General features: G+C 72.0%; 53 protein-coding genes (2 of these 53 only partly in view). 28 read left to right on the forward strand and 25 right to left on the reverse strand.

The window, feature by feature from the left end:
• Positions 1–2,092: the 3' portion of a methionine synthase gene (gene metH / locus Q7A36_RS04620; RefSeq protein WP_305102488.1), read on the forward strand. Its footprint begins 1,415 nt before the window's first position; the window shows 2,092 of its 3,507 coding nt (coding positions 1,416–3,507); its start codon lies off the left edge, out of view; it ends in the stop codon at positions 2,090–2,092.
• Between the two features lie 164 nt (positions 2,093–2,256).
• Positions 2,257–2,925 (forward strand): hypothetical protein, encoded by a 669-nt coding sequence (locus Q7A36_RS04625; RefSeq protein WP_305102489.1) that lies wholly within the window; start codon positions 2,257–2,259, stop codon positions 2,923–2,925.
• 118 nt (positions 2,926–3,043) lie between these two features.
• On the opposite strand, the gene Q7A36_RS04630 is transcribed toward Q7A36_RS04625, so the two are convergent.
• From Q7A36_RS04630 to Q7A36_RS04640, 3 genes are all read right to left on the reverse strand, one after another.
• Positions 3,044–3,247, reverse strand: coding sequence for a hypothetical protein (locus Q7A36_RS04630; protein ID WP_305102490.1), 204 nt, complete (start codon positions 3,245–3,247; stop codon positions 3,044–3,046).
• A gap of 119 nt (positions 3,248–3,366) precedes the next feature.
• The gene (locus tag Q7A36_RS04635) at positions 3,367–4,503 is read right to left on the reverse strand and encodes a 2-methylaconitate cis-trans isomerase PrpF family protein (RefSeq protein WP_305102491.1); all 1,137 of its coding nucleotides are present in this window, start codon (positions 4,501–4,503) and stop codon (positions 3,367–3,369) included.
• 22 nt (positions 4,504–4,525) lie between these two features.
• Positions 4,526–6,847: a xanthine dehydrogenase family protein molybdopterin-binding subunit gene (locus tag Q7A36_RS04640; RefSeq protein ID WP_305102492.1), complete on the reverse strand. Its 2,322-nt coding sequence runs from the start codon at positions 6,845–6,847 to the stop codon at positions 4,526–4,528.
• 118 nt (positions 6,848–6,965) lie between these two features.
• Between Q7A36_RS04640 and Q7A36_RS04645 the strand changes: the two genes are divergently transcribed.
• The 4 genes from Q7A36_RS04645 to Q7A36_RS04660 all read left to right on the forward strand — a co-directional run bounded on the left by Q7A36_RS04645 (position 6,966) and on the right by Q7A36_RS04660 (position 11,250).
• A complete protein-coding gene (locus tag Q7A36_RS04645) occupies positions 6,966–8,105 on the forward strand; it encodes an acyl-CoA dehydrogenase family protein (RefSeq protein WP_305102493.1) in 1,140 nt (379 codons plus the stop codon).
• Positions 8,105–9,094, forward strand: a complete 990-nt coding sequence (locus Q7A36_RS04650; protein WP_305102494.1) for an acyl-CoA dehydrogenase — start codon at positions 8,105–8,107, stop codon at positions 9,092–9,094. The genes Q7A36_RS04645 and Q7A36_RS04650 overlap by 1 nt, the downstream gene beginning before the upstream one ends.
• A gap of 88 nt (positions 9,095–9,182) precedes the next feature.
• The gene (locus tag Q7A36_RS04655; protein ID WP_305102495.1) at positions 9,183–9,983 is read left to right on the forward strand and encodes a crotonase/enoyl-CoA hydratase family protein; all 801 of its coding nucleotides are present in this window, start codon (positions 9,183–9,185) and stop codon (positions 9,981–9,983) included.
• A 109-nt stretch (positions 9,984–10,092) separates the two neighbouring features.
• Complete coding sequence (locus Q7A36_RS04660) at positions 10,093–11,250, forward strand: pyridoxal phosphate-dependent aminotransferase (protein ID WP_305102496.1); 1,158 nt, start codon at positions 10,093–10,095, stop codon at positions 11,248–11,250.
• Positions 11,251–11,259: 9 nt separating this feature from the next.
• Here Q7A36_RS04660 and Q7A36_RS04665 read toward each other — a convergent pair whose 3' ends face one another.
• Positions 11,260–11,658, reverse strand: a complete 399-nt coding sequence (locus Q7A36_RS04665) for a phasin family protein (RefSeq protein WP_305102497.1) — start codon at positions 11,656–11,658, stop codon at positions 11,260–11,262.
• 143 nt (positions 11,659–11,801) lie between these two features.
• On the opposite strand from Q7A36_RS04665, the gene Q7A36_RS04670 reads away from it, so the two are divergent.
• Positions 11,802–12,206, forward strand: coding sequence for a four-helix bundle copper-binding protein (locus Q7A36_RS04670; RefSeq protein WP_305102498.1), 405 nt, complete (start codon positions 11,802–11,804; stop codon positions 12,204–12,206).
• An 11-nt stretch (positions 12,207–12,217) separates the two neighbouring features.
• On the forward strand, positions 12,218–12,535 hold the full coding sequence (locus Q7A36_RS04675; RefSeq protein WP_305102499.1) for a DUF6496 domain-containing protein: 318 nt from the start codon (positions 12,218–12,220) through the stop codon (positions 12,533–12,535).
• Positions 12,536–12,650: 115 nt separating this feature from the next.
• Here the strand turns inward: Q7A36_RS04675 and Q7A36_RS04680 are convergent, their stop codons facing one another.
• The 3 genes from Q7A36_RS04680 to Q7A36_RS04690 form a co-directional block, all read right to left on the reverse strand.
• Complete coding sequence (locus Q7A36_RS04680; RefSeq protein WP_305102500.1) at positions 12,651–13,403, reverse strand: SDR family oxidoreductase; 753 nt, start codon at positions 13,401–13,403, stop codon at positions 12,651–12,653.
• Positions 13,404–13,532: 129 nt separating this feature from the next.
• Positions 13,533–14,576: a C-terminal binding protein gene (locus Q7A36_RS04685; RefSeq protein ID WP_305102501.1), complete on the reverse strand. Its 1,044-nt coding sequence runs from the start codon at positions 14,574–14,576 to the stop codon at positions 13,533–13,535.
• Between the two features lie 172 nt (positions 14,577–14,748).
• Positions 14,749–15,921 (reverse strand): mandelate racemase/muconate lactonizing enzyme family protein, encoded by a 1,173-nt coding sequence (locus Q7A36_RS04690; protein WP_305102502.1) that lies wholly within the window; start codon positions 15,919–15,921, stop codon positions 14,749–14,751.
• 163 nt (positions 15,922–16,084) lie between these two features.
• Here Q7A36_RS04690 and Q7A36_RS04695 point away from each other — a divergent pair, with 163 nt between their 5' ends.
• On the forward strand, positions 16,085–16,846 hold the full coding sequence (locus tag Q7A36_RS04695) for an SDR family oxidoreductase (protein WP_305102503.1): 762 nt from the start codon (positions 16,085–16,087) through the stop codon (positions 16,844–16,846).
• Between the two features lie 63 nt (positions 16,847–16,909).
• Here the strand turns inward: Q7A36_RS04695 and Q7A36_RS04700 are convergent, their stop codons facing one another.
• The 5 genes from Q7A36_RS04700 to Q7A36_RS04720 form a co-directional block, all read right to left on the reverse strand.
• Positions 16,910–17,821, reverse strand: a complete 912-nt coding sequence (locus Q7A36_RS04700) for a carbohydrate ABC transporter permease (RefSeq protein WP_305102504.1) — start codon at positions 17,819–17,821, stop codon at positions 16,910–16,912.
• On the reverse strand, positions 17,814–18,770 hold the full coding sequence (locus tag Q7A36_RS04705; protein WP_305102505.1) for a carbohydrate ABC transporter permease: 957 nt from the start codon (positions 18,768–18,770) through the stop codon (positions 17,814–17,816). Before Q7A36_RS04705 ends, Q7A36_RS04700 begins: the two co-directional genes overlap by 8 nt.
• A gap of 54 nt (positions 18,771–18,824) precedes the next feature.
• Complete coding sequence (locus Q7A36_RS04710; protein ID WP_305102506.1) at positions 18,825–20,147, reverse strand: ABC transporter substrate-binding protein; 1,323 nt, start codon at positions 20,145–20,147, stop codon at positions 18,825–18,827.
• A gap of 30 nt (positions 20,148–20,177) precedes the next feature.
• The gene (locus Q7A36_RS04715) at positions 20,178–21,227 is read right to left on the reverse strand and encodes an ABC transporter ATP-binding protein (protein ID WP_305102507.1); all 1,050 of its coding nucleotides are present in this window, start codon (positions 21,225–21,227) and stop codon (positions 20,178–20,180) included.
• A 68-nt stretch (positions 21,228–21,295) separates the two neighbouring features.
• Positions 21,296–22,921, reverse strand: a complete 1,626-nt coding sequence (locus tag Q7A36_RS04720) for a thiamine pyrophosphate-requiring protein (RefSeq protein ID WP_305102508.1) — start codon at positions 22,919–22,921, stop codon at positions 21,296–21,298.
• Between the two features lie 323 nt (positions 22,922–23,244).
• Here Q7A36_RS04720 and Q7A36_RS04725 point away from each other — a divergent pair, with 323 nt between their 5' ends.
• The 5 genes from Q7A36_RS04725 (at position 23,245) to Q7A36_RS04745 (ending at position 27,105) form a co-directional block, all read left to right on the forward strand.
• Positions 23,245–23,436, forward strand: coding sequence for a hypothetical protein (locus tag Q7A36_RS04725; RefSeq protein ID WP_305102509.1), 192 nt, complete (start codon positions 23,245–23,247; stop codon positions 23,434–23,436).
• Entirely contained in the window at positions 23,433–24,818 is a 1,386-nt protein-coding gene (locus Q7A36_RS04730) for an amidase (RefSeq protein ID WP_305102510.1), read from the forward strand. The genes Q7A36_RS04725 and Q7A36_RS04730 overlap by 4 nt, the downstream gene beginning before the upstream one ends.
• Before the next feature lie 117 nt (positions 24,819–24,935).
• Positions 24,936–25,493: a sigma-70 family RNA polymerase sigma factor gene (locus tag Q7A36_RS04735; protein ID WP_305102511.1), complete on the forward strand. Its 558-nt coding sequence runs from the start codon at positions 24,936–24,938 to the stop codon at positions 25,491–25,493.
• Positions 25,494–26,144 carry an NrsF family protein gene (locus Q7A36_RS04740; protein WP_305102512.1) on the forward strand — a complete coding sequence of 217 codons (651 nt, stop codon included), beginning with the start codon at positions 25,494–25,496 and terminating at the stop codon, positions 26,142–26,144.
• 499 nt (positions 26,145–26,643) lie between these two features.
• On the forward strand, positions 26,644–27,105 hold the full coding sequence (locus Q7A36_RS04745) for a hypothetical protein (RefSeq protein ID WP_305102513.1): 462 nt from the start codon (positions 26,644–26,646) through the stop codon (positions 27,103–27,105).
• A gap of 398 nt (positions 27,106–27,503) precedes the next feature.
• Here the strand turns inward: Q7A36_RS04745 and Q7A36_RS04750 are convergent, their stop codons facing one another.
• The 8 genes from Q7A36_RS04750 to Q7A36_RS04785 all read right to left on the reverse strand — a co-directional run bounded on the left by Q7A36_RS04750 (position 27,504) and on the right by Q7A36_RS04785 (position 36,809).
• Positions 27,504–29,267, reverse strand: coding sequence for a glycosyltransferase family 39 protein (locus Q7A36_RS04750; RefSeq protein WP_305102514.1), 1,764 nt, complete (start codon positions 29,265–29,267; stop codon positions 27,504–27,506).
• Positions 29,268–29,475: 208 nt separating this feature from the next.
• Complete coding sequence (locus Q7A36_RS04755) at positions 29,476–31,758, reverse strand: DUF3141 domain-containing protein (protein WP_305102515.1); 2,283 nt, start codon at positions 31,756–31,758, stop codon at positions 29,476–29,478.
• 22 nt (positions 31,759–31,780) lie between these two features.
• Positions 31,781–32,995, reverse strand: a complete 1,215-nt coding sequence (locus Q7A36_RS04760; protein ID WP_305102516.1) for an acetate/propionate family kinase — start codon at positions 32,993–32,995, stop codon at positions 31,781–31,783.
• A complete protein-coding gene (locus tag Q7A36_RS04765) occupies positions 32,992–34,404 on the reverse strand; it encodes a bifunctional enoyl-CoA hydratase/phosphate acetyltransferase (RefSeq protein ID WP_305102517.1) in 1,413 nt (470 codons plus the stop codon). Before Q7A36_RS04765 ends, Q7A36_RS04760 begins: the two co-directional genes overlap by 4 nt.
• A 16-nt stretch (positions 34,405–34,420) precedes the next feature.
• On the reverse strand, positions 34,421–34,555 hold the full coding sequence (locus Q7A36_RS04770; RefSeq protein ID WP_305102518.1) for a hypothetical protein: 135 nt from the start codon (positions 34,553–34,555) through the stop codon (positions 34,421–34,423).
• Positions 34,556–34,636: 81 nt separating this feature from the next.
• The gene (fabI, locus tag Q7A36_RS04775) at positions 34,637–35,458 is read right to left on the reverse strand and encodes an enoyl-ACP reductase FabI (RefSeq protein ID WP_456306775.1); all 822 of its coding nucleotides are present in this window, start codon (positions 35,456–35,458) and stop codon (positions 34,637–34,639) included.
• A 337-nt stretch (positions 35,459–35,795) separates the two neighbouring features.
• Positions 35,796–36,245 carry a nitrilase-related carbon-nitrogen hydrolase gene (locus Q7A36_RS04780; protein WP_305102519.1) on the reverse strand — a complete coding sequence of 150 codons (450 nt, stop codon included), beginning with the start codon at positions 36,243–36,245 and terminating at the stop codon, positions 35,796–35,798.
• A 102-nt stretch (positions 36,246–36,347) separates the two neighbouring features.
• Positions 36,348–36,809 carry a nitroreductase family deazaflavin-dependent oxidoreductase gene (locus Q7A36_RS04785; RefSeq protein ID WP_305102520.1) on the reverse strand — a complete coding sequence of 154 codons (462 nt, stop codon included), beginning with the start codon at positions 36,807–36,809 and terminating at the stop codon, positions 36,348–36,350.
• A gap of 510 nt (positions 36,810–37,319) precedes the next feature.
• On the opposite strand from Q7A36_RS04785, the gene Q7A36_RS04790 reads away from it, so the two are divergent.
• The 7 genes from Q7A36_RS04790 (at position 37,320) to Q7A36_RS04820 (ending at position 45,415) form a co-directional block, all read left to right on the forward strand.
• Positions 37,320–38,051 (forward strand): response regulator transcription factor, encoded by a 732-nt coding sequence (locus Q7A36_RS04790; protein ID WP_305102521.1) that lies wholly within the window; start codon positions 37,320–37,322, stop codon positions 38,049–38,051.
• 334 nt (positions 38,052–38,385) lie between these two features.
• On the forward strand, positions 38,386–39,015 hold the full coding sequence (locus Q7A36_RS04795) for a QcrA and Rieske domain-containing protein (protein ID WP_305102522.1): 630 nt from the start codon (positions 38,386–38,388) through the stop codon (positions 39,013–39,015).
• Positions 39,016–39,087: 72 nt separating this feature from the next.
• Positions 39,088–40,905: a methanol/ethanol family PQQ-dependent dehydrogenase gene (locus tag Q7A36_RS04800; protein WP_305102523.1), complete on the forward strand. Its 1,818-nt coding sequence runs from the start codon at positions 39,088–39,090 to the stop codon at positions 40,903–40,905.
• 21 nt (positions 40,906–40,926) lie between these two features.
• Positions 40,927–41,382 carry a (2Fe-2S)-binding protein gene (locus Q7A36_RS04805; RefSeq protein ID WP_305102524.1) on the forward strand — a complete coding sequence of 152 codons (456 nt, stop codon included), beginning with the start codon at positions 40,927–40,929 and terminating at the stop codon, positions 41,380–41,382.
• 3 nt (positions 41,383–41,385) lie between these two features.
• Positions 41,386–43,668: a xanthine dehydrogenase family protein molybdopterin-binding subunit gene (locus Q7A36_RS04810; RefSeq protein ID WP_305102525.1), complete on the forward strand. Its 2,283-nt coding sequence runs from the start codon at positions 41,386–41,388 to the stop codon at positions 43,666–43,668.
• Positions 43,665–44,222, forward strand: a complete 558-nt coding sequence (locus tag Q7A36_RS04815) for a hypothetical protein (RefSeq protein WP_305102526.1) — start codon at positions 43,665–43,667, stop codon at positions 44,220–44,222. The genes Q7A36_RS04810 and Q7A36_RS04815 overlap by 4 nt, the downstream gene beginning before the upstream one ends.
• A 164-nt stretch (positions 44,223–44,386) precedes the next feature.
• Entirely contained in the window at positions 44,387–45,415 is a 1,029-nt protein-coding gene (locus tag Q7A36_RS04820) for a tripartite tricarboxylate transporter substrate binding protein (protein WP_305102527.1), read from the forward strand.
• A gap of 93 nt (positions 45,416–45,508) precedes the next feature.
• Here the strand turns inward: Q7A36_RS04820 and Q7A36_RS04825 are convergent, their stop codons facing one another.
• The gene (locus Q7A36_RS04825) at positions 45,509–46,687 is read right to left on the reverse strand and encodes a cobalamin-independent methionine synthase II family protein (RefSeq protein ID WP_305102528.1); all 1,179 of its coding nucleotides are present in this window, start codon (positions 46,685–46,687) and stop codon (positions 45,509–45,511) included.
• A gap of 163 nt (positions 46,688–46,850) precedes the next feature.
• Between Q7A36_RS04825 and Q7A36_RS04830 the strand changes: the two genes are divergently transcribed.
• Positions 46,851–47,087, forward strand: coding sequence for an AbrB/MazE/SpoVT family DNA-binding domain-containing protein (locus Q7A36_RS04830; protein ID WP_305102529.1), 237 nt, complete (start codon positions 46,851–46,853; stop codon positions 47,085–47,087).
• Positions 47,084–47,491 carry a PIN domain-containing protein gene (locus tag Q7A36_RS04835; protein WP_305102530.1) on the forward strand — a complete coding sequence of 136 codons (408 nt, stop codon included), beginning with the start codon at positions 47,084–47,086 and terminating at the stop codon, positions 47,489–47,491. The genes Q7A36_RS04830 and Q7A36_RS04835 overlap by 4 nt, the downstream gene beginning before the upstream one ends.
• A gap of 45 nt (positions 47,492–47,536) precedes the next feature.
• Here the strand turns inward: Q7A36_RS04835 and Q7A36_RS04840 are convergent, their stop codons facing one another.
• The 3 genes from Q7A36_RS04840 to Q7A36_RS04850 all read right to left on the reverse strand — a co-directional run bounded on the left by Q7A36_RS04840 (position 47,537) and on the right by Q7A36_RS04850 (position 49,500).
• Positions 47,537–47,917 carry a hypothetical protein gene (locus Q7A36_RS04840; RefSeq protein ID WP_305102531.1) on the reverse strand — a complete coding sequence of 127 codons (381 nt, stop codon included), beginning with the start codon at positions 47,915–47,917 and terminating at the stop codon, positions 47,537–47,539.
• Between the two features lie 160 nt (positions 47,918–48,077).
• Positions 48,078–48,908, reverse strand: a complete 831-nt coding sequence (locus Q7A36_RS04845; protein ID WP_305102532.1) for a segregation and condensation protein A — start codon at positions 48,906–48,908, stop codon at positions 48,078–48,080.
• Positions 48,895–49,500 carry a hypothetical protein gene (locus Q7A36_RS04850; protein ID WP_305102533.1) on the reverse strand — a complete coding sequence of 202 codons (606 nt, stop codon included), beginning with the start codon at positions 49,498–49,500 and terminating at the stop codon, positions 48,895–48,897. The genes Q7A36_RS04845 and Q7A36_RS04850 overlap by 14 nt, the downstream gene beginning before the upstream one ends.
• Before the next feature lie 402 nt (positions 49,501–49,902).
• Between Q7A36_RS04850 and Q7A36_RS04855 the strand changes: the two genes are divergently transcribed.
• Positions 49,903–50,607 (forward strand): 2OG-Fe(II) oxygenase, encoded by a 705-nt coding sequence (locus tag Q7A36_RS04855; RefSeq protein ID WP_305102534.1) that lies wholly within the window; start codon positions 49,903–49,905, stop codon positions 50,605–50,607.
• A gap of 136 nt (positions 50,608–50,743) precedes the next feature.
• A complete protein-coding gene (locus tag Q7A36_RS04860; protein WP_305102535.1) occupies positions 50,744–51,502 on the forward strand; it encodes an MORN repeat-containing protein in 759 nt (252 codons plus the stop codon).
• Here the strand turns inward: Q7A36_RS04860 and Q7A36_RS04865 are convergent.
• Positions 51,489–51,656: a hypothetical protein gene (locus Q7A36_RS04865; protein ID WP_305102536.1), complete on the reverse strand. Its 168-nt coding sequence runs from the start codon at positions 51,654–51,656 to the stop codon at positions 51,489–51,491. The genes Q7A36_RS04860 and Q7A36_RS04865 overlap by 14 nt on opposite strands.
• 114 nt (positions 51,657–51,770) lie before the next feature.
• Between Q7A36_RS04865 and Q7A36_RS04870 the strand changes: the two genes are divergently transcribed.
• The 3 genes in view from Q7A36_RS04870 to Q7A36_RS04880 are tightly spaced (each overlapping or abutting the next) and all read left to right on the forward strand, a layout consistent with a single transcriptional unit that may run on beyond the window.
• Entirely contained in the window at positions 51,771–53,519 is a 1,749-nt protein-coding gene (locus tag Q7A36_RS04870) for an acetolactate synthase catalytic subunit (protein WP_305102537.1), read from the forward strand.
• Positions 53,519–54,550, forward strand: a complete 1,032-nt coding sequence (locus Q7A36_RS04875; protein ID WP_305102538.1) for a zinc-dependent alcohol dehydrogenase — start codon at positions 53,519–53,521, stop codon at positions 54,548–54,550. The genes Q7A36_RS04870 and Q7A36_RS04875 overlap by 1 nt, the downstream gene beginning before the upstream one ends.
• Positions 54,547–55,196, forward strand: the 5' portion of a protein-coding gene (locus Q7A36_RS04880) for an SDR family oxidoreductase (protein ID WP_305102539.1). 112 nt of this gene lie beyond the right edge of the window; 650 of the gene's 762 nt are visible here — the first part of the coding sequence; the start codon lies at positions 54,547–54,549; the stop codon falls past the right edge of the window. The genes Q7A36_RS04875 and Q7A36_RS04880 overlap by 4 nt, the downstream gene beginning before the upstream one ends.

Below are 55,196 nucleotides of genomic sequence, written 5' to 3' on the forward strand. Positions count from 1 at the left end.
GGCGAAGACCGCCGAGGACAAGCTGCGGATCGCCCGCCGCCTGGTGGACTTCGCCTGCAACAAGCACGGCCTGCCGCAGAGCGACCTGCTGATCGACCCGCTGACCTTCACCATCGCCACGGGCAACGAGGACGACCGCAAGCTCGGCCAATGGACGCTGGAGGGGATCCGGATGATCCGGGAGGAATTCCCGGACATCCAGATCATTCTCGGCCTGTCCAACATCAGCTTCGGCCTGAACCCCGCAGCGCGGCACGTGCTGAACAGCGTCTTCCTCGACCATGCCGTGAAGGCCGGCATGACGGGGGCGATCGTGCATGTCTCCAAGATCAAGCCGCTGCACCAGATCCCGGCCGAGGAGGTGCAGGTCGCCGAGGACCTGATCTTCGACCGCAGGCGGGAGGGCTACGACCCGCTTCAGCGCATGCTGGAGCTGTTTGCCGGCCGCAAGGCCGCCGACACGGCCGCCAAGAAGAAGGCGGAGACGGTCGAGGGGCGGCTGAAGGACCGGATCGTCGACGGCGACCGCAAGGGGCTGGACGCGGAGCTGCAGGACGCGCTCGACAAGGGGATCGCGCCGCTCTCCATCATCAACGACATCCTGCTCGACGGGATGAAGGTGGTGGGCGAGCTCTTCGGCGCGGGCAAGATGCAGCTTCCCTTCGTGCTGCAGAGCGCGGAGACGATGAAGGCCGCCGTCGCCTATCTCGAGCCCTTCATGGAGAAGCTGGAGGGGCAGGAGAAGGGCACCATTGTGCTGGCGACCGTCAAGGGCGACGTGCACGACATCGGCAAGAACCTGGTCGACATCATCCTCACCAACAACGGCTACCGGGTGGTCAACCTCGGCATCAAGGTGCCGCTGGCCGACATGGTCGCCGCCGCGCGCGAGCACAAGGCGCATGCCATCGGCATGTCCGGCCTGCTGGTGAAGTCCACCGTCGTCATGCGCGAGAACCTCGAGGAGATGTCGCGCATCGGCCTCGACGTGCCCGTCCTCCTCGGCGGCGCCGCGCTGACGCGGAACTACGTGGAGGACGACTGCGTCCGCGCCTATGCCCATGGGGAGACCACGGGCCGCGTCGCCTATGCGCGGGATGCCTTCGACGGCCTGCACCTGATGGACAAGGTGACGGGCAACGGCTTCGACGACTACCTCGCCGCCATCCAGCAGAAGCGCAAGGGCAAGTCGCGGAACGAGAGCCGCACCCTGGGCCAGGCCGATCCGCGCGGCTTTGCCCCGGTGGACGTGAACTACGCCCAAGGACGCCGGCGGCGGATGACGGAGGGCGAGCCGATCCCCGACCCGCCCTTCTGGGGTGCCCGGGTGATCGAGGCGGCGCCCAAGGCCGTGGTGCCCTTCATCAACGAGCGCAGCCTCTATCAATTCCAGTGGGGCTTCCGGAAGCAGGGCCGCAGCCTGGAGGACTTCCTCGGCTGGGCGAAGCAGGAACTGCGCCCGGTGCTGAAGCGCATGCTGGCGCTGGCGGAGGCGCAGGACATCCTCCGGCCGCAGGCGATCTACGGCTATTGGAAATGCGCGGGGCAGGGCAACGACCTGGTCCTCTTCGAGGAGGACGGGGTGACGGAGGCCTGCCGCTTCACCCTGCCGCGCCAGCCGAAGCAGGATGGCGAGTGCATCGCCGACTTCGTCCGCGACATCGAGGACGGGCCGGCGAACCGCGACGTCATCGGCCTGCAGGTCGTCACCGTCGGCCAGAAGGCCAGCGACATGGCGCGCGACTGGTTCGAGGACAACCGCTACCAGGACTACCTCTACCTGCACGGCCTGTCGGTCGAGATGGCGGAGGCGATGGCGGAATACGTCCACAAGCGCATCCGCGCGGAATGGGGCTTCGCCCAGCACGACGACCGCGACATGGAGAAGATGCTGAGCCAGGGCTATCGCGGCGGCCGCTACAGCTTCGGCTACCCGGCCTGCCCGCGACTCGAGGACCAGGAGCCGCTGCTGCGGCTGCTGCAGGCCGAGAGGATCGGCGTCTCCATCAGCGATGAGTGGCAGTTGCATCCGGAGCAATCGACCAGCGCGATCGTGCTGCACCACCCCAGGGCGAAATATTTCTCCGTCTGATCGTCCTTGCCGTCCGGGGATGGCCGGGGCCGCCGGCCCTGCGGGGTCTGACGAATCCTTCAGGTCCCGCAAAGGCTTTCGGCAAGGCCGCAGCGTCTGTCATGCTCCTGCCGGATTTGGCAGGGTGAGTGGCCGCGCTCCGGGCGCCGGCAGGAGGCAGGATCATGGCAAGTCGCACCCGCCGGCGCGGGGCGTGGCGCAAGACACTGACGTCCCTCTCCCGCCGCAAGGATCGGGCGGCGGAGATCGGGCCGGGCGTGCAGGTCGGGATGCTGACCGTCGAGCATGAGGGCGACCCCTATGAATGGCGCGGCCGCTTCTCCCGCCGCCGCTGGGTCTGCACCTGCGAGTGCGGCGGGACGACGGAGGTGCGCGAGGACCGGCTGAAGAACGGCAGCACCCGGAGCTGCGGCTGCGTCCGCGTATCGGTGGCGCGGGACCGGCTGACGCGCCATGGCGGGCGCTCCAACGGCCATGCCACGCCGGAATACTGGGCCTGGCAGTCGCTGCTGCACCGCATGGACGACGTGAAGGTCTGCCGCCGCTGGCGCGCGGGCGGCGGCAAGGGCTTCGCCGCCTTCCTCGAGGATGTCGGCCGGCGGCCCACGCCGGACCATAGGCTGACCCGGCCCGATCCGCGCCGCGCCTTCGGCCCCGGCAATGCCGTCTGGGCGACCGAGGTGCAGCGCCGCGGCGTGCCCCGCCGGCTGATCCCCTGGCGCGGCCGGGAGATCACGCTGCACGAGGCCGCCGAGCGCACCGGCGTCCCCTATGCGCGGCTCTGCAAGCGGTTGGAGCGCGGCTGGCCGGTCGAGGAGGCGCTGCGGAACTGAGGGCGGGCGATCGCCCGATCGTACTCTCGTGGCCTGGCCGACATGCGATGAGGGCCAGGCCGGTCGGGCGGAGGCGTGCCCGGTGTCACGGCCGGAGCGCGAAGCCCGAACGGTCTGCTCAGCTTCCCTTGTTGGCGCGCGCGGCGGTGCTGCCGCGGGGGAAGTCGGGATCCGCGCCGGTGTAGTAGGGCGCGTTCAAGCCCCGCTCCGAGGTGAGCTCGGCGGCCGCCGGGTCCGTTACGGAGGATGCCGGCTGGGCAGCGCAGCCTGCCAGGCCGATCAGGGCCGGCGCGAGGCAGAGGCGGAGCACGCGTTCGAGCATCGATGGGTCTCCCATGGCGCTGGCGCCGCTGGTGAGGTCCCGGCGCCTCGTCAGCGCTCCTGCCCGGGCTTGGTTCGCACTACGCTTTCCCCATCATTCGTCCACGCGGCCGCAGACCGTCAGCCGGGCAGCGCGACCTGCCCCTGCATGAGCCGCCGCGCGGTGCGGAAGACCACCGCGCTGTCGGCGTGCCAGCCCGCATTGTCCTGTCGCACCTCCGCGCCGACGGTCAGGGTGCCGGAGGGATGCGCGACGCGGATCTCCTCCGGCCGCTCCCCCTGCCTCGCCAGGGCCTGCGGGATGCTGCCCTCGATGCGGCAGGCGACGGCGAGGCCCATGGCGCCGGTCATCGGCACGGCGCGGTGCGGCCGCTCCATCGACAGCATGCGGATGGTGACGTCATGGCCGGCCGGGTCCAGCGCCGCGCCGTCCAGGGTGCGGGCGGCGGTCGGGCCGGCGACCAGCGCGACGCGCGGATTGGCCAGGCTCACGGCCTCCTCCGTCGCGGCGAGGCCCATGGCGACGCCGGCGATGCGGCGGATGCGGTCGAGCAGCGCCATCAGGTCGGCGCGCGCCTCGATGGCATCGGGCGGTTCCGCGCCGGTCAGGCCGAGGTCGCGCGCATCGACGAAGACCGCGGGGTTGGCGGCATCCACCAGGCTCGCGCGCAGCGGTCCGAAGCCGGGGATGTCGAGGGTGTCCACCGGATTGCCGGTGGGCAGCAGCGCCGCGCATTGGGAGCCACCGGGTGAGAGGAAGTCCAGCCGGATGCGCGCGCCCGTGCCGGCGACGCCGGCGATGGCGAAATCGCCCCGCACCTCGGCGCGGCCGCCGCGCACCGGGAAGCGGGCATGGATGAGCTTCTTCGTGTTCACCTGGTGGATGCGCACCAGTGCCTCGCCATCCGCGACCCGCACCAGCCCTTCGTCCACCGCGAAGGGGCCGACGGCGGCGGAGAGGTTGCCGCAATTGCCCTTCCAGTCCACGACAGGCCGGTCCACCGAGACCTGGGCGAAGGTATAGTCCACATCCGCCTCGGGGTGGCTCGGCGGGCCGATCAGCACCGCCTTGGAGAGGGAGGAGATGCCGCCCCCCATGCCGTCGAGTTGCCGCCCATAGGGGTCCGGGCTGCCGAGCACGCCGAGCAGGATCGGGTCGATGGCGGCGCGGTCGGCCGGCAGGTCCTTCTGGTGGAAGAACACGCCCTTGGAGGAGCCGCCGCGCATGAAGACGGCGGGAATGAAGACCTGTGTCATTGCGCGCCTCCGGCACGACGGCTCATGCCGCCTTCTTCCCCTGTGTGGCCAGCACGCGCCAGACCTTCTCCGGCGTCACCGGCATGTCGATATGCCCGATCCCGAGCGCGTCGCAGATGGCCGAGACGATGGCCGGCGGCGCGCCGCAGGCCCCGCCCTCGCCGGCCCCCTTCACGCCGAGGTCGTTGTTGGGGCAGGGGACGACGTGGAAGCCGAGGTCGAAGGCGGGCGCATCGGCGGCGCGCGGCATGCAGTAGTCCTGGAAGGTGGCGGTCAGGAACTGGCCGCTCTCGGGGTCGTAGACCGCGTGTTCCAGCAGCGCCTGGCCGATGCCGGCCATGATGCCGCCATGGCTCTGGCCATGCACCAGCATGGGATTGATGACGTTGCCGACATCGTCCACGGCGCTGTAGCGGGCGATCTCGATCCGCCCCGTCTCCGGGTCGATCTCCACCTCCGCCACGTGGCAGCCATTGGGGAAGTTGCACTCGGTGCTGCGGGTATAGAGGAGCTGCTCGTCGAGCCCGGGCGCCTCGCCCTCGGGCGGCGCCTTGGCCAGCTCGATCACCTGCTGCCAGGTGGCCGTCAGGTCGGTGCCGGCGATGCGGAAGTGGCCGGAGTCGAACTCCACGTCCTCGACCGCGGCTTCCAGCAGGTGCGCCGCCAGGCGGCGGCCCTTGGCGATGACCAACTCCGAGGCGCGGGCGACGGCGACGCCGCCCATCTGGGAGGAGCGCGAGCCGCCGGTGCCGTTGCCCTTCTCGACCACCGCGGTGTCGCCCTGGATCAGCCGCACCGCGTCGAAGGGCACGCCGAGCTTGTGGTGCAGGATCTGTGCATAGGCGGTCTCGTGCCCCTGGCCATGGCTGAAGGTGCCGACGGTGACGGCGACGCCGCCGTCCTCCTCGAACCGCACCCGGGCCCATTCGCTGGGCTGGCCGCCCGAGGCCTCGATGAAATAGCCGAGGCCGATGCCGCGCAGCCTGCCGCGCCGCGCCGCCTCCCGCTGGCGCGCCGGGAAGCCGGCCCAGTCCGCCAGCGCCAACGCTTTGTCCTGCGTCTCGGCAAAGAGGCCGCTGTCGATCGCATTGCCGACCACGTTGATATAGGGGATCTGCGCCGGCCTGATGTAGTTGCGGCGCCTGATCTCGTCGCGGCCGATGCCGAAGGCAGCGGCGCCGAGATCGTAGAGGCGCTCGAGCACATAGGCCTGCTCCGGCCGCCCGGCCCCGCGATAGGCATCGGTCGGCGTGGTATTGGTGAAGACGCAGCGCACCTGCGCGTTCAGCGCCTGGATGTCGTAGACCGTGCCCATGATGCGGGCGCCGGCGACGGTCGGCACGCGGGGCCCGAAATCCTGCAGGTAGGCGCCCATGGCGGCCGAGGTGCGGATCTTCACGCCCAAGGTCTTGCCTTGCTCGTCGAAGGCCATCTCCGCCCGGGTCACGTGGTCGCGGCCATGCGGGTCGCAGACGAAGGTCTCGCTCCGCCCGCTGGTCCACTTCACCGGCCGGCCGAGGCGCTTCGCGGCCCAGAGCACCATGCCGGACTCCGGAAAGATCTTGCCGCGCAGGCCGAAGCCGCCGCCGACATCCGGCGAGATGACCCGGAGCCTCTCCTTCGGCACCTTCAGGATCAGCCGCGCCAGGCCGTCCTGCACGCGGATCACGCCCTGGGTCGGGGAGTGCAGCGTGTAGCTGTCCGTCGCCGCGTCGTACTCGCCGATCGCGACGCGCGGCTCCATCGGGTTGCCGACCACGCGGTTGTTGACCAGTTCGAGGCTGACGGTCCTCGCGGCGCGGGCGAAGGCGGCCTCCGTCTCCGCCTCCCGCCCGCTGTCCCAGAGGACGCAGAGATTGCTCCCCGCCTCCTCCCAGATCACCGGCGCCCCGGGGTCGAGGGCGGCGCCGGTATCCGTCACGCTCGGCAGGATCTCGTAACCGACCTCGATCAACTCGGCCGCGTCCTGCGCCTGCGCGCGCGTCTCCGCCACCACCAGCGCCACCGGGTCGCCGACGAAGCGCACGCGCTCCGTCTGCAGGATCTGGCGCGGGGTGGAGAACAGCCTGGTGCCGCCCTTGCCCGGCACCTCGACCATGACCGGGAAATGCCCGATCCCGTCGGCGGTCGCGTCATGGCCCGTCAGCACCGCCAGCACGCCGGGCGCCGCCCGCGCCGCGCCGGTGTCGAAGGAGACGATCCGCGCATGGGCGTGCGGCGAGCGGAGGACGAAGGCATGCGCCTGTCCCTGCCGGTCGATGTCGTCGGTATAGGTGCCGCGCCCTGTCAGCAGCCGGACATCCTCCTTCCGCCGCACCGGCTGGCCGATCCCGAACTTGTCCATGCATCCGTCCCCTCGCATCCCCGGCAGGAAACCCATCCCCACCGGCCCTGTCGAGGGGGGTGGCGCAACCGGCCGGAATGCGCGAAGTCATGCGCAAACGGGCAGGAGGGAACGGGCCATGACGGGCTTGCGCTTCGACTTGCGGGACATCCCGCCGGAGGCGGAACGCCTGCGCGCCGAACTCCGCGCCTTCCTGGCCGAGGCCGGCCGCGACTGGTCCCCCATGGTCCGTGGCTATTCCTGGATGGGGTTCGACCGGGAATTCTCCCGCGAGGTCGGCAAGCGCGGCTGGATCGGCATGACCTGGCCGAAGGCCTATGGCGGCGGGGAGCGCACCGCGCTCGAGCGCTACGTGGTGCTGGAGGAGATGCTGGCCGTCGGCGCCCCGGTCGGCGCCCACTGGATCGGCGACCGCCAATCCGGCCCCCTGATCCTGCGGCTGGGGACGGAGGAGCAGCGGCGCGAATTCCTCCCCCGCATCGTCTCCGGCGAGCTTGCCTTCGCCATCGGCCTCTCGGAGCCCGACAGCGGCTCCGACCTCGCCAGCCTGCGGACCCGGGCGGAGAAGGTGCCGGGCGGCTGGCGGATCAATGGCCGCAAGGTCTGGACCACCAACGCGCATCGCTGCGACTTCATGATCGCCCTGCTGCGTACCGCCCCGGCGCCGGACCCCAAGGCGAAGCATCAGGGCCTCAGCCAGTTCCTGGTGGATTGCCGCGCCTCCGGCATCACCATCCGCCCCATCCTCGACCTGGTCGGGGAGGAAGGCTTCAACGAGATCACCTTCGACAACGTCTTCGTCCCGGACAGCCTGCTGGTCGGGAAGGAAGGCAATGGCTGGGAACAGGCGACGGCCGAACTGGCCTTCGAGCGCGCGGGGCCGGAGCGCTACCTGTCGTCGCTGCCGCTCCTGACCGCCGCGCTGGACGACCTGCGCGCCGAGCCCGCGGCGCCGGAAGCCGTGGGGCGGCTGCTCGCCCGCGCCGGCACCCTGCGGCAGATGTCCCTGGCCGTCGCCGGCATGCTGCAGGACGGCAAGACGCCCGCGCGCGAGGCCGCGCTCGTGAAGGATGCCGGCAACGACTACGAGCAGGCCCTGCCCGAGACCCTGCGCGACCTGTTCGACCCCGCCCGCACGCCGCCCGAGGTGCAGGAGATGCAGCGCATCATGACCATGGTCGCCCGCAGCTACAGCCTGCGCGGCGGCACCCGTGAGATCCTGCGCGGCATCATCGCCCGCCAATTGGGGCTGCGCTGATGTCGGACGATCTTCGCGGCATCCTGCTGGAGCAGGTGGAGCGCCTGCTCTCCGACCGGGCCGGCCCCGACCTGCTGCGCGCGAACGAGCGGGGCGAATGGCCGGAAGCCCTCTGGGCCGAGGCCGAGGCGCTCGGCCTGCCCACCGCCATGGCGCCTGAGGATAAGGGCGGCGCCGGCCTCGGCTGGGACGACGCCGCGGCGCTGTGGCATGTGCTGGGCCGCCACGCTTCCCCGCTGCCGCTCGGCGAGAGCATGGTCGCATCAGCGCTGCTCGCCGCCGGCGGCATCGCGCCGCGGCCCGGGCTGCTGGGGCTTGCCGTCGGCAAGGAGCCCGTCGCCTGGGGCCGCCGCGCTGCCGCGGTGGTCATGGTCTCGGGTGGCACCGTGCTGCTGCAGCCCGGCCCCGCCACGACACAGGGCCGCGCGCCCTATAGCCGGGAGCCCGCCGACCGCGCCGCCCCCGGCGTGCCCGCCCAGGAAGGCCGGTTGCCCGAGGGCTTCGGCCCCGATGCCGCCCTGCTGGCCGGCGCGCTGCTGAACGCCGCCCGCATCGCCGGCGCGCTGGAGGCGGTGCTCGACATGACGGTCGAGTATGCGAACACCCGCAAGCAGTTCGGCCGGCCCATCGGCGGCTTCCAGGCGGTGCAGCAACTCCTCGCCCGCTGCGCCGGGGAGGTCGCGGCCGCTGCCGTCGCCGTCGCCCATGCCGGCCGCGCCGCCGATCGCCACGGCCTGGCCGGCGCGGAGTTCGAGATCGCCTCGGCCAAGGTCGTGGCGGGAGAGGCCGCCGGCACCGCCGCCGCGATCGTCCACCAGGTCCATGCCGCCATCGGCTTCACCGACGAGCACCCGCTGCACCTCTTCACCCGCCGCATGTGGGAGTGGCGGGACGCGCACGGCGCCGAACGGCACTGGGCGAGGCGCATCGGCGCGAAGGCCCTGGAACGCGGGGGCGGGAACCTCTGGGCTGACCTGACCAGCCGTTGAGGGGGCGCCGCCCCCTCAAGCTCCCCCGCCGGGGGGTCAAGCGACCCCCCGGACCCCGGCCTGAGTCTGCATAACGGGACCATCCGACATGTCCGGCTACGTCACCTACGAAGAATCCGACCACGTCGTCACGCTCACGCTGAACGCGCCGGAGAAGCGCAACGCCATCTCCACCTTCGAGGATTGCGACGCCGTCGTGGACGCCGTCCGCCGCGTCAACCGCGACCGCAGCGTCCGCGCGGTGATCCTGACCGGCGCCGGCACCGCCTTCTGCGCCGGCGGCGACCTCAAGGCCATGCGCGACCGCCGCGGCATCATCGAGGGCAGCCACGCCGACCTGCGGGAGAACTACCGCCGCGGCGTCCAGGCCATGGCCAATGCCCTCTATGACTGCGACGCGCCGACCATCGCCGCGGTGAACGGACCCGCCATCGGCCTCGGCCTCGACGTCGCCTGCATGTGCGACATCCGCATCGCCTCGGAGAACGCCCGCTTCGCCGAGAGCTTCATCAAGGTCGGCATCGTCCCCGGCGACGGCGGCGCCTGGCTGCTGCCCCGCGTGGTCGGCATGTCCATGGCCTGCGAGATGAGCTTCACCGGCGACCAGATCGACGCCCAGACCGCGAAGGAGATCCGCTTGGTCTCCCGCGTCGTCGCGCCCGACGACCTCATGCCGGCCGCCCGCGCCCTGGCGGCGCGCATCGCGGCCAACCCGCCCGAGATGGTGCGCATGACCAAGCGCCTGCTGCGGGAGGGCCAGCACACCCGCCTCTCGACCCTGCTCGAGATGTCCGCCGCCTTCCAGGCCCTGGCCCATAGCACGGAGGACCACAAGGAAGCGGTCAGCGCCATGCTGGAAAAGCGGACGCCAAGCTTTACAGGGCGGTAGGGCCTGATAGGGAACTGGCGACGCCAAGGCTTGGCGAGGGGCCATGATTGTCGCCAACGCGGCACGCGCCCGCCGAGCCAACCCGTTACCCCTTCCCCAGCAGGACCGCATGCACTCCACCCTGCCGCGCGGCGCCGTCGCCGCCCTCGAAGCCTCGAAGATCCGCGAAGTCTACAACGACGGCGCGGGCATTCCCGACCTCATCCCCCTCTGGGTGGGGGAGGGCGACATCGCCACGCCCGACTTCATCAAGCGCGCGGCGGAGGACTCGCTGGCGGCGGGGGAGACCTTCTACTCCTCCAACCTCGGCATCCCCGAACTGCGCGACGCCATCGCCCGCTACCAGCAGCGCAACGGCCGCGAGGTCACGGCCGACCGGGTCTGTGCCACCAGCGCCGGCGTCAATGCCATCATGCTGGCCTGTCAGGCGGTGCTGGACCCGGGCGACAAGGTGGTCACCCTGGCGCCGCACTGGCCGAATATCGGCGCCATCCCGCTGATCCTCTCCGCCCCGGTCGAGACGGTGCCGCTGCACCTCGCCCAGGGCACCTGGCGGGTGGACCTGGACCGGTTGCTGGCCGCCATCACGCCGGAGACGAAGCTCGTCCTGCTGAATTCGCCCGGCAACCCCACCGGCTTTGCCTTCACGCGGGCGGAGCAGCAGGCGGTGCTCGACCACTGCCGCCGCACCGGCACCTGGATCCTGGCCGATGAGGTTTACGAGCGCCTCTACTACGAAGGTCCGGCCGCGCCCTCCTTCCTCGACATCGCAACGCCGGAGGACCGGGTGATCGGCCTCAACAGCTTCTCGAAGTCCTGGGCCATGACGGGCTGGCGGCTCGGCTGGCTGGTGCTGCCGCCGGCGCTGGTGGACGGCGTCGCCAAGCTGGTCGAGTACAACACCTCCTGCGCCCCGGTCTTCGTGCAGCGCGCCGGCGTCGCGGCGCTGGACCAGGGCGACGAGTTCACCGCCGGCATCGCCGCGCAGTTCAGGCGTCTGCGCGACAAGACCGCGGCGGCGCTGAACGCGGTGCCGGGCATCACCGCGCCGGTCGCCGCCGGCGGCATGTACAGCTTCTTCCGGGTGGAGGGCCTGACCGACAGCCTGGCCGAGGCCAAGCGCATGAGCCGCGGCGCCAAGGTCGGGTTGGCCCCCGGTAGCGCCTTCGGCCCGGGCGGGGAGGGGCATTTCCGCCTCTGCTTCGCGCAGCAGGAGGCGACGCTGGACCGGGCGCTGGACCGGCTGACGGAGTGGCTGCGGCGCTGAGCGCGCCGCCTATCCCTCGTCCTTCCCGCCGCGCAGCACCTGGTCCACAAGCTGGACCGTGTCGCCCTGCATGCGCTGCATCAGCTCGGCGATCTCGCGCGCCGTCTGCAGCCCGAGCGCCTGGGCGCGGTCCACCATGTCCAGCACCGCGGCCGCCGTCTCCGGCGGCGCGCTGGCGCCGGCCAGGCGGCGGGCATTCTCCGTCATCTCGTCGAGCGTCCGGCGGGTGACCTGCGCATGCTGCTGCGCCGCGGCCTGCAGCCAGGTGACCGCCAGGCGATGGGCGGCCGTGATCATCTCGATCCCCCGCCGCTGCAGGGCCAGCAGATCCTCCGGCCCCTCGCCGCGCGGCGGCGGCACCAGCGGCAGCGGCCGGAAGCCGGAGCCGGGCGGTTGCTCGCCATCCATTGCCACACCTCTCACGCCAGCGGGCCCCAGTCTGCGCCGGGGATGTTGCCAGAATGGCAATGCTTTCGGGCGGGCGCCAGTGCCACGGGGAAGCCGGAGCCATCCCCGCGCGTTGGCAGGGCACCCCGACCGGACGACCTGCCATGACCCAACACCTCCAGGCGATGCTGGACAGCCAGCCCCACCACCCCTCGGCACTGGACGTGATCCGGCGCTGCATCGCCGCCTGCCTCGACTGCTCGGCCACCTGCACGAGTTGCGCCGATGCCTGCCTGTCCGAGACGAACGTCGCGAACATGGTCCCCTGCATCCGGCTGGACCTCGACTGCGCCGATATCTGTGGCGCGACGGGCCGTGTCGTCGGGCGGCTGACCAAGCCGAACAAGGCGAGCATGGCCGGGATCCTGCAGGCCTGCATCGCCGCCTGCGAGGCCTGTGCGGAGGAGTGCCAGCGCCATGCCGGCATGCACGCGCATTGCCGGATCTGCGCCGAGGCCTGCCGCGGCTGCGCGAAGGCCTGCCAGGACCTGCTGGACGTGATGCCGTAACGGAGGGTGCGATGGCGAAGGAGAGCAAGGCGCAGCGCGAGACGGTCGAGCGCGTGATGCGCGAATGGAAGGAAGGCGACCTCGAGACCAGCCGCGGCGCGCCGGTGAGGAGCCAACGGCAGGCGGTGGCGATCGCGCTGCATGAGGCCGGCGCCTCGCGCGACGAGACGCCGGAGAAGAACCGCGCCAATCTCCGCCGCAGCAAGGCGCGGGAGCGGAAGGCGGAGGAGACCCGCGCCTCGCTCTATGCCGAGGCGACGCGGCGCGGGATCCAGGGCCGCTCGCGCATGACCAAGGAGGAGCTGGTCCGGGCGCTGCGGCCGCACTGACACCGGCCTGCAGACGTCCCGGCATCTGCAGGCCGGTGTCGCGCGCAGGGTTGCCGGGCTCCCATCGCAGCTTGGCTGCGATGGGAGCCCGGTGTGGCGGCCGCGGCGCGCGGCTTCAGCCGCGGGCGATCCAGGGCATCTTCGATGCGGTGATGGTGACGAACTGGATGTTCGCATCCAGCGGCAGGTTCGCCATCATCAGGATGGTGCTGCCGACATGCTTCGCGTCGAAGGTCGGCTCCACCTTCATCTCGCCGGTGGCCTGCTTCACGCCGCGGGTCATGCGCGCGGTCATCGGTGTCGCCGCATTGCCGATGTCGATCTGGCCGGAGACGATGTCGAAGGGCCGCCCATCCAGCGCCAGGGTCTTGGTCAGGCCGGTGACGGCATGCTTGGTCGAGGTATAGGCGATGCTGTCCGGCCGCGGCACATGCGCGCTGATGCTGCCGTTGTTGACGATGCGGCCGCCCATCGGCTGCTGGTTCTTCATGATGCGGAAGGCGGCCTGGGCGCAGAGGAAGGAGCCCGTCAGGTTCACCTGCACGACGCGGGCCCAGTCCTCATAGGCCAGGTCCTCGATCGGACCCGCGGGGACGTTGCCGCCCGCATTGTTGAACAGGAAATCCAGCCGGCCCCAATCGGCCTTCAGCCGGTCGAACAGCGCCGTGACCGATTTCGGGTTGCCGACATCCGTGGAGACCGGGACGGCGCGGGATGCCGCATCGCCGGCCAGGCCCTTCGTCTCCTCCAGCGCATCCTGGCGGCGGCCGGCGAGGGCCACGGTCCAGCCGTCGCCCAGCAGCGCCAGGGCCGCAGCGCGGCCGACGCCGGATCCCGCGCCGGTGACGACAGCGTATTTCGTGGACATGCCTCTTCTCCTCGTTCGCGTCGCAAGGGGCCATCCGGCCCCGGATCCGTCCTGCCCGGGCCTGGCCCGGGCACCCACCTCTGCTGCCGCAGCATAGATGGCCGGGCCAGGCCCGGCCATGCAGGCGTCCTAGCTGTTCGGCCCGCGGCCCATGCCGATGGGCTGCCAGCGCCGCAGCGCCGTGTTCTGCAGCACGGCCGGGTTCACGCAGCTCATCGGCCACTTGCCCTGCAGCACCAGCGCCAGTTCGTGCCCCACGCGGCGCTTCCGTGCCTCGTCGAAGCGGGCGCTGGCGCTGGCGACATGCGCCGTCAGCGTCACGTTCTCCATGCGCAGGATGGGGTTGTTGTGGGAGGGCGGCTCGACCTCGAGCACGTCGAGCGCGGCATGCGCGATCCAGCCTTCCTGCAGCGCCTTGATCAGCCCCTCCTCGTCCACCGTCGGGCCGCGGCCGGTATTGATGAAGACGGCGGAGGGCTTCATCTGGCGGAAATGCTGCTCCTTCAGCATGTGGTGCACCTCCGGCCGCGCCGGGGCATGCATGCTGACGAAATCGGATTGCGACAGGACCTCGGACAGGGTCGCGGGCTGCACGCCGTTCTCGGAGATCAGCATCTCCTCGACGAAGGGGTCGTAGGCGATCATGCGCAGGCCGAAGGGGGCGGCGCGCTTCGCCACGGCGCGGGCGACCCGGCCGAAGGAGATGAAGCCGAGCGTCTGGCCCATCAGGCGGGGAATCTTCAGCAGCGCCGGGCGGCCTTCCTTCCAGCGCCCCTCCCGCACCATGCGGTCCTGCTCCACCAGCCGCCGGAAGCCGGCGAGCAACAGCGTCATGGCGTGGTCGGCCACCTCCTCGATGAAGGTGTCGGGGACGTTGGTGACGGGGATGCCGCGCTCGGTCGCCGCCTTGACGTCCACGCTGTCCACGCCGACGGAGCCGAGGGCGATGATGCGGCACTTCGTCAGGCTGTCGATGATCTCCTTGGTGATCGGGATGCCCTTGGCATAGATCGCATCCGCCTCCTTCGCCGCGGCGATGAAGCCGGCGGTGTCGGTCGGCGCCTCGACGATCTCGGCATTGAGGCCCTCGAGCGCCTCGCTCTCCAGCGCATAGCCGCCGCCCGCCACGGTGAAGCTGGCGCCGGCGGGGGTGACGATCCGGTATTTCGGCATGGACGGTTTCCTTGCTGCGGCGGTGAGTGTGGGAGGGGAGGGAACTCCCCTCCCACGCCCACCCCTCCTTTTTCTGTGGGTTTGCAGGTTCAGCCTGCCGACTCGGAGAAAAAGGAGGATGTGGGGGTACGGGGGAGAAGGAGTTCCCTCCTTCTCCCCCGGGCAAAGGTCGCTACTTCGGTGGCCTTGCCCGGATCGCGGCCTCGTTCACCTCGACACCCCAGCCGGGTCCGGTCGGCAGCACCAGCTCGCCATCCTCGATGGTCGGTGGGGGCGTGAACTCGTCGCGCCAGGCGACGCTGTCGATATCGATCTCCATCACCCGGAAATTCGGGATGCAGGCGGAGAAATGCGCGCTGATCATGCTGCACAGGTTGCCGTAGAAATTATGCGGCGCGCAGTTGACCTCATAGACGTCGCAGAGCGAGGCGACCTTCATGCTCTCGCCGAGGCCGTTCCAGATGACGTCGACGATGCCCACATCCATCGCATAGTGTTCGAGGAAGGGGCGGAATTCGCGGCGGCCATGGAGCGTCTCGCAGGAGGCGACGGGGCAGGGGGCCATGCGCTTGATGCTGGCCAGCGCCGCCGGGTCGTGGGAGTCGATCTCCAGCCAGGTGAGCTCGAAGGGCGCGACCGCATCCGCCACGCGCTGGAAGCCTTCGGTCTTGAAGTGGAAATTGGTATCGAGGTGGATGCCCATGTCGGGCCCGACCGCGTCGCGGATGCTGCGCAGATGCGCCTTCAGCTCCGCCAGCAGCCGGTTGTCCCAGTTCAGCTCCGGCCAGCCGGCATGGCGGCCGAAGCCGGGCGAGTACTGGAACAGCGCGCCGTCCGGGCCGGGGACCAGGATGTTGGTCTTGAGGGCGCGGAAGCCGCGGTCCTTCACCTCCGCCGCATGGCGCGCGACATCGGCGCGGGTGCGGATGGGCGGCACGCCCATATGGGCGGCGTTGCGCACGCGGTAGCTGCCGAAATGCGACCAGTAGACCGGGATGCGCTCCCGGATCGGGCCGCCGAAGAGCGCCGCGACGGGAATGCCGCGGGCGCGGGCGGCGATGTCGAGCAGCGCGTTCTCGATGGCCGCGATGGCCTGCTGGTTCAGCCCGCCGCGGGACTGGCGCGTCATCACCTGCAGCCAGGCCGTCACCTCCTCCCACCGCGTCGGGTCGCGGCCGAGGATCAGGGGCGTCAGGCTCTCGATGACCGAGGAGAGGCCGGCCGAGCCGAAGCTCTCGTTGTACTCGGACCAGCCGATGAGCCCGTCATCGGTGGTGACCTTGAGGAAGGAGAAGAGCCGCCAGCCGGCATCCGCGCGCAGCGTCTCGACCCGTGCGATCTTCATCGCGTCCTCCGTTCCCTCGATCATGGTCTTGCGGAGCGCAGTCCCGCCCCGGCGCGGTGCCGCGCCCGCGCGACCCGCTTCGGCCGGATCGAACCACGCCGCCCGCCTATCCACAAGCGGGCGCGGCGGGGGTAGCGTCCTGGCGTGAGCAGGGGAGGGACCCATGGGCAGGCTGGACGGCAAGATCGCCTGGGTGACGGGCGCGGGCAGCGGCATCGGCGAGGCGGTGGCGGAGCGCTTCGGCGCCGAGGGCGCGGCGGTGATCCTGACGGGTCGCCGCAGGGACCGCCTGGAGCAGGTGGCGGAGCGGATCCGCGGCAAGGGCGGCACGGCCGAGGTGCAGCCGGCCGACCTGATGCAGGCGGCCGAGGTGCAGCGCGTGGCGGACGCGATCGCCGCGGGGCATGGCAGGCTGGACGTGCTGGTCAGCAATGCCGGGCTGAACGTGACGGAGCGGCGCTGGGACAACCTGACGCCCGAGGGCATCGACCAGCTCATCCAGGGCAACCTGTCCTCGGCCTTCTATGTCGCGCGGGCGGTGCTGCCGATCATGCGCAAGCAGGGCGGCGGCGTGATGATCCATACGGCGTCCATGGCCGGGCGCAATGTGGGGGTGATGAGCGGTGCCGGCTACAACGCGGCGAAGCATGGCGTGGTGGCGATGAGCCACACCATCAACATGGAGGAATGCGTCAACGGCATCCGCAGCACGGCCTTCTGTCCGGGCGAGGTGAACACCGAGATCCTGAAGAAGCGGCCAAACCCGCTGAGCCAGGAGGACCTGGACCGGATGCTGCAGCCGGAGCAATGCGCCGACCTGATCCTCTACGTCGCGACGCTGCCGGCTTCGGTGACGATGAACGAGGTCTGGCTCACCCCGACCTGGAACCGCGGCTACGTCTCCGGCCTGCAGAAAAAGCTCTGACTCGGGCCGGGGTCCGGGGGGCCGCTCGGCCCCCCGGCGGGAGCGCGAGGGCAGAGCCCTCGCCTATTCTTTGACGGCGCCCGTCAGCGACGACACGTAGTAGTCCACGAAGAAGCTGTAGAAGATCGCCACCGGCAGAGACCCCAGCAGGCTGCCGGCCATCAGCGCCCCCCACTGGTACACGTCGCCGGAGACCAGCTCCGTCAGGATCGCGACCGGCACCGTCTTGCTCTCGCTGCTCTGGATGAAGGCGAGGGCGTAGATGAACTCGTTCCAGGACAGCGTGAAGCTGAAGATGCCGGCCGAGATCAGCCCGGGCACCGCCAGCGGCAGGGTGATCTGCGTCAGGATCTGCAGCCGCGTCGCGCCGTCGATCAGCGCGCATTCCTCGAGCTCGTATGGGATCGACTTGAAGTAGCCGATCAGCAGCCAGGTGCAGAAGGGCACCAGGAAGGTCGGGTAGGTCAGGATCAGCGCGAAGGGCGTGTCGAAGAGCCCGAGCTGGAAGACCATGGTCGCCAGCGGGATGAAGAGGATGCTGGGCGGCACCAGATAGGCCAGGTAGATCGCCAGGCCCACATACTGGCTGCCGCGGAAGCGCAGCCGCTGGATGGCATAGGCCGCCAGCACGCTGGCGAAGAGCGAAAGGAAGGTCGAGGCGATGGCCACCAGCATGGTGGTCCAGAGCCAGTGCGGATAGCTGGTGTTGAGCAGCAGGTGCCGGATGTGGTCCAGCGTCGGGCTGCTGATCCAGAAGGGGTTGTACTGCTTGTAGTCGTAGAGCTCGGCGTTCGGCTTGAAGGCCGTCACGGCCATCCAATAGAAGGGAAACAGCAGGATCAGCAGGAAGCAGGCGAGCGGGACATAGAGCGTCACCACGCGGCGCGCCTTGCTGTCCCAGCTCATCATCTCGGGCGCGAGGGCGGCGCGCGCCTCCGGCCCGTCGACGGCGGCGGTCGTGGCGGCGTCAGTCATTGGCTTCCCCCTGCTGCCACTTGCGGCGGGCCATGCCGAAATAGGTGAAGAGCGTGGCGAAGACGAGGAAGGGGATCATGGCGACGGCGATCGCCGCGCCCTCCGCCAATTGCCCGCCCGGGATACCGCGCTGGAAGGCGAGCGTCGCCATCAGATGCGTCGAGTTCACCGGCCCGCCGCGCGTGATGGCATAGACGAGCTGGAAGTCGGTGAAGGTGAAGATGATGGAGAAGGTCATGACGATCGCCAGGATCGGCATGAGCAGCGGCACGGTGATGTTCCAGAAGCGCTGCATGGGGGTGGCGCCGTCGAGCAGCGCGGCCTCGTAGAGGGATGGCGAGATGGTCTGCAGGCCGGCCAGCAGGCAGATGGCGACGAAGGGGATGCCGCGCCAGATATTGGCGGCGATGAGGGAGAAGCGCGCCGGCCAGGCGCTGCCGAGGAAGTCGAAATAGCGGTCGCGCAGCCCCAGCACGTCGACGAATATGTAGGAGACGATGCTGAACTGCGGGTCGTAGATCCACCAGAAGGCGATGGCCGAGAGCACCGTCGGGGTGATCCAGGGCAGCAGCACGATGGCGCGGATCAGCGACTTGAAGGGCAGGTGCTGGTTCAGCAGCAAAGCGAGCCAGAGGCCGAGGCCGAACTTCCCGACGGTTGCCACCGCCGTGTAGAAGACGCTGTAGAAGACCGCGTTCCAGAAGACCGGGTCCTCCGCCAGGTACTCGAAATTCTCGAGCCCCACCCAGGACCCGCCGCGGCCGATCATGGTATCGGTGAAGGCCAGCCAGATGCCGAGGCCCAGCGGATAGGTCAGGAAGACCGCCAGCAGCCCGATGGCGGGCGCCATGCAGAGGAAGACCAGGAAAGGCTTCCAGTCGAAGAGCCGGACCAGCCAGCCCGGCTCCTGCCGCGTATTCTTCCAGGCCGCGGTCGCCGTTGCGGACATGGCAGCCTTCCTCCCTGTTGGGGCGCCGCCGGTCGCCCGGCGGCGCCATGTCCCTTACCTGTAGTAGCGCTTGGCGCGCCGCTCGGCCTCGCGCGCCGCGGCTTCCGGGGTCTGCTGACCGGAAGCGACGGCGGCGCACATCTGCACCATCACGTATTCGGCGGTGGCCGCGGCCGCCGCCTGGTTGATCGGGCCCTTCCAGCCATTCCAGAAGCGGTTGTTCATGCTGTCCTGGAACACCGCGAGCTTGGGGTCGGAGGTCCAGACCGGGCTCTTGTCATAGGCATTCAGCGGATGCGCCCAGTAGCCCAGGCACTTCTGCAGCCAGGGGTCGTACTGCTCCCGCTCCATCATGAAGGCCAGGTAGGCCTTGGCGGCATTCGGGTAGCGGGTGTGCTTGAAGACCATGGCGTTGATGGTCAGCGCCGATTGCGGCGCGGAGCCGATGACGCCGGCCGGCATCGGCGCGTGGTTGGTATCGGCCGCGATCGCCGCCGTCGCCGGGTCGTTCTTGAGGGAGAAGTAGAGCGAGACGCCGTTCGCCGTCAGGAAGCACTCGTTCGCCGCATAGGCCCGGTTGTTGGACACGTCGCTCCAGGAGAGGGTGCCCGGCGGGAAGGTCTTCTGCAGCTCGGCGGCGTATTTCAGCGCCTCGATCGTCTGCTTGCTGTTGATGGCGATCTTGCCCTGCTCGTCCACCAGGTAGCCGCCATGCGACCAGACCAGCCAGTTCGCATAGCCGTTGCCGTCGCCGACGGCATTGCCCAGAGTGAAGCCGGCCGGCTTGTTCGCCGCGCGCAGCTTGCGGCAGAGGTCGAGGAACCTGTCGTGCTCGTTCGGGATGCTCTCGTAGCCCGCCTCCTTCACCGCGCTCTCGCGGTAGACGATGGGGCCGGAGGTCCCGCCGAAGGGGATGCCGATCCAGTTGTTGGTGCCGTTCTTCTTGCCGAATTTCTCGCCGAGGAATTTCCAGCCGCCGTAGCGCTTGCCCAGGTACTCCGCGACGTCGGAAAGCTCGACCAGCTTGTCGACGAAGATGTGCGGGTCCTCGGCCCAGCCGAGCACGACATCCGGGCCGCTGCCGGTATTGGCGGTCACCGCGGTCTGGGCGCGGATGTCCTCCCAGCCCACGAAGTCCACGCGCACCTGCACGCCGGTCTTCTGTTGGAAGCGGGCAGTGTTCTCGCGGAACACGGTCTCGTCCGGCTCGACGAAGCGGGCGGGGCGCAGGATGCGCAAGGTCGCGCCGCTCTCGACCGGCAGGTTCAGCGAGGCATCGGCCGCCGGGATCTGCGCGGCGGATTCCCGCGCCAGGGCCGCCGCCGCGGCCGCGCCGGCCGTCATGGTCAGCGCGCCGCGCCGGGTGATGATGTGCATCCGTTCGTCTCTCCCCTGTGGTCCCGCCCGTCAGGCGTTGATCCGCTGGCCGGTCCCGGCATCGAAGAGATGCACCAGCCCCATATCCGGCGCGATGCCGAGCGTGTCGCCCGGCCCGGCGGTGATGCGCTCGCGGAAGGCGCAGGTGATGGGCGTCTCGCCGAGCCGCAGGATCACCTGCGTCTCCGACCCCGTCGGCTCCACGAGCTGCACCTTGGCCGGCAGCCCGTTCGGGTCCAGCCGGAAATGCTCGGGCCGGATGCCGTAGACGCCGGCCTTGCCATTCGCCGCCGCCGGCAGCGGCAGCACGCCGCCACCCTCGGCCTCGAACCCGCCATTCGCCGGGCGGCCCTTCAGCAGGTTCATGGCCGGGCTGCCGATGAAGCCCGCGACGAAGAGGTTGGCCGGGCGGTCATAGAGCTCGAGCGGCGGGCCGGCCTGCTCGACATGGCCGCCGTTCATGACGACGATCTTGTCGGCCATGGTCATGGCCTCGATCTGGTCGTGGGTGACGTAGACGGTGGTCACCTTCAGGCGCTGGTGCAGCTCCTTGATCTCGGCCCGCATCTGCACGCGCAGCTTGGCGTCGAGGTTGGACAGCGGCTCGTCGAAGAGGAAGACCTGCGGGTGGCGGACGATGGCGCGGCCCATGGCGACGCGCTGGCGCTGCCCGCCCGAGAGCTGGCGGGGGAAGCGGTCGAGATAGGGCTCGAGCCCGAGGATGCCGGCGGCGCGCCGCACCTCGGCCTCCATCGCCTCCTTCGGCGCCTTGGCCAGCTTCATGGAGAAGGCCATGTTCTGCCGCACCGTCATGTGCGGGTAGAGCGCGTAGTTCTGGAACACCATGGCGATGTCCCGGTCCTTCGGCGGTACGGTGTTCACCACGCGCCCGCCGATCGATATCTCGCCGGAGGTGATGTTCTCGAGGCCCGCCAGCATGCGCAGCAGCGTGGACTTGCCGCAGCCGGACGGCCCGACCAGCACCACGAACTCGCCATCGGCGATGTCCACGCTGACGCCGTGCAGCACCTCGACCGGCCCGAAGGCCTTGCGGACGTTCCTGATCGTTACCGACGCCATGTGGTCTCCCCCGGTCGGGCGGCCGCTCCCGGCCGTCCGTTGCCTTCTTGCACGCTCCGTCGCCGGTCTCAGAGACGGGAGACGGCGGTTTCCTTGGAGGTGATGAACTCCAGCAGCACGGGGATGCCCTGCTGCGTCTTCTCGATCCCCCGCCGGATCGCCGGCACGATCTCCGACGGGTCGGTGACGCGCTCGCCATGGCCGCCGAAGGCGCGCGCCATGGCGGCGTAGTCGCCGGAGATGTCGGTGCTGCGGTACTTCTCCGTGCTGACCGGCATGACCTTCAGCTCGATCGCCATGGAGAAATTGTTCAGCAGCACGGACATGATGGGGATGCGCTCGCGCACCGCCGTCTCGAAGTCCATGCCGGTGAAGCCGATGGCGGCATCGCCCCAGACATTGATGCAGAGCTTCTCCGGCGCCGCGAGCTTGGCGCCCATCGCCAACCCCAGACCGTAGCCGAGCTGGGTCGTCTTCCCCCAGCCCAGGTAGGAGAGCGGCGTGGTGGATTTCCAGAAGGGGGAGATCTGGTCGCGCGGGCTGCCGGCATCATGCGTGATGATGACGTTGTCCTTGTCCACCGTGTGCTGCAGGTCCCAGAGCACGCGATAGGGGTTCAGCGGCGCGTCCTTGCTGGTCAGCTTCGGCATCCACTCGGCGAGCCAGGGCTCCTTGACCGACTGGATCTCGGCGGCGACCGGCGCCGGGTCGCGCGGGCTGCCGACCAGCGGCTGCAGCTCGGCCAGCAGGGCATCCATGGTCAGCCCGGCATCGCCGACCAGGCCGATATCCACCCGCACATCCTTGTTCAGGTGCATCGGGTCGAGCGTGGAGTGGATGTATTTCGGACCTTTCGGCATCTTCGCGCCGAAATTGGTCTCGGTGAAGGAGCAGCCGATGCCGATGATGACGTCCGCCTTGTCGAGGAAGACGCGCATGTGCCGCCCCATGGCGACGCCCGCGGCGCCGAGGCTCAGCGGATGCTCCTCGTTGAAGGCCGACTTGCCGCCGAGGCTGGTGCAGACCGGCGCGGCCAGCAGCGCCGAGAGCTGCGCGAGCTGCCCCCAGGCGCGGGCCCAGTGCACGCCGGTGCCGGCATAGATCACCGGCCGCTTCGCATTGGCCAGCAGTGCCGCGGCGCGCTTCACCTCCGCCGGGTCGGGGCCGTAGCGCGTGGCCAGGACGGGCGCATAATCGATCTCGCCGACCTCCTCGTTCCAGAGATCGGTCGGCACCTCCACCAGCACTGGCCCGCCGCGGCCGTTGCGCAGCCGGGTGAAGGCGCGGCGCATGACGTTGGAGATCTCCTTCGCCACCACGATCGGCTCGGCCGACTTCACCACGTGGCGCATGGCCTCGGAGGAGTTGAAGTTCGGGTCGATATGGGCGAGGCGCTGCGGATAGCCCTGCGGCACCACCAGCACCGGCACGCTCTCGCCATAGGCCTGGGCGACGCCGCCATAGGCGTTCTCGCTGCCCGGCCCGTGCTGCATGCAGAAGGCGCCGATCTTGCGGCCGCTGGTCACGCGGCTGATGGCATCCGCCATGTGCAGGCCGATGCGCTCCTGCCGCACCATGATGGGGCGGATGTCCTTCGCCGCGGCGAATTCGATCAGGTGGTTGACGGGATAGCCGCAGAGGATCTCCACGCCTTCGCGCTTCATGATCTCGGCAATGGCTTCGCCCAGCTTCATGGACCTGATCCTCCCGCCTCGGGCTTGCCGCCCGGCGCTTGTGTGCGGACCGGATCAGGCCGCGGGGCCATGCGGCCCTGCGGCGACCCGGTCCTGCGGCCGGTGATCCGGTCCGCTCCGTTTCCGTCGCAAGCCTAGCCCTGGCTCCGCCGGACACGCAACCGGGGGGCGGCCGCTGCCGCGCCCTCCGGCAGATGCGTCCGGCGCTGCTCGCGGCCTGGGCAGGACGCTGCGCGGCAGGCCAGGCGATGCGCCCGGCGCGGCTTCCCGCCGCGCCGGATCGCCGCATACTCCCGGGCTTCCGACGCTTGGGGGAGAGACCGATGCCCGAGACCACCGAGGCCGAGTTCGACGCGCTGGTTGCGCGCGCCGGGCTGCCGCTGACGCCGGCGCAAAAGACCGGGATCTACGCCGTCTGGGGCGGCATCGAGGCCTGGCAGAAGGCGGTGCGCAGCCCGGCCCTGGCGCCCGAGGCCGAGCCCTCCGTCACCTTCTCGGCGGAGGCCGGCCGATGATCCCGAGCATCGCCGAGGCCGCCCGGGCCATCGCCGCCAGGCAACTCTCGCCGGTCGAGCTGGCCGAGGCCTGCCTGTCCCGCGTCGAGAAACTCGACGGCACGCTGCACGCCTTCATCCGGCTGGATGCCGCCGGCGCCCGCGCCCAGGCCAGGGCCTCCGAGGCGCGCGTGATGAAGGGCGAGGCGCGCGGCCCGCTCGAGGGCATCCCCTTCGCGCACAAGGACATCTACTGCACCGCCGGCATCCCGACGACCGGCCATTCCCGCGTCATGCAGGACCATGTGCCGGCGGAGGACGCGACCACCGTCCGCAAGCTGGCCGCGGCCGGCATCACCATGCTGGGCAAGCTGGCGACGCATGAATTCGCCTTCGGCGGCCCGAGCTTCGACCTGCCCTGGCCGCCCGCGCGCAACCCCTGGAACCCCGACCACTTCACCGCCGGCTCCTCCTCCGGCACCGGCGCGGCGGTCGCCTCCGGCATGATCCTGGGCGGCACCGGGTCGGATACCGGCGGCTCCATCCGCGGGCCCGCGGCGCTCTGCGGCATCGCTGGCATCAAGCCGACCTATGGCCTCTGCTCCCGCGCGGGCGTCCTGCCGCTGGCGCAATCCCTCGACCATACCGGCCCCATGGCCTGGACGGTGGAGGACTGCGCCCTGCTGCTGCAGGCCATGGCCGGCCACGACCCGGCCGACCCGGCCAGCGCCGACCGTCCCGTGCCCGATTTCACGGCGGACCTCGGCCAGGGCGTGAAGGGCCTGCGGATCGGCGTCGTGCGGCACTTCCACGAGCAGGACAACCCGGTGAGCCCCGCGACCCTCGCGGGCATCGACGGCGCCGCCGACTTCTTCCGCCGCGAGGGCGCCGAGGTCCGCGACGTCACCCTGCCGCCGCTCGCCGACTACAATGCCTACGGCTGGCTCATCCTGCTCTCCGAGGCCTGGTCGGTGCACGAGGAGACGATGCGCCGCGACCCCGGCCTCTATGGCGAGCTGATGCGCGACCGCCTGGCGCTGGGCGGGCTGCTCTCGGCCGGCGACTACCTGGCGGCGCAGAAGAAGCGGCGCCTGCTGATCGCCGCGACCGAGGCGGCGACGACCGATGTCGACATCCTGCTCACCGCCGCCCAGCCGGGCGAGGCGGCGCGGATCGACGCCGTGCCGAAATGGGGCTTCCTCGAGAAGCCGAACTTCACCATTCCCTTCAACGTCACGGGCTGGCCAGGGCTCACGCTCTGCACCGGCTTCGGCGCGGGCGGGTTGCCGGTGGCGATGCAACTCGTCGGCAAGCCCTTCAGCGAGCCGACGCTCTTCCGCGCCGGCCATGCCTATGAGACGGCGCATGGCTGGCGGGCGAAGCGCCCGGCGATGGTCGGGTAGCCGCGGACGGAACGGCCCGCGCCGCCATGGCGGCCGGGCGCCGGTTGGCGCGGCGGCATCGCGGGCGCCGGCGCGCCCGTGTAGTCTGCGGCCGCGTGAGGGAGACCCGGGCGCCGCATGGCCGCACCGCAGGACGGGGGAGAGTGGGAGGCCTGGATGGTCCTGGTGCAGGGCGGCGATGCCCGCGCCTATGACCGGCTGCTGCGCGCCATCCTGCCCTTCCTGCGCGGCGTGGTCCGCCGCCGCATCGCCGACCCGGCGGAGGCCGAGGACGCCGTCCAGGACGCGCTGCTGACCCTGCACCAGCTCCGCGCCGCCTATGAGCCCGGCCGGCCGCTGCGCCCCTGGCTGGCCGCCATCGCGGAGCGGCGCGCCATCGACCGGCTGCGCCGGCATGGCCGGCGCCAGGGCCGCGAGACCCCGATCGAGGATTTCGGCGAAACCCTGGCCGCACCCGCGGCGAATGAAGGGGAGGCGCGGGTCGCCTCGGCCGAGCTGCGCGCCGCGGTGGCGGAGCTGCCGCCGGCGCAGCGGACGGCGCTGGGTCTCGCCAAGCTGCAGGACCTGCCGCTCGCCGAGGCCAGCGCGCGGTCCGGCATGTCGGTGGGCGCGCTGAAGGTGGCGACGCATCGGGCGGTGAAGGCGCTGCGCAGGCGCCTCGGGGCGGAGGAGTAGGTGGAGAGCGAGGCGCTGATCGACCGGCTGGCGGGGGAGCTCCGCCCGGTGCGCCGCATGCCGCCGCCCGGGCTGCAGGCCATGCTGTGGCTCGCCCTGGCGGTGCTGGTGAATGCGGTCGCGGTCGCGGCCTCCGGCCTCCGGCACGACATCGCGGAGCGGATGGCGCTGGCGCAGGATGTCTCGCAGTTCCTCGCCTCCATCGCCACCGGCGTCGCCGCGGCGCTCGCGGCCGCCATGCTGGCGCGGCCGGACCGCTCTCCCGCCTGGGCGCTGCTGCCGCTCGGGCCGCTCCTGCTCTGGCTCGGCGGGCTCGGCTGGGGCTGCTTCGCCGATCTGGCGCGCATGGGCCCCGGCGCCTGGGCGATGGGCACGAGCTGGGCATGCCTGCGATACATCCTCCTCATCGGCACGCCGCTCGCCGCCGCCATGCTGCTGCTGCTGCGCCATGCCGGGCCGGTGCGGCCGCTGCCGGTGCTGCTGCTCGGCGGGCTGGCCTCGGCGGCGCTCTGCTCGGCCGGGCTGTCGCTGATCCATCACCTCGACGCCATGCTGATGGTGCTGGTCTGGCACGGCGGCGCGGTCGCGGTGGTCGTGGTGCTGGGCTGGGCGCTCGGCGGGCGGCTGCTGATGCGGCCGCCGCGGGCCTGAGCGGAGCGCCCGGATCGAGGCCCGGGCAGACTTCCCGGCGCATGGCCCGGGCTGCATCCTCGGGCCGGGTCGCGACGCCCGGTGCATGCCGGCCATCGGACCGGGCCCGCCGCGGGGGGCCATGCCGGCAAGGACAGGCCGACAAGGATAGACCGGCGGACAGCATGCCTTCGCATGGAGGCGAGGCCAAAACGCGCAAGTGACCGAAGCTGTGCGACCCGACACATTCCTGCGTCGATTGTATTGAGTATCTTCAATGGCGCGAGGCGCCGGCGAGCCTCGTCGTGCCCCTGCGGACAAGAATGATCCGCCCCATGCAGGCGGATCGGCCGCGAGCCAGTCGAGGTCGACCATGGAGGAGTTTCTGCCTGCCCAGCACCCGGTCGGGGGCTTTCCCCCCAGGGGAGATGCGGCATCGGCGCGCCGGAACGGCCTTGCGGCCATCAGGCACTGGCTGCGGCACCTGGCCACCACCCTCCGTTCGGGCGCGATGCGGATGATGCCGAGGCCGGACCGCTTCGAGGTGGTGATCGCGGGCGGGCGGTCCTGCAGCATCCGGCGCAATCCCGGCGACGCCTTCGGCCTGCTCCTGCGCGGCGCCCCGGCGCGGGCGCTGGCCGGGACGCGTGGCCTGCTCACCGCAACCGATCTCCTGGTCTGGCAGAACGGCACCGTCTTCCATGATGACGTGGAGCGGGCGACCGGCCTGCGCGGCCTGCACCTGGTCCTGCGGAACGCGGATGTGGGGGTGAGCCTCGATGCCCTCGATCCGGGCATGGGCCCGCCCTGGCTCCTTCCGGCCGGCGAGGCGACGCGGCGCGAGGCCGTCACGGCCTGGCTCAGGGCCAATCCGCGTCTTGCGGCGCTCTACCCCGAGGGGTTCGGGATCGACTGGTACGAGCCATGGCCCGGCATCGATGCCGAAGGCCTCCACGCCGGGGAGCGCCGGCCGGCCGCCTGACGGAGAGAATCGCGCCGGTGCGGCGCCGGCCTGCGCGCCCGGGTCCGTGACCTCCCGGGTGCCGCGGGCGACCGGGCATCGCCGGCGCGGCACTATCGCCCCACCAGCCACGATCCCGGGGCGCCTTGCGCGCTCGCCGCGCCGCCCCACTCCCATCGCAGCCTGCAAGCCGCAGGGCTGGACCGGCTTGCACCGCGGCGGGATCCTGCTGCCCGGCACGCCCAGGGCCATGATCGCCGCGCCGCCGCCAGCCGCACCGGCCCGGGCCCGCGGCGCACCGAGGCGCTGTTCACCGGCGCCGTCGCCTCGCCTCTCCCACGGCGCCTCGACGTCGAGGAGGTCCGGCAGGGGACGCCCGCGGACACCTGACGCCACAGGCGGCAGGGGCGGCGGTGGCGTCAGCGCCCGGCCGCTGCTCCCGCGGCGCGATAGAAGATCATGATGCCGAAATCGTCGATATAGGGATCGAAGCTCAGGATCGTCGCCGCCTCCTCCACCTCCAGCCCCAGCGCCTCCGCGGCGCGGCGGAACTGGCCTTCCCGGAGGTCGGCGATGGCGACCACGCGGCCCGGCGCCGCGGCGAGGAAGCGGGCGGCCGCCGGCCCGTCCTCCAGCCCCTGGACCGCGCCGCCGAAGGCGAAGGGGAGGGAGGCGCGGTCGAAGCCGAGCACGCCGAACTGCCCGGGCCGCAGGTCCGGCGCGACGCGCCAGGCCGTGCCGGCGATGCGGTCGGCGATGCGGGCGACCGGCAGGTGCGACAGCGTCCCCTGCAGCACCGCGGCATAGAGCGGCGCGGCGAGCAGCGTCCCGAGCAGCGCCGCCCTGGCCCAGGCCCGCGCCCGGCCATGCGCCAGCAGGCGCCAGACGAGGAGGGTGGCGGCGAGGATCGCCAGCACGCCATAGGGCAGCTCGCGGATGTCGAGCCCGGCAACCTCGAAGGTCTTGAACGCGATGGCGCCGGCGGCGGCGGCGAGCAATTGGCCGGCGATCACGAGGAGGACGACCGGCGGCCGGTGCCCGCCCATGGCCCAGCGCGCCGCCAGCAGCATCAGGGCGGGGAAGAGCGGCAGGACGGCGCCGATCCCCCAGGGCATGAGCTCGAAGGCCAGCCAGGCGGGCCCGGCCCAGGCCAGCAGGAACCGCACCGCCGGCTGCTGCCGCTCGCGCCAGGCCGCCGGCAGGGCGAGGAGGAGGATCCAGCCGGCCGGGAAGGCGGTGGCGGCGAGGAGCAGCAGATGCCGCCCGGGCTGCGGCTCGCCCGCCGCCAGGCCGGGCCAGGGCGTCGGGAGGTCGCCGCCCGCGGCCCGCCAGGCCAGGACGAGCCCTGCCAGCAGCAGCGGCGCCTGCAGGGGCCGGAGCGCGCGGAGCCAGGGCGCGCGGCGGTCGGCCGCGGCCAGGGTCAGCCCGGCCAGCAGCGGCGGCAGGAGCGCCACCGGCCCCGCCAGCAGCAGGCCGGCCGCGACGGCCAGCCAGAAGCCCGCGGCCTGCCCGGCGGTGACACGGGCCGGCCCGACATAGGCCGCGGCGAAGAGCCCCATGGCGGCGGTGGCGGCGGCCAGTCCGGCGGCCTCCGCCGTCGCCAGATGCGCCATCGCCACCAGCATCGCGCAGCCCGCGAGCATGCCGGCGCCGAGGAAGGCGGCGCTGCGTCCCACCAGCGCCCGGCCCCAGTGCCAGGTCGCCAGCACGGCGAGCACGGCGCCGAGCAGCGACACCAGGCGATAGGCCGGGATGCCGTGGCGATGCGCCAGGTGCAGCGCCTCCAGCGCGCGGACCGCCGCGGCCTGCAGCCAATGGATGCCGATGGGCCCGGCATCGCCCGGCGGGATGCCGAGGAGGCTGCCGCCCTCGAGCATCGCGCGGGTCGCGACCGCGATGTCCGTCTCGCCGAGGTCGAGCGGCTGGATGGAGAAGAAGCCGGGCAGGAAGAGCGCGAGGCAGATCGCCACCAGCCAGGCCTGCGGGCAGGGCGCCTGCGGCAGGGCGTCCAGGGCGCGCCAGAGGGAGGCGAGGCCGGACTGCCATGCAGTCGCGGCACGGGTGACGCCGCCCATGCGGCGGGCGAGGGCGGCGACCCGCAGCGCGAGGAGGCGCGTCCTCCCGGGCGACGCCCCGCCGCGCTGCATGCGCGCCGGTCCAAGGGATGAGGGCTTGGCGGACACCTGGTACTCTCCGGCTGCTGGCTGCGCGTCGCGAGGGCCGGATGCGACATCCGCCCGGTTGCCGAGGCAGGCACGCCATGGCGGCGCGCCGGCGGCGCGCGTTACGGCGGCAGGATGCGAAGGCGTTCCATAGGTGCCGTGTGGACGGGACCCGGACGCAGGTCGAGTGAACACTGCGTCAGGGCAGGTGCGGCCGGGCGGCCGCCCGTCACGCCGCCGTCATCACCACCTTGTCGAGGCCGAGCGCGGCGCGCTGCCGCGCGAGCATGGCGCGTGCCGCATCGCCCAGGTCCTCCTCCGGCCCGGCGACGCCGGCGACCGCCGCCATGGCCCGCTCGCGCTCGGCCTGGGTCGGCAGCAGGAGTGGCAGCGTCTCCACCGCGCGCGCCGGCTGCAGGTTGGCGATCAGCGTCTGGGCATGGATGATCGCCTGCCGCTCGGCCGCGGTCAGCAGGCTGAAGGGCTCGGTCCTGGTCAGCAGCGCGTTGGAGCGGGTGAGGCGCGTCCGGCGGACGCCGCCGCGGGCCCGGGCCAGCAGGACCATCATGCGGATCACCGCCTCGGCATAGCCGCCCTTGGCCGCGTCATCCATGGCCTTGCGCGCCGCCTCGGCCTCGGTCTCGGCGCTGGCGGCGACGGTCTCGACGCTCGGCTCCTCCGCATGCACGCCGAGGGCGGCGAGGCCGCCATAGACCGCGTGGAAGGTGAACTCGGACCAGGCATCCGCCATCTCCCGCCAGGTCTCGAAGCCCTTCTCGATCGCCTCGGCGCCGGCGCGCTCGAGCGCGAGGAAGGCATTGTCCGCGGCGACCGGCGCGCGCCGCGGCCGCACCATCCCGGCGCCGGCGGCGAAGAGCCGCATCCAGGGGTTGGCGTCGCTGAAGGCGGCGCGGCGGACCCGCAGCGGATGCAGCCGCCGCCGTGCCTCCGCCACGCTCTCGGTCGTCGTCATGCGGATGAGCGGCCGCAGCATCATGTCGTAGTGGACGTCGTTCATCTCCGAGACGCGCGCGACGGCCGGGAAGGCCTCGTTCGAGGCCTCGCCCGCGAGGGCGCGGATATCGGCGACCTTCCGCTCCACGAGCTCGACATGCCAGCGGCCATCCGGGCCTTCCTCCGGCTGCTTGGTGATCGTCATCTCGTAGAGGCCGGGGGCGACCGCCTCGATCACCTCCAGCGTGCCGGCGATCTCGTTGTGCTCCTTCTTGGCGACCGCGCCGGAGACGAAGATGCCCAAGTGCCCGACATTGCCGTGCATGAGGTAGACGATGGTCTGGCCGAGCGACTTGATCTCCTGCTCGTCGCCATAGATGTCGGCGATCCAGCGGAGCGCCTGGCCGGGCGGGGTGATGTTGTCGCCGGCCGAGGCGAAGACGATGATGGGCGAGCGCACCGCCCGCATGTCGAACATGCCGCCCGCGCCCTTGCGCAGCCCGCCCTTGGCGAAGCGGTCGCCGATGAAGAGGTTCTCGACGATCCAGCGGATCTCCTCGGCGTTCATCAGGTAGTAGCCGCCCCACCAGCGCTCGAACTCCAGGAAGCGCGGCGTCTCGGTGTCAATATTGGCGTAGAGGTTGTAGTACTTGCTGAACCAGGTATTGCCCGGCGAAAGGCTCTCGAAGTTCAGCACCAGGTTGGCACCGTCGAACCGGCCGTTGCCGAGATCGGCCAGCATCGCCGCCGGCCAGGCGCCGCCGGCGAGGCCGCCGGTATAGCGCATCGGGTTGCGGCCCTTCTGGCCGGCCCAGTAGGAGAGGGGGGCGCCGTTCAGCACGATCGGCCCGACCCGGTCCGGATGCGCGGCGCCCAGCATCATCACCGCCCAGCCGCCCTGGCAGTTGCCGGCGACGACCGGCTTCGGCGCCTCCGGATGCAGCTCCCGCACCCGCTGCAGGAAGGCGCCCTCGGCCGCCATCACGTCCAGGATGGTCTGGCCCGGCTCCGGGTCGCGGTAGAAGATGACGAAGTAGACGGGGTGGCCGCGGCGGAGCGCGACGCCCACCTGGCTGTCCGACTTGAAGCCGCCGATGCCGGCGCCGTGGCCGGCGCGCGGATCGACGATGACGAAGGGGCGGAGCTTCGGGTCCGGCGCCTCCGTGCCCTCGGGCGGCAGGATGCGGACCAGCGCGTAGTTCACCGGGCGCGGCAGCGTCCGGCCGTCCACCACCGTCTCGTAGCCGAAGACCAGCACGGGGGGGCAGCCGGCCTTCTCGTGCTCGACGAAGGCATTGCCGGCCTGGCGCATGGCGTCCCAGAACAGGAAGCTCCGCTGCGCCGTGTCCAGCATGTAGGCGGCCGCGTCGCGCGCCAGGGCCTGCGGGTCCTTCGCCGGCAGGACGGGCGGCTTCGGCGCCGGCAGGTTCACGTGGAAGGCCCTGGCCTGCGCGGTCGCGATCTCCGTCAGGTCGCGCGTCAGCCCGGCGAAGCGCGCGGTGACCTCCGCCGCCTTGGCCAGCAGTTCCGTGGCCGGGTTGTGAGCCGTGCCGTTCATCAGTCCTATCTCCGGTTCTGGCTCAGGCCGCGGGGCCGCGAGGGGCGGCGACGAGATGCAGCGTGTGCTCGGCGATCATGCGTTCCTCGTCGGTGCGGCGGACCAGCACCCGCACCGGCGCACCGGCGGCCGAGATGTCGCCGGCATTGGCCTCGTTGCGCGCCGGGTCGAGCGCGATGCCGAGGAATTCCAGCCCGCGGCAGATGCGGGCGCGGAGCGCGCGGGCGTTCTCGCCGATGCCGGCGGTGAAGACCAGCGCGTCGATGCCGCCGATGGAGGCGGCGAGCGCGCCAATCTCCCGCCGCACGCGGAAGGCGAAATGCTCCAGCGCCTGCTCGGCCGCCTCGATGCCCGCCGCCTCGATCTCCCGCACGTCCTGGGAGATGCCGGACAGGCCCTTCAGCCCGCTCTCGCTGTAGAGCAGCTTCGTCACCTCGGGCAGCGTCATGCCCATGGTGCCCAGCATGTGCAGCAGCACGCCGGGGTCGATCTGGCCGCAGCGCGTGCCCATCGGCACGCCGTCGAGCGCGGTGAAGCCCATGGTGCTGGCGCGGCTCCGGCCGCCCTCGATGGCGCAGAGCGAGGCGCCGTTGCCGAGATGCGCGACCACCAGCCGGCCGGCGCCGAGCGCCGGGTCCTCGGCCGCGAGGGCGCGCGAAATGTACTCGTAGGACAGGCCGTGGAAGCCGTAGCGCAGGATGCCCTGGTCGAAGAAGCGGCGGGGCAGGGCGAAGGCCTGCGCCTCCCGCGCCTGGCTGCGGTGGAAGGCGGTGTCGAAGCAGGCGACCTGCGGCACGCCGCGGAAATGCTTCGCCGCGGCGGCGATGCCGGCGAGGTTGTGCGGCTGGTGCAGCGGCGCGAGCGGGACGAGGTCCTGCAGCTCCGCCATGACGTGCAGGTCGATCAGGACCGGCGCCGCGAAGTCCGGCCCGCCATGCACCACGCGGTGGCCGAGGGCGATGACCGGGGCGCCCTGCAGCGCCGTCTCCAGCCAGTCGATGATGACGGCGAGCGCGGCGGCGTGGTTCGCCGGGGCCTCGGCGCCCTCCCAGCGGCGGTCGGCCAGGCGTTCGCCGCAGGCGTCCTTGGCGACGAAATGCGGCGCGGCGCCGATGCCCTCCACCTGCCCGGCATAGCGCGCCTCCGGCCCCGCCGGTGTCGCCGCGAAGGCGGCGAATTTCAGGGAGGAGGAGCCGGCATTGAGGACGAGGACGATGCCGTTCATGTCCGGGCTCATGTCCGGGCCTCCGGCGGCAGCAGCGAGGTGCCGGTCCGCTTCCAATGGGCGTAGAGCACGGCGAGCGCGGCCGACATCAGCCTCGCATGCTCGTCATCCGCCCGGCTGGTCAGCATCACCGGCACCCGGGCGCCGAGGACGAGGCCGCCGGTATCGGCCTGCGAGAGGAAGACGAGCTGCTTGGCCAGCATATTGCCGGCCTCGAGGTTCGGGGCGATGAGCACATCCGCACGGCCCGCGACCATGGAGGTGATGCCCTTGGTCTTCGCCGCCTCGACATCCACCGCATTGTCCATGGCGAGCGGGCCGTCGACGATGCCGCCCTTGATCTGGCCGCGCTCGGCCATCTTGGAGAGGACGGCGGCGTCGAGGGTTGAGGGGATGGCGGGGTTCACCGTCTCGACCGCCGAGAGGATGCCGACGCGCGGCTCCGCGAGGCCGATCGCGCGCGCGAGGTCGATCGCGTTCTGCACGATATCGGCCTTGGTGACGAGATCGGGCAGGATGTTGATGGCGGCGTCGCTGATGATCATCAGCCCCTCGCGCCCCGGCACGTCGAGGACGAAGCCGTGGCTGATGCGCCGCCCGGCGCGCAGGCCGCCATCCGCCTTCGTGACGTGGCGCAGCACCTCGTCCGAATGGATGTTGCCCTTCATGATGGCGGCCGCCTGGCCCTCATGCACCAGGGCGACGGCGCGGGCCGGCGCGGCATGGTCGTCGGCGACGGCGACGATGCGCGCGCCCTCGAGGTCCCAGCCGATGCGCTCCGCCACGGCGCGGATGCCGGCCTCGGGCCCGACCAGGATCGGCTCGATCAGGCCGGCGCGCGCGGCTTCCCAGGCGCCGCCGAGCGAGTGGCTGTCGGTCGGCGCCACCACCGCCGTCGGCAGGGCCGGCACGCCGGCGCAGGCGGCGAGCAGCCGGTCGAACTTGCCGCGCTTGCGGAGCGCGAGGTCCGGCAGCGTCACGTCGGCGCGGATGCAGCGCTCCGGCGCCTCGACCTCGGCGATGCCCTCGGCGACGAGCGTGCCGTCATCGAGGGTCAGCCGGCAATCGAGCTCGACGCGGCGGCCCGGACCCTTCTCGCGCACGGTGACCGTGATCCGCAGCGTGTCGCCGACATGCGCCCGCGCATGGAAGCGGAGCGTCTGGCCGATATAGAGCGTGCCCGGCCCCGGCAGCCTGTTGCCGAGCACGGCGGAGAAGAGCGAGCCGCCCCACATGGCCGGCGCCATGGCGCGCTCGCCGGTGTCGCGCTCGGCGAAGCCCGGCAGGTTGCGCGGGTTCAGGTTGCCGGAGGCATGCGCGAAGACGATCAGGTCGTTCGCCGTGCAGACCCGCTCCAGGCTGGCGCTCTGGCCAATCCGGAGGTCGTCGTAACAATGGCCGATGAGGTCGCGTCCGGTCACCGCCTGTACTCCCTTGTCAGCGGCCCAGCCGCATTTCCGGCACCGCGCCCGCGACCAGCAGCGGGGCGGCGGTGGCGGCCATGATCTGGTCCACACTGACGCCCGGCGCGCGCTCGCGCAGCGCGATCATCTGCTTGCCGTCCTGCAGCACGGCGCCGATGCCGGTTGGCGTCGGCTTGCCGCCACGGCCCAGGCCGCCGCCGTGATCGCGCTCCGCATGCTAGGCTCCCGCTCAGGCGACGTTGTGCAGGCCGCCATCGACATAGATCGTGTCGCCGGTCATGCCCGAGGATGCCGGACCGACGAGGAAGGCGACGACGCGGCCGACCTCGGCGATGTCGACCAGCCGGTGCGCGGGCGCCCGGCCCTGCGCCATCTCGACCAGCTCGTCGAAATGCGCGATGCCGCTGGCCGCGCGGGTCTTCAGGGGCCCGGGCGAGACGGCGAAGACGCGGATGCCCTTCGGCCCCAGCTCGGCCGCCATGTAGCGGGCCGAGGCCTCGAGCGCGGCCTTCACCGGGCCCATGACGTTGTAGTTGTTCACCACCTTGTCGGCGCCGTAGTAGCTCATCGTCACCAGCACGCCGCCGTCCGTCATCAGCGGCTCGGCCAACTTGGCCATGCGCAGGAAGGACCAGCAGGAGACGCGCATGGCTTGGCCGAAGCCCTCGGCCGAGACGTCCACCACGCGCCCGTGCAGGTCCTCCCGCGGGGCGAAGGCGATGGAGTGGATGACGAAGTCGAGCCGGCCCCACTCGGCGGCGATGCGGTCGAAGACCGCTTCGATCTGGCCGGGCTGCTCCACGTCCAGCGGCATCATGATTTCGGCGCCGAGCCGCTCGGCGAGCGGGCGCACATGCGGCTCCGCCCTGGCGTTCAGCCAGGTGACGGCGAGGTCGGCGCCGAAGGCGCGCAGCTTGGCGGCGCAGCCGAAGGCAATGGAATGCTCGTTGGCGATGCCGACCACGAGGCCGCGCTTGCCGCGCAGCATGTCGCCGATGCGGTCCTCCGGATTCCAGACCGTGGGAAGCGGGTCGATCGGAGACGTCGGCATTGGGTCCACCGGGCAGGTCAGAAGGACGGCAGCAAGCTGGCTTGGTGCGGTGCAGCATAGCTATCCCCGCTTCGTGACCATTCAATGAATACCAATAGGAAGCCGAACCGATCCAGGCGCGGCATGGGGCGGGATGCGGGAGGGGAAGGCCGGGCTGGGTCCGCTGCCCCGGCCGGGGAGCCGCTCCGGCACGGCCTGCCGCATGGCGGCGCGGCACGGCCGGGCAAAGGGCGGCCGTCAAGGGACGTGGTGCGGCTGGTCCGGCGCAGGCCAGCCGGCCGGTGTCACCGGCGGGTGCGCGAAGCCGGCCGCACCGCAGGCCTGCGGGTAGGGTTCGTCACGCGGTCCCGGCCCGCGGGTGCGCGCGGCGCGGAGGCGATGAGGCAAAGGCGGCACCGGATGCCGCGCAGCGCATGCGGGCCGTCAGCCAGGACGCGCGGCGGGACCCGATGCTCGGCCGAGGGGGTCCGGCGGCCTCCGCCCCCCGCGCATGCGCCGAGCCCGCCAGCACCCAGAGGCCGAGGCGCCGCGCGCCTTCCGCCAGCGCCGCGGTGAAGGGGCCGGGGATGGGCTCGGCCGCGTCCAGCGCGCGCGCATCGGGGCCGGGATCGTCGCGGTATTCCGGCAGCACCGCGAGGCGCGCACTGGCCTCCGCCGCCCGGCATCGCCCTCGCCATCGTCCGACGCGCGCTGCTGACGCCGCGGCGGATCGAGGCGCGCAGCTGGACCCTCGACCTGATTGACCGGTGGCGCAGCTTCGAGGGGACCGGCGAGTGGCGCTCCACACCGCCGACCCATGTGGCGCAGACGCCGCGCGCCGGGCGGCAGCGCGAGACCGTGGCGGGGCGGCATGCCCGCCATGCCGCCATCCGCCCGGGCTTGCCCCGTCCTACCGCACGGGATCGAGCACCACGACCGGGATCTCGCGCTCGGTCTTCTTCTCGTAGTCGGCATAGGGCGGCCAGAATTTCAGCGCCTCCTGCCAGAGCCGCGCCCGCTCCTCGCCCGTCGCGGTCCGGGCGCGCGCCTGCAGGTGCTCGGTGCCGACCTGGACCTCGACCATCGGGTCCGCGAGGATGTTGCGGTACCAGCCGGGATGCTCCGGCGCGCCGCCCTTGGAGGCGACGATGATGTAGCTGTCGCCGGTCCGGCCGTAGAAGAGCGGGAAGAGGTACTTCTCGCCCGACTTGCGCCCCTTCGTCGTCAGCAGCAGGGCGGGCACCGTCATCTCCGGATAGCCCTCGGGCGTGACGGTGTACATGTGCCCCTCGGTGCCGCCGCTCGACAGGTAGCGGTGGACGTGCTGCAGCATCCAATCCGGGAGGTTCGGGGCGATCTTGGCCTCGGGCATGGCGGCATCTCCTTCTGGACTTCTGGACCGGCGCGAGCCTTAGGCAAACCTCCCAGGGTTTGCGCCGCAAAAGAATCCTGGGCAGGCTTTCATCGCAGGGGCTTGGGCCGCGCGACGTGTGGCCCAGGCCGCGAAGGCCTGCTTAGCATGGCCCCGTCCCGCATCCTGCACACGGATGCGGGGTGGGGCAGCCGGAACGAAGCCAGGGCCCGCGCAGGTCGCAGCAGCTTCGTCAGCCGCCTGACATCAGCCACAATCCTGCAGCGTTGAGGCAATAAAATCGCGCCTTGGTGGGGGGACAGCGTGCCGGCCCGCACTCATGCTCGCGACGTCCAGCGGCCGTGATGCATGGCCATGGACCCGCTTCGATTGCCTTCCGAGGGATGGTCCCAGGACAGCCTGCGTTCCCGACGTGACGTAGCGCCCATCCCCGGGATGTCCCGCTGCGCGCTTGCATTCCAGGCATGGAAGGCCAGAGCGCGTTGGCCGTCGACCATGAGAGGAATGATCATGCCGCAGTCTCCCCTAGCCCGCCCGCTGCTGATCGTCGAGGACGACCAGGTCCTGTGCTCCACCCTCGCGGAGCAGCTCTCCCTCGATGGCGAGTTCGAGGCGACGGCCGCCGGCTCAGTCGCGGCCGCCGAGGCGCTGCTCGGCGCGCCGGACGCTGGCTTCGACGCCATCCTGCTCGATGTCGGCCTGCCCGATGGCGATGGCCGGGAGCTGTGCCAGCGGCTGCGGCGCCGTGGCCTGCGGATGCCGATCCTGATGCTGACCGGGCGGGACGGGGAGCAGGATGTGGTGCACGGCCTCGAGGCCGGCGCCAACGACTACCTCGCCAAGCCCTTCCGCCGGGGCGAGCTGCTCGCGCGGGTGCGCGCCCAGTTGCGGATCTTCGACAATACCGAGGACGCGGTCTTCACGATCGGCCACTACACCTTCCGGCCGGCGGCGCGGATCATGCTCGACCGCCTGCGCAACCGGAAGGTCCGGCTGACGGACAAGGAATGCCGCATCCTGAAATACCTCTACCGGGCCCGGGGCCAGGTGGTGGAGCGGCGGGAGCTGCTGGATCAGGTCTGGGGGTACAGCAGCAGCGTCACCACCCATACGCTGGAGACGCATATCTACCGCCTGCGGCAGAAGATCGAGCCGAATCCGTCCCGGGTGCGGCTGCTGCTGACCGAGGCGGGCGGCTACCGGCTCGAGCCGCGGCCCGAGGGCGTGGCGGCCGAGGCCTGACCTGGCCCGGTGACCGGGGGGCCGGATGGCCGGAAGGTCTGACGCAGCCCGCCCGCCCCGCGAGTCGCGGACCAGGATGGCGCGCCGACCGCGGCCACCGAGGCGATGTCACCCGCCCCGGAGGGGGTGACGGCACCCGGGCTGTCCACCCTTCGGCAATCCGCCCCCGGGCCGGGGCCTGCCTGCCGCGGTGACAAACCCGCATCGGCGTCACAACCGCCGGGCGGTATTCGCGAGATCGTTATGAGCGTGGCGTGTAGGGCGGGCCATAGTCAGAAACCCTAGGAAACGCGGCGCCTGTCCGCGACGAGGAAACACTCCAGGAGTATGACGATTGGCCAGATCCAAGGCCTCGAGCGCGACTCGCGACGTCCAGTCTTCGTTCTGCATCACGCCGGACCCGGAGGCCGCGGCGGGCCGGCGGGCATTGCTGGGTGCAACCACTGCGGGTGTCGTCCTGGCCGGCCTGCGCGACGCCGCGGCGCAGGCGGACCCCGCCACGGCCCGGCCGAAGCACGGCGACCACCTCATCCATGCCTATGGCGAAAAGGAAGGCCAGCCGCTCCAGCCCGATGACCTGGCCGTCGGCGGCCCGCAGGTTCTCGCCTGGGCGAAGGATCCGGCGAGCGGCACCGTCCGCAGCGGCTCGCGCCTCAACCTCGTGCTGCTCATCCGCATGGACCCGGCGACGCTGCAGGACCAGACCCGCGCCCGCGCCGCCGACGGGATCGTCGCCTATTCCGCCATCTGCACGCATGAGCAATGCCCGGTGGCGGACTTCAAGAAGGAGAAGGACGCGCTGCACTGCCCCTGCCACGGCTCGGAATTCGATCCGGCCAAGGGCGGCGTGGTGGTCGGCGGTCCGGCGCCGCGGGCCCTGCCGGCCCTGCCAGTGGGGCTGAAGGACGGCACCCTGGTGGTGGCCGGCAATTTCACGAGCCGGGTGGGCGGCGTGCGGACCTGACCGCCGCGACGGGCCTGCCACAGCGACACAGCGGGCGGCGACCGCGCTGCCCCGCGGGAGGGAGAAGAACGGATGTCCAAGCGCAGTTTCAAGGTGGCGCTGCTCGGCGCGGTGGCCGGCCTCTCGCTGGCCGCGGCGGCGCAGGCGCAGAAGGTCGAGAACAGCGTGACGCCCGCGACGCCGGTCCCGCCGCTCTCCGAGCGGACCGGCACCCAGGGCGCCGCGGCGCCGCGCACCTATACCCCGGTGACCGATGCCCGGCTGCAGAAGCCCGAGGCGCGCAATTGGCTGATGTACCGCGGCACCTATGACGGCCATGGCTTCAGCCCGCTCGACCAGGTCAATGCCGGCAATGTCCGCGAACTCGTCCCGGTCTGGAGCTTCTCCACCGGCGTCACGGAAGGCCACCAGTCGCCGCCGATCGTCAATGACGGCGTGATGTTCGTCACCACGCCGCAGGCGCAGGTGATCGCGCTGGATGCCAAGACCGGCGAGATGCTGTGGCGCTACAAGCGCCAGCTCCCGGAGGACCTGACCCAGCTCCACCCGACCAACCGCGGCGTCGCGCTCTATGGCGACAAGGTCTATGTCGCGACCACCGACTGCTACCTCGTCGCGCTCGACGCCAAGACCGGCAAGGAGGTCTGGGCGAAGAAGGTCGAGGACTACCAGAAGGGCCACTACATGACCCTCGCGCCGCTGATCGCGCGCGGCAAGGTCATGGTCGGCGGCTCGGGCGGCGAGTATGGCGTGCGCGGCTTCATCGCCGGCTACGACGTCAATACCGGCGAGCAGGCCTGGAAGACCTTCACCATCCCCGGCCCCGGCGAGCCCGGCCACGACACCTGGAAGAACGGCTGGGAGACCGGCGGCGGCTCGATCTGGCTGACCGGTCAATACGACCCGCAGCTCAACCTGGCCTATTGGGGCACCGGCAATGCCGCGCCCTGGATGGGCGATGCGCGGCCCGGCGACAACCTCCACACCTCCTCGGTGCTGGCGATCAACCCGGATGACGGCAAGATCCGCGGCCACCACCAGTACCACTGGAACGACAGCTGGGACTGGGACGAGGTCAGCGCCCCGCTGCTCATCAATCTGGACCGCAACGGCCGCAGCATCCCGACCCTCGTGCATGCCGGCCGCGACGGCTATCTCTGGACGCTCGAACGGCGCCAGGACGGCATCCGCTTCATCTCCGGCGTGCCCTTCGTCAATCAGGACGTCTTCGCCAAGCTCGACCCGGAGACCGGCCGGCCTACCTATAACGAGGCGCGCAAGCCGCGGCTCGACAACAAGGTGGAGTTCTGCCCGTCGCTCTGGGGCGGCAAGGACTGGCCGCCCGAGGCCTACAACCCGCAGACCAAGCTGCTCTACATTCCGGCGAACGAGAACCTCTGCGGCGCGCTGACCGGCCACCGCATGGACTACGTGCCGGGGCAGCTCTTCCTCGGCGCCGGGCTCGAGGATATCGGGATGAGCCTGAAGCCGGGCGCCACCCATATCGGCGAGCTGCAGGCCTGGGACCTGACCACGATGAAGAAGGTCTGGTCGCATCCCTTCCCGAACTCGCAGCTCTGGGGCCCGGTGCTGACCACCGGCGGCGGCCTTGTCTTCATGGGCGGCACCAATGACCGGATGTTCCGCGCCTTCGACGCCAAGTCCGGCCAGCAGCTCTGGCAGACCAAGCTGAACTCCGGCGTGACGGCGGTGCCGAGCACCTTCGAAGTGGACGGGACGCAATACATCGCCGTGCAGTCCGGCTGGGGCGTCGATGCGCAGCGCATGCAGGACTCGCTGGTGGCCATCGATCCGGTGCGCTTCAAGTCCGACGTGCCGCAGGGCGGCGTGGTCTGGGTCTTCGCGCTGCGCCAGCGCGCGGGGCAGTGAGCCGATGCGAGGGAGACGGCGATGATCAAGCTTCGCGTCAATGGTGAGGATCGCTCCTTCGGGGGCGATCCATCCATGCCGCTGCTGTGGTACCTGCGCGACGAGGCAGGGCTCACGGGCACGAAATTCGGCTGCGGCCAGGCGCTCTGCGGCGCCTGCACCGTGCATGTCGACGGTAGCGCCACGCGCGCCTGCCAGACGCAGATGGGCGCGCTCGAGGGCCGCAGCGTGACCACCATCGAGGGGCTGAGCCCCGACGGCAACCACCCGTTGCAGAAGGCCTGGGTGCAATACGATGTCGCGCAATGCGGCTATTGCCAGGCCGGGCAGATCATGCAGGCCGCCGACCTGCTGAAGGCCAAGCCGAACCCGACGGATGCGGACATCGATTCCGCGATGGCGGGCAATATCTGCCGCTGCGGCACCTATCAACGCATCCGGTCCGCCATCAAGGCGGCCGCACGCGGGGAGATCTGAGCCATGCTCGCCTCCTTCAGGATCGAGAAGGCGGGTCGGCGTGACCTGCTGAAGGCCTCCATTGCCGCGGGCGGGCTTGCCCTGGTCTTGCGGGCTCCCCGTGCCAACGCGCAGGCGGCGAAGAAGTACGGCGCCGAGGGCATGCCCCACGGCACCGTGAACGACCCGCGCATCTTCGTCTCCGTCGCGACCGACGGCACCGTCACCATCGTCTGCCATCGCTCGGAGATGGGCCAGGGCGTGCGCACCGGCATGCCCATGATCCTCGCCGACGAACTCGGCGCCGACTGGGCGAAGGTGAAGATCGTCCAGGCGCAGGGCGACGAGGCGCGCTTCGGCAACCAGGACACCGACGGCTCGCGCAGCACGCGGCATTTCCTGAAGCCCATGCGCGAGGCCGGCGCGGCCGCCCGCATGATGCTGGAAGCCGCCGCGGCGCAGCGGCTGGGCGTGCCGGCGGCCGAGGTCGAGACGCAGGTCCACCGCATCGTCCACAAGCCCTCCGGCCGCAGCCTCGGCTTCGGGGAGGTCGCCGAGGCCGCGGCGAAGCAGCCCGTCCCGGCGCAGGTCAGGCTGAAGGATCCGTCTTCCTTCCGCTACATCGGCAAGGGCAATGTCCGGCTGCTGGACAGCCCGGACATCGTCGTCGGCCGCGCCAAGTTCAGCCAGGACACGCGGCTCGACGGCCAGCTCTATGCCGTCATCGCCCGCCCGCCGGTCTGGGGCGGCAAGGTGGCGAAGCTCGACGACAGCGCGGCGCTGAAGGTGCCGGGCGTGGTCAAGGTGGTCCAGCTCGCCGGCACGCCGGCGCCGGCCAAGTTCGCCCCGCTCGGCGGCGTCGCTGTCGTCGCCAGCAATACCTGGGCGGCGATGCAGGGCCGCGAGGCGCTGACGATCGACTGGGATGACGGGCCGCACGCCGTCTACGACAGCGACAGCTACCGGACCCAGCTCTTCGAGGCGACGCGCAAGCCGGGCAAGGTCGCCCGCAGCGAGGGCGATGCCGAGAAGGCGATCGCCGGCGCGCCGCGGCGGCTCGCGGCCGAATACTACGTGCCGCACCACGCGCATGCGACCATGGAGCCGCCGGCCGCGACCGCGGTCGTGGCCGATGGCAAGTGCACGCTCTGGGCCTGCGTGCAGAGCCCGCAGGGCACGCGCGACGACGTCGCCAAGGCGCTCGGCCTCGAGGCCGACAAGGTCACGGTGAACGTCACGCTGCTCGGCGGCGGCTTCGGCCGCAAGTCTAAATGCGACTTCGCCATCGAGGCGGCGCTGCTGTCCCGCGCCATGGACGGCAAGCCGGTGAAGGTGGTCTGGACGCGCGAGGACGACATCCGCAACGGCTTCTACCACACGGTGCATGCCACGCGGGTCGAGGCCGGGCTGGATGCCAATGGCAAGCCGGTGGGCTGGCTGGAGCGGGTGGCCTTCCCGACCATCCTCTCCACTTTCGCGCCCGACCCGAAATCGCCCATGCCGCTCGAACTCGGCATGGGGCTGGTCGACGTGCCCTTCGCCATCCCGAACATCCGGATGGAGAGCGGCCAGGCGGAGGCGCATACCCGCATCGGCTGGTTCCGCTCGGTCATCAACATCCCGCAGGCCTTCGCGGCGCAGTCCTTCGCGGCGGAGCTGGCGCATGCCGCGGGCCGCGACCAGAAGGACTACCTGCTGGAGCTGATCGGGCCGCCGCGCATCCTCGACCTGTCGGGCCTGCCGGACCCCTACTGGAACAATGGGGAGGACTACCAGGTCTACCCGATCGACACCGGCCGGCTGCGCAAGGTGGTGGAGGTCGCGGCCGAGAAGATCGGCTGGGGCCGCCAGATGCCGGCGCGCCGCGGCCTCGGCATCGCCGTGCACCGCAGCTTCGTCAGCTACGTCGCGACGGCGGTCGAGGCGGCGGTGGACGAGCGCGGCAACCTCTCCGTCCCGCGGGTGGAGGTGGCCGTCGATGCCGGCTTCACCGTGAACCCGGAACGCGTGCGCTCGCAGTTCGAGGGCGCCTGCGTCATGGGCATGACCATCGCCAACAAGAGCGAGCTCACCTACCAGAAGGGCCGCACGGTGCAGTCCAACTTCGACGGCTACGAGGTGGCGCGGATGCCGGATGCGCCGCGCGAGGTGAACGTGCACGTCATCCCGCACGGGATCGACGTGCCGGCCGGCGGCGTCGGCGAGCCGGGCGTGCCGCCCTTCATCCCCGCGCTGTGCAACGCCATCTTCGCCGCGACCGGCAAGCGTATCCGCAGCCTGCCGATCCGCGACCAGCTCAGCGCATGAGCGGGACGCGGATGCGGCGCAACCTGATGGGGGCGGCCGTGCTGGCCGCCCCCGTCTTCCTCTTCGGCGCGGCCGCGCCGGCGGCGGCGGAGGAGGCGGTCTGCGCCTCCATCGGCCGCGCGGTGCATGCCATGGCGGCGTCGGAGAAATTCCACTCGAAGCTCGAGGCCCGCACCCCCGGCCGCCGCCGGCCGGTGCAGGAGGAGCGCTTCGTCCTCGGCGACCTCGTCTATGCCAACTCGCCCGCGGCCGGACGCTGGGTGAAGCTCCACCTGACCGAGGAGGACCGCAAGGGCCTCGAGACCGGTCTGCTGGCGCATCCGCCGCAGGACTGCCGGGAGGAGGCGCGGCAGGAGATCGGCGGCGTGCCGGTGCGCGTCTTCGCCTATCGCCAGGCCATGACCGGGCAGGACGAGGCGAAGGTCGCGGAGAGCCGGCTCTGGGTCGCCGAGGCGGATGGCAGGCCGCGGCGCTACGAGGGCCGCTATGGCGGCGTCGCCGTCTCGGTCGTCTACGACTACGAAAGGGTGACCCCGCCCTTCGAGTTGCAATAGGGCATTGCCGCCCTGCGGCGATCCGCCCCGTCGGATCGCCGCACCGACCGCCGCCGCGGGGCGTGTTGCGTGAATCCCTTTGACAGCCCGGCGCGCCGGCGCTGACGTTCCCCCACCGACAATGACGTGCCGCCGCGACGCATGGCGGCCGGGAGGAACGACCGATGCCGACATGCCTGGAGCGGGCACCTGCGCCCGCACGCCGATCCTGCGCCCTGCCGCGCCGCGGGCTGCTGGCGGCGCCCGCGCTTGCCCTCGCGCTGCGGGCGCCCGGTGCCGGCGCGCAGGCGCGCTACCCCTCCCGCCCGGTCCAGCTCATCGTCCCCTGGGCCGCGGGCGGCGGCACGGATGCCGTCGCGCGCATGCTCGCCTCGCTGCTCGAGCGCGACCTCGGCCAGCCCTTCGTCGTGGTCAACCGCACCGGCGGCCAGGGCGTGGTGGGCCATGCCGCCATCGCCGCCGCCGCGCCGGACGGCCACACCATCGGCATGCTGACGCTCGAGATCGCCATGATGCACTGGGTGGGCCTGACCGAGCTCACCCCGCGCAGCTATGCGCCGATCGCGCTGATGAACCAGGACCCGGCGGCCGTCATGGTGAACACCGTCTCGCCGCAGGCCGATATCCGCGCGCTGGCCGAGGCGCTGCGCGCCGCGCCGGCGCGCAAGCTCAAGGGCACCGGCTCCGGCCGCGGCGGAAGCTGGCATCTCGCCTTCGTCGGCTGGCTGCGTGCCCTGGGCCTGCCCGCCGACCACGTGCTCTGGGTGCCGGTGGAGGGCGCCGCGCTCGGGATGCAGGAACTCGCCGCCGGCGGCGTCGACCTCGCCGCCTGCTCCCTGCCGGAGGCCAAGGCCATGGTCGATGCCCGCCGGGTCCGGCCGCTCGCGGTCATGGCGTCCGAGCGCGTCGCCGCCTTCCCCGAGGTGCCGACCTTGAAGGAGGCGCTGGGGATGGACCATGTCGCCGGCATCTGGCGCGGCATCGCCGGCCCGCCGGGTCTGCCGCCAGAGGTGCGGCAGGTGCTCGGCGCCGCGCTCGAACGCGTCGCGCGCTCGGAGGAGTATCAGGGCTTCATGGCGAATCGCGGCTTCGGCGCGAGCTTCGGCGATGCCGCGGCCTTTGCCGCCCAAATGGATCGCACGGATCAGGCGATGGGGTCGGCGCTGCGGGAGGTGGGGCTGGCGAAGGGCTGAGGGCCGGGGCGGGCGCGGGCGGCGCCGGTACCGCGGCGGCCAGGGCGGCATAGTCGCGCCGCACCTCGCAGATCCAGCACATGGCCGGCGCCCTCAGCCGGCCGCGGGGAAGAGCCTGGCGGAGGCGAGGCGCGCGCCCTCCGCCAGGCTGCGCAGCTTGGCCCAGACCACGTCGGGCGCGACCCGGCCGCGGCCGGCCGAGGTGTCGAAGCCGCAATCGGTGCCGGCCAGAACCCGGCGCGGGTCGCCGACCGCCTTCGCCACGCCGAGGATGCGCTCCGCCACCACCTCCGGGTGCTCGACGAAATTGGTCAGGGTGTCGATCACGCCGGCCACCATCACCTGGTCGGCGGCGAGCGGCATGCGCTCGAGGCAGCGGACCTCGTGCGCGTGCCGCGGATTGGCGAAGGGCAGCACCAGCCCGCCGACCTCGGCGCGGAGCAGGATGGGCAGGATCTCCGCGAGCGGCACGTCGCGGTCGTGCGGCGCCTCGTAATTGCCCCAGCAGACATGCAGCCGCACGCGGTCGCGCGGGATGCCGGCCAGCGCCCGGTTGATCGCCGCCACCACGCGCTCGACGAAGCCGAGGAAGTCGCCGAGCGGCCGGTCGCGGTAGGAGCAGTGCCGCTCCAGCGCCAGGTCCGGGCAGTCGAGCTGCAGCAGGAAGCCGCGCGCGACCACGGTGCGGTACTCGACCGCGAGCGCCGTGGCGAGCGCCTCGAGATAGGCTTCCTCCGTGTCGTAGTGCCGGTTCTGCACGATGGCGGCGACGATGCCGGGGGAGGGGGCGGTCAGGAAGGGCTCGGCATAGCGCCCCGCGACCGGCGCGAGGGCGGCGGCGAAGTCGTCGCACTCCGCCTCGATCGCGCGCGGGTCGGGATAGGTCACCGCGCCGATCGCCGCCGGCAGCAGGGCGGTGTTGCTGACCGCCTCCTTGCCGCCGGCCTGGCGGGTGAACTCCGCCTTGAACTCGGGATAGGCGTCGATGTCGGCGAAGGTGGTGCGGATGCTCTCGCCGCCGATGCCGGTCAGGCGGTGGCGGATGTAGAGGGCGAAGCTGTCGCGCTGCTGCTCGCCATTGTTGATGACATCGAGTCCGGCCTCGACCTGGGCCGGGACGATGCGCTGCAGCGCCTCGCGCCCCGCCGCCTCGATCGCGGCGGCGTCCACTGGCTCGCCGCGGGCGCGCCGGGCATAGAGCTGCGTCAGCGCCGGTGGCCGCGGCAGGCTGCCGGTATGGGTGGTGAGGATGCGATGCTCGGAGCGCTGCATGCTGGCCGTCTCTCCCGTGGCGCCGCGCGCGGCGGGCGGCGTCTTGCGGGGCAGGATAGGCCGGGCGCCGGCCGGGGGGATAGGGACGGGCCTAAGCCGGGGCGCCGCAGCGCCTCGCCCGCGTGATATACTCGCCCCCAGGTGGAGAATTGGAGGGTTCGCGATGCAGGTGGGCAGGTGGGGCGAAAGCCTGGCGGTGCGCCTCCCCTCGGCGGTGGTCGAGGCGCTCGGCCTCAAGGAGGGCGACGAGGTCGCGATCGAGGTGGCCGATCCCCGCACCTTTCGCGTCTCCCGCGACACCAGCCGCGAGGAGGCGGTGGAGACACTGCGCCGTCTCGGTTGGCACCTGCCATCCGATGAGCGCTTCGACCGAGAGGAGGCGAATGCCCGCGACGCATGAGCGACGCCTTCCTCGACACGAATATCCTGCTCTACGCTGCCCTGCAGCCCGATCCGCGCTCCGAGGCGGCGCGGGCCCTGCTGGCACAGGGCGGCGTGGTCAGCGTGCAGGTGCTGAACGAGTTCGCCGCCGTCGCCCGTCGCAAGCTGCGCCGGCCATGGCCTGAAATCCGGCAGGCGCTCGATGCCATTCGCATCCTCTGCCCGGCGCCGCGGCCCCTCACGGACGCCACGCATGACGCGGCCCTTGGCCTCGCAGAGCGTCACGGATTTCCGTTCTACGATGCGCTGATCGTCGCCGCGGCGCTTGAGGCCGGATGCACCGTGCTCGTCTCGGAGGACTTCCAGCATGGCCAGGTGGTCGAGGGGCGCCTCGCCATCCGGAACCCCTTCGCCGTGCCATGAGGATGGCTCCCCGTCGCCAGGACCGCGCGGGGGCAACCGGCAGGCTCAGCCCGGCGGGAACAGCGCGGGCGCCAGCCTCCGGGCCGCCTCCAGCAATTGCTGCGGCGTGAAGGGCTTGGGCAGCACGCTGCGGTGCTCCGATGGCCGCAGCGCGAAGCCGCCGTCGCAGGCCGCGAAGAGGACCCGCAGCCCCGGCGCGCGCCCTTCCAGCCGCGCGGCATAGTCGTCGCCGCCGAACTGCATCTCGCCCCGCTCGGTGCCGAGGCGCCGCTCCGTGACCAGCAGGGCGGGCATGCCGCGCGCGGCGATGAGCGCATCGGCCTCGGCGGTGGTGCGGGTCCAGGCGACGGCGGCGCCCCGGCGGGCGAGGAGGCCGGCCATCATCTCGGCGGCCAGGGCATTCGGCTCGAGGACCAGGACCTGCATGCGACGGCTCCCTGCCCGCGCGGCCGCGCGCCGCATCGGGGGCGGTCCGGCCGGGTGGCATGGCGGGCACTATGCCGGTGGCGCCGCCCCGATGCTGTGGGGCGCGCCACAGTCCGGCGGCGCGGCACCTCGCCCGGCCGGACGCCGGCTTACCGCCCGCTCAGGGCGCCGGGTCGGCCGTCGGCAGGTCGTCGCCGGCCGCGGCCGGTCGCGGATGCAGCCGGATCAGCCCGAAGGCCGCGCCCTGCTCCAGCGCGAGTGCGCCGTCGCGGCTCAGTTCCAGCCCGGCCAGCAGCGTGCTGGCGAGCGCGCTGCGCCGCCACAGCGCCGGGTCCGCCGCCGCCGGAGCGTGCGGCAGCACCCGCTCCAACGCGGCGCCGCCGGGCAGGGCGGGCAGCAGGGCGCGGATGTGCGCCAGCGCCTCCGGCGTTCGCCAGAGCAGCGGCGGGCGCGGGCGATAGACCCGCTCGCGCACGGGCAGTTCCACCAGCTTCAGGCAGGCGCGCAGCAGCTCCGTCACGTCGGCGGCCGGCGCCTCGCTCGCCGCCGGCTCGGCCGCGCCGCGGGCAAAGATCTCCCGCCCGAGCCGGGGCCGCCGTTCCAGCCAGTCCGCCAGGCGCCGCGCCGCCTCCCGCTCCGCCAGGCGCCGGCGCAGGTCGGCGGCCTCCCGCTCGGCCTCTGCGCTCTCCGCCGTGCCGGCCGGCAGCAGCAGGCGCGAGCGCAGCACCAGCAGCCAGGCCGCCATGATGGTCCATTCGGCGAGGCGCGAGAGCGGCACGGTCCGGCGCGCGATGGCAGCGTCCAGCACCGCGACGAACTGCGTGGTCAACTCGGCGACCGAGATGCGGGCCAGGTCCACCCGCTGCGCCCGGGCGAGCTCGAGCAGCAGGTCGAGCGGCCCCTCCCAGGCCTCGAGCCGCAGCACCGGCGCGCCGCTATTGCCGACCGAGGCGCGCGGCGCCGCGGCCTCCTCCGCCTCAGGGGCCGTCATAGAACGGCGTCACCTCGATCGAGAGGCCGGGCCAGCGGGCACGCAGCGCCAGGATGGCCCGCCAGGGCGTCCAATCCGCCGACCAGAAGCCCACCCGGAACAGTCCGGGCTCCGGCGGCGGCGGCCGGCCGCGGCCGGGGACGGGCAGCGGCACCACGCCCCGCAACGCGGCGGTGGTGCCCCAGTGCTCCCAGAGCCAGGCGCGGGTCTCCGGTGCCTCCGGCCCGCGGCGCAGCAGCGGTGCCGGCACCGGCAGCAACCGATGCAGGCAGAGCGGGCAGGCACGGCTCCCGGCGGCGCGCTCGGCGACGAGCCGCTGCCGCGCCTCGGCGGCATCGCGCAACTGCCCGGCCAGGATGCGGCAGCCCTCCAGGCTGAGGCTTCGCCGCTGCGGGGCGGGCGGCGCGGCCAGCAGGTGGAACCAGTCCTCGGCGGCGCTGCCGACCGGATCCTCCCAGGGGATCAGGCCGGGGCCGGCCGCCGCCAGGCGGAAGGCCGCGACCTCGGCCGGAGGGCCGGTGACGCGGAGGTGGTGGTAGAGCCAGTCGGGGTGCGGCAGGGCCAGCACGCCGGCATCCGGGGCACCCGTCACCTGCCGCGCGGCGTCCAGGAGGCGCGGCCGGGCAGGGGCGCCGGGCAGCGGGCGCTGGCCTCCGTCACCCGCCGGCCGCGGGCGCCGGCCACCGAAGCAGGGCTGGCCCTGCGGTGGCCGCGCATGCGAACCCGCCCCGCGGCGTGAGGCGCGGCCCGCATCTCCGGCAGGTCCGACCGAGTCCGGCATGGTGGCATCGGCCGGCACCATGCCTCAGCGGCATGCGCGACGGAAGGCCGGCCAGGGGCAGGCATGGGCTGCGCGCGGCAGGCATGCCGCCACCGACCCCGGCCCGCGCTGCGCTATGGCCCCGGATTGCCGGCATGGGGTGCCGGCCAGCGCGGCGTGCGGCCGCAACACTCGGAAGGGCGCGCCGGGCACCGTCGCGCTAAGGCTCGCCGCATGGAGATCGAGGACCGCATCGCCGCGCTGGACTGGGCGCGCATCGCCGGCGAGTTGGACGCCTACGGCGCCGCCGCCACCGGCCCGCTGCTGACGCCCGGGGAGTGCCGGGACCTCGCCGCGCTCTACGGGCGGGAGGAGGGCTTCCGCAGCCGCATCGTCATGGCCCGGCACGGCTTCGGCCGCGGCGAGTACAAGTACTTCTCCGCGTTGCCGCCGCTGGTGGCGGGGCTGCGGCAGGGGCTCTATCCCCACCTCGCGCCGGTCGCAAATGCCTGGCACGCGGCCATGGGCCTGCCGCGGCGCTTCCCGGACGGCCTCGCCGCCTTCACCGCGGAATGCCACGCCGCCGGGCAGGCGCACCCGACGCCGCTGCTGCTGCGCTATGGCCCGGGCGACTACAACTGCCTGCACCAGGACCTCTATGGCGAGATGGTCTTCCCGCTGCAGGTGGCCTTCCTGCTCAGCGAGCCCGGCCGGGACTTCGCCGGCGGGGAATTCGTCCTGACCGAGCAGCGGCCGCGCATGCAGTCGCGCGCCGAGGTGGTGCCGCTGCGCCAGGGCGAGGGCGTGGTCTTCGCCGTCCACCACCGGCCGGTGCAGGGCAAGCGCGGGACCTACCGCGTGACCATGCGGCACGGCGTCAGCCGCATCCGGAGCGGGGAGCGATACACTCTGGGCGTCATCTTCCACGACGCCGCATAGCGCCCGGTGGGGGGATTCGTGTTCTCGGGCGGTCCGCTCCGTCGTGGATCCGCTCCGGCACGCTGCTCGTTCCGGAGTCGCATGCGTCCCGGCCGGTCGCTAGGCTGGAGCCGCAACGAATCGGCGGGATGGCGGGATGCGCGCGGGAAGCCAGGCGCTGGCGGCGGGAATCCTGGCGCTGGCTGCCGGGTGCGCGGCGCCGCCTTCGGAGGCGCCGCCGCCCGTGCCGGAGGCCGAGGCCGCGCCGGGCCGGCCGGGCTGGAGCATGGATTCGGCGAACGGGTGTCGGGTCTGGAACGGCAATCCCCATCATGGGGAGACGGTCCGCTGGTCCGGTGCCTGTCCGCGCGGCCTGGCCGAGGGACAGGGGCGCGTGGAATGGGCCTGGACGGAGACGGGAGGGCCGCGGCGGTCGGTGGCCGAGGGCGATTTCGTCGCCGGCCGTCTGCACGGGCGCGGCCGGGTCGTTACGGCGGACGGCTCGGTCCGTGAGGGTAGCTTCGTCGAGGGCCGGATGTCCGGCCAGGGCAGGGCGGAGTTTGCGACCGTGGCGGCGCCGGTGCCTGCCACGCCATCGCCGCGCACCTCCGTCCTGGCACGCGGCTATGCTGTCTCGTATGTCGGCGATTGGAAGGACGGGAGGCCGCATGGGGATGGCGTGATGGTCTTCACGAACGGATCGCGCTACGACGGCACATGGCGCCAGGGCCTGCCCGAGGGCATCGGCAGCTTCTGGACGGCGGATGGCAGGCGGATCGACGGGGTGTGGCGACGCGGATGCGCCATCGATTTCGCCGCCCCGCGCAGCCTCCGGGACCAGGGCCCCGAGGTCTGCCGCGACAGCCTCCGCATCGAGTTTCACCCGGCGGCCGCCTCGCCCGTCAGCAGCCGGTGATGCGGCCGGAGGCGATGCAGTCCTGGTAGCTGATGACGCTGAGCAGCCAGGGGAACAGGAAATAGCCTCCGGCGAGAATGGCCAGGATCAGCAGGAGGCCGATCGGCCCGATCAGGTCGTGGCGGCGCGGCGGCTTGTCGGACAGGGCGGGCATCCCGGGGCGATGGCCGCGGCACCATAGGGGCTCGGCCGTGCCGGTCCACCCCGCCCCGGCTTCCCCGCCGCGTCGCCTTTGCTACCCTGCCGGCCAACACTCCGGGGAAACGCCATGCCGGACCATGCCGGTCTCGCCACCAACGCCACCGTCGCCCTCCGCCTCGCCGAGGCCTTCCGCCGCCACGGCGTGACGCTGACCTTCGGTCAGAGCCTGCCGAGCGCCTTCCACCTGGCCTCGCCGCATGTCGGCATCGACCAGAAGGTCTACCGGCAGGAGAATGCCGGCGGGACCATGGCGGACGGCTATGCCCGCATCTCCCGCAAGGTCGGCGTCGTCACCGCGCAGAACGGCCCGGCCGCGACCCTGCTGGTCCCGCCTCTGGCCGAGGCGCTGAAGGCCAGCATCCCCATCGTCGCCCTGGTGCAGGAGGTCACGCGCGACGCGACCGACCGCAATGCCTTCCAGGAGCTCGACCATGTCGGCATGTTCGCGCCGGTGGCGAAATGGGTGCGGCGGATCGACCGCGCCGACCGGCTGGACGACTACGTGGACATGGCCTTCACCGCCGCCACCTCGGGCCGTCCCGGCCCGGCGGTGCTGCTGGCCCCGGCCGACCTGCTGACAGAGGCGGCGGCGCCGCTCTCCTCCCTCCTGCGGCCGCGCGCCCTTTCGCTCGGCCGGGTGCCGCTGGACCGGGTGCTGGCCGACCCGGCCGCGATCGCCGCCGCGGCCGATGCGCTGGCGGCGGCCAGGTACCCGCTGGTCGTCGCGGGCGGCGGCGTCCACCTCTCGGATGCCGCGGCGGAACTCGCCACGCTGCAGGAGACGGCGCACCTGCCCGTCGGCACCACCGTCATGGGCAAGGGCGCGGCGGACGAGACGCATCCGCTGACCCTCGGCGTCATCGGCTATGTCATGGGGCAGGGCAGCCGCACCCAGGCGCTGCGGCCGATGGTGGACCGCGCCGACGTCGTGCTGCTGGTCGGCAACCGCACCAACCAGAACGGCACGGACAGTTGGAAGCTCTTCCAGCCCGGCACGCGCTTCATCCATCTCGACATGGACCCGATGGAGGTCGGCCGGAACTACGAGGCGATGCGGCTGGTCGGCGATGCGAAGCTGACGCTCGCCGCGCTGGCTGAGGCGCTGGCCTCCCGCGACCTCTCCGCCCGGCAGGCGGCGCGCGCCGGCATCGAGGCGGAGATCGCCGAGGGCATCGCCGCCTGGCGCCGCACCATCGCCGGCCTCGCCACCCGCGACGCCCCGCTGCCGCGGCCGGAGCGGCTGATGGCCGAGCTCGATTCGCTGCTGCGGCCGGAGGACATCGTCGTCGCCGATGCCTCCTATTCCTCCATCTGGATTGCCAACTACCTCACCGCGAAGCGGGCCGGGCAGCGCTTCCTGACGCCGCGTGGCATCGCCGGCCTCGGCTGGGGCCTGCCCATGGCGATCGGCGCGCGGATCGCGGCGGAGGAGGCGGGCAGCGGCGCGCGTGTCGTCTGCCTCTGCGGCGATGGCGGCTTCGCCCATAGCTGGGCGGAGCTGGAGACGCTGCGGCGGCTCGAGCTGCCGGTCACCACCATCGTCCTGAACAACGGCATCCTCGGCTACCAGAAGCACGCCGAGGAGGTGAAGTTCGGCGAGCACACCAAGGCGGTGCACTTCACCGCGGTGGACCACGCCGCCATCGCCCGCGCCTGCGGCGTCGAGGGCGTGCGCGTCGAGCGCAGCGCGGAGATCCGCGGCGCCCTGGCCGCCGCCCTCGACGCGAAGCACCCGGTGCTGATCGACATGGTCACCGACCCGGACGCCAAGCCGCCGATCAGCGTCTTCGCCGGCCACTACCCGGAGCCCTTCTGATGCTCGCGCTCCGCAAGACCCGGGCGGAATTCGGCCTCGAATTCCAGGACATCCCGGACCCGCCGCCGCCCGGCCCCGCCGAGGTGGTGGTGCGGGTGGAGGCCGTCGGCATTTGCGGCTCCGACGTCCATGCCTATGAATGGACCGAGGGCTACGGCTTCATGGTCCCGCACCTGCCGCTGACCATGGGGCATGAGTTCGCCGGGACCATCACCCGCAACGGCACCGGCTCCGGCTTCGCCGAGGGGAACCGCGTCGCCGTCATCCCCTTCGTCTTCTGCGGGCACTGCGCCAATTGCCGGGCCGGCGATACCCGCAATTGCCTGAAGCGGGAGGGCATCGGCCTGACCCGCGACGGCGGCTTCCAGCGGGAGGTGCGCGTGCCCTCCCGCTGCTGCGTCGCCCTGCCCGCGGCGCTCGATGCCGAGCTGGCGGCGCTCGCCGAGCCGCTCGGCGTCGGCATGGAGGCGGTGCTGACCGGCGAAGTCGGGCTGGGCGACACGGTGCTGGTCCTCGGCCCCGGCACCATCGGCCAGGCCATCGCGCTCGCCGCCCGCCTTGCCGGCGCGGCGCGGGTGATCGTCGCCGGCCGCGCCGATGCCCCGCGCTTCGAGGTGCTGCGCGCGCTCGGCTTTTCCGACCTGGTGGACGTCGCCGAGGGGCCGCTGCAGGACCAGGTGCTGGCGCTGACCGGCGGCCGGGCGGTGGACGTGGTGCTGGAGGCGACCGGCGTCCCGGCCTCGATCACCGAGGGGCTCGCGGTGCTGAAGAAGGGCGGCACGATCGTCGCCGCCGGCATCCATGCCGCGCCGCTGACCCTGCCGCTCACCGATTTCGTCCGCATGCGCCACCAGCTCCGCGCCTCCCACGGGGCGGAGCGGCGGACCTGGGACCGCGTCCTCGCGCATCTCGGCCGCGACCCGGAGGGTTTCCGCCCCATGATCACCCACCGCCTGCCGCTCGAGCGCGGGCTCGAGGGCTTCGAACTCGCCCGCCAGCGCGCGGCCAGCAAGGTGATCCTCGCGCCATGAGCGCCCGGGACCGCGTCGCCCTCGTCACCGGGGCCGCCCGCGGCATCGGCGCCGGCATCGCGGCGAAGCTCGCCGCGCTCGGCCACCCCGTGGTGCTGGCCGACGTCATCGCGGAGGTGGAGGCGACCGCCGCCGCCCTCCGCGCCGCGGGGCAGGAGGCGCGCGCCATCCGCCTCGACGTCTCCGACGAGGCCGCGGTCGCCGCCCTGCCCATCGCCCTCGGCGAGTGGTGGCCGCGCCTCGGCATCGTCGTGAACAATGCGGGCATCTCGCCCAAGGGCCCGGACGGCAGGGCGCGCCGGATCCGCGACATGCCGACGGAGGAATGGCGCCGGGTGCTGGCGGTGAACCTGACCGGCGCCTTCCTCGTCTCCCAGGCCTGCCTGCCGCCGTTGCGCGCCCGCCGCTGGGGCCGGATCATCATGCTCACCAGCCAGGCGGCGCGCGCGAAGAGCCAGATCGCCGGCGCCCATTACGCCGCCGCCAAGACCGGGCTCATGGGCTTCGCCCGCAGCCTCGCGGTCGAATGCGGCCCGGACGGGATCACGGTGAACTCCATCGCCCCGGGCCGGATTGATACGCCCATGGCCCGCGGCACGACGGATGCGGCCAATGCCGCCTTCCTCGCGCAGGTGCCGGTCGGGCG

This window comes from Paracraurococcus lichenis (assembly GCF_030657435.1).
In the GTDB taxonomy this organism is placed as follows: Bacteria; Pseudomonadota; Alphaproteobacteria; order Acetobacterales; family Acetobacteraceae; genus Paracraurococcus; species Paracraurococcus lichenis.

Bases quoted from the DNA above. Each gene is read 5' to 3' on its own strand.
- Q7A36_RS04625 (WP_305102489.1), top strand. From the start codon at position 2,257: ATGGCAAGTCGCACCCGCCGGCGCGGGGCGTGGCGCAAGACACTGACG.
- Q7A36_RS04630 (WP_305102490.1), bottom strand. From the start codon at position 3,247: ATGCTCGAACGCGTGCTCCGCCTCTGCCTCGCGCCGGCCCTGATCGGC.
- Q7A36_RS04635 (WP_305102491.1), bottom strand. From the start codon at position 4,503: ATGACACAGGTCTTCATTCCCGCCGTCTTCATGCGCGGCGGCTCCTCC.
- Q7A36_RS04640 (WP_305102492.1), bottom strand. From the start codon at position 6,847: ATGGACAAGTTCGGGATCGGCCAGCCGGTGCGGCGGAAGGAGGATGTC.
- Q7A36_RS04645 (WP_305102493.1), top strand. From the start codon at position 6,966: ATGACGGGCTTGCGCTTCGACTTGCGGGACATCCCGCCGGAGGCGGAA.
- Q7A36_RS04650 (WP_305102494.1), top strand. From the start codon at position 8,105: ATGTCGGACGATCTTCGCGGCATCCTGCTGGAGCAGGTGGAGCGCCTG.
- Q7A36_RS04655 (WP_305102495.1), top strand. From the start codon at position 9,183: ATGTCCGGCTACGTCACCTACGAAGAATCCGACCACGTCGTCACGCTC.
- Q7A36_RS04660 (WP_305102496.1), top strand. From the start codon at position 10,093: ATGCACTCCACCCTGCCGCGCGGCGCCGTCGCCGCCCTCGAAGCCTCG.
- Q7A36_RS04665 (WP_305102497.1), bottom strand. From the start codon at position 11,658: ATGGATGGCGAGCAACCGCCCGGCTCCGGCTTCCGGCCGCTGCCGCTG.
- Q7A36_RS04670 (WP_305102498.1), top strand. From the start codon at position 11,802: ATGACCCAACACCTCCAGGCGATGCTGGACAGCCAGCCCCACCACCCC.
- Q7A36_RS04675 (WP_305102499.1), top strand. From the start codon at position 12,218: ATGGCGAAGGAGAGCAAGGCGCAGCGCGAGACGGTCGAGCGCGTGATG.
- Q7A36_RS04680 (WP_305102500.1), bottom strand. From the start codon at position 13,403: ATGTCCACGAAATACGCTGTCGTCACCGGCGCGGGATCCGGCGTCGGC.
- Q7A36_RS04685 (WP_305102501.1), bottom strand. From the start codon at position 14,576: ATGCCGAAATACCGGATCGTCACCCCCGCCGGCGCCAGCTTCACCGTG.
- Q7A36_RS04690 (WP_305102502.1), bottom strand. From the start codon at position 15,921: ATGAAGATCGCACGGGTCGAGACGCTGCGCGCGGATGCCGGCTGGCGG.
- Q7A36_RS04695 (WP_305102503.1), top strand. From the start codon at position 16,085: ATGGGCAGGCTGGACGGCAAGATCGCCTGGGTGACGGGCGCGGGCAGC.
- Q7A36_RS04700 (WP_305102504.1), bottom strand. From the start codon at position 17,821: ATGACTGACGCCGCCACGACCGCCGCCGTCGACGGGCCGGAGGCGCGC.
- Q7A36_RS04705 (WP_305102505.1), bottom strand. From the start codon at position 18,770: ATGTCCGCAACGGCGACCGCGGCCTGGAAGAATACGCGGCAGGAGCCG.
- Q7A36_RS04710 (WP_305102506.1), bottom strand. From the start codon at position 20,147: ATGCACATCATCACCCGGCGCGGCGCGCTGACCATGACGGCCGGCGCG.
- Q7A36_RS04715 (WP_305102507.1), bottom strand. From the start codon at position 21,227: ATGGCGTCGGTAACGATCAGGAACGTCCGCAAGGCCTTCGGGCCGGTC.
- Q7A36_RS04720 (WP_305102508.1), bottom strand. From the start codon at position 22,921: ATGAAGCTGGGCGAAGCCATTGCCGAGATCATGAAGCGCGAAGGCGTG.
- Q7A36_RS04725 (WP_305102509.1), top strand. From the start codon at position 23,245: ATGCCCGAGACCACCGAGGCCGAGTTCGACGCGCTGGTTGCGCGCGCC.
- Q7A36_RS04730 (WP_305102510.1), top strand. From the start codon at position 23,433: ATGATCCCGAGCATCGCCGAGGCCGCCCGGGCCATCGCCGCCAGGCAA.
- Q7A36_RS04735 (WP_305102511.1), top strand. From the start codon at position 24,936: ATGGCCGCACCGCAGGACGGGGGAGAGTGGGAGGCCTGGATGGTCCTG.
- Q7A36_RS04745 (WP_305102513.1), top strand. From the start codon at position 26,644: ATGCCGAGGCCGGACCGCTTCGAGGTGGTGATCGCGGGCGGGCGGTCC.
- Q7A36_RS04755 (WP_305102515.1), bottom strand. From the start codon at position 31,758: ATGAACGGCACGGCTCACAACCCGGCCACGGAACTGCTGGCCAAGGCG.
- Q7A36_RS04760 (WP_305102516.1), bottom strand. From the start codon at position 32,995: ATGAGCCCGGACATGAACGGCATCGTCCTCGTCCTCAATGCCGGCTCC.
- fabI (WP_456306775.1), bottom strand. From the start codon at position 35,458: ATGCCGACGTCTCCGATCGACCCGCTTCCCACGGTCTGGAATCCGGAG.
- Q7A36_RS04785 (WP_305102520.1), bottom strand. From the start codon at position 36,809: ATGCCCGAGGCCAAGATCGCCCCGAACCTCCCGGATTGGATGCTGCAG.
- Q7A36_RS04790 (WP_305102521.1), top strand. From the start codon at position 37,320: ATGCCGCAGTCTCCCCTAGCCCGCCCGCTGCTGATCGTCGAGGACGAC.
- Q7A36_RS04800 (WP_305102523.1), top strand. From the start codon at position 39,088: ATGTCCAAGCGCAGTTTCAAGGTGGCGCTGCTCGGCGCGGTGGCCGGC.
- Q7A36_RS04805 (WP_305102524.1), top strand. From the start codon at position 40,927: ATGATCAAGCTTCGCGTCAATGGTGAGGATCGCTCCTTCGGGGGCGAT.
- Q7A36_RS04810 (WP_305102525.1), top strand. From the start codon at position 41,386: ATGCTCGCCTCCTTCAGGATCGAGAAGGCGGGTCGGCGTGACCTGCTG.
- Q7A36_RS04815 (WP_305102526.1), top strand. From the start codon at position 43,665: ATGAGCGGGACGCGGATGCGGCGCAACCTGATGGGGGCGGCCGTGCTG.
- Q7A36_RS04820 (WP_305102527.1), top strand. From the start codon at position 44,387: ATGCCGACATGCCTGGAGCGGGCACCTGCGCCCGCACGCCGATCCTGC.
- Q7A36_RS04825 (WP_305102528.1), bottom strand. From the start codon at position 46,687: ATGCAGCGCTCCGAGCATCGCATCCTCACCACCCATACCGGCAGCCTG.
- Q7A36_RS04830 (WP_305102529.1), top strand. From the start codon at position 46,851: ATGCAGGTGGGCAGGTGGGGCGAAAGCCTGGCGGTGCGCCTCCCCTCG.
- Q7A36_RS04835 (WP_305102530.1), top strand. From the start codon at position 47,084: ATGAGCGACGCCTTCCTCGACACGAATATCCTGCTCTACGCTGCCCTG.
- Q7A36_RS04840 (WP_305102531.1), bottom strand. From the start codon at position 47,917: ATGCAGGTCCTGGTCCTCGAGCCGAATGCCCTGGCCGCCGAGATGATG.
- Q7A36_RS04845 (WP_305102532.1), bottom strand. From the start codon at position 48,908: ATGACGGCCCCTGAGGCGGAGGAGGCCGCGGCGCCGCGCGCCTCGGTC.
- Q7A36_RS04855 (WP_305102534.1), top strand. From the start codon at position 49,903: ATGGAGATCGAGGACCGCATCGCCGCGCTGGACTGGGCGCGCATCGCC.
- Q7A36_RS04860 (WP_305102535.1), top strand. From the start codon at position 50,744: ATGCGCGCGGGAAGCCAGGCGCTGGCGGCGGGAATCCTGGCGCTGGCT.
- Q7A36_RS04865 (WP_305102536.1), bottom strand. From the start codon at position 51,656: ATGCCCGCCCTGTCCGACAAGCCGCCGCGCCGCCACGACCTGATCGGG.
- Q7A36_RS04870 (WP_305102537.1), top strand. From the start codon at position 51,771: ATGCCGGACCATGCCGGTCTCGCCACCAACGCCACCGTCGCCCTCCGC.
- Q7A36_RS04875 (WP_305102538.1), top strand. From the start codon at position 53,519: ATGCTCGCGCTCCGCAAGACCCGGGCGGAATTCGGCCTCGAATTCCAG.